The following is a 57,483-nucleotide window of genomic DNA, read 5'->3' on the forward strand; positions in this document are numbered from 1 at the left end:
GTAATATGTTATTTTGAAAAAAGCGCAAAAGTTTTGCGCTTTTTTTATGTAATTTATGTATATTTATTCATCTTAATACAAAACAGGGATTGACTAAAGATGGAAAAAATAGGTGTGTTAAAGTGACAATTCATAAGAAAAAGACGTTGTTTAGTAACTTTATTATCAACGAAGTGTAAAGGGAAGTATGTGAAAAAATGTTCGCAAATTAGACAAAACTTATATAAATAAGTATATTGATACTTTCTTATTAATTCTTTATATTAGAAAAAAAGTATGTTTTCAGAGGGAAAATGCGGTGAAGAAAAGGTTTTTAAAAATAGCAACGGCTTTAACAATTATGGGTGGAGTTGTATTAAGTGCAGAAGGTACTAAAGTAAATGCTGAAGTAGTTGTGAAACAACAACAACAAGCAAATTCTGTTGTATTTAAAGATGTACCGAAAGGTCATTGGTCTTCTGAAGCTATTCACACTCTAGCAGGCTGGGGAATCATTAATGGTTATGGAAATGGGAATTTTGGTTTTGGTGATAATGTAACACGTGAGCAAGTAGCGGCTTTAATTTATCGTACGATTGATTTTAGCGAAGTGTTTGAGGAAGGCGATGTACTTGAGAATCCATACAAAGATATTAATGAAAACTCAACAATGTTCATAGAAGAAATTTTAGTATTAACAGAAGTAGGTATCTTAAAAGGTGATGGAACTGGGAACTTTAGACCGAAGGATACGCTAACACGTGCGGAAATGGCACAGGTTCTTACGAATGCTTTTGAATTAGAAGCAAAGGGACCTCATACTTTTAATGATGTTCCAGCAGATTCATGGGCAAAAAATGCAATTAGCGCAATACAAACAAATAGTATTACAAATGGAATAGGAGAAAATAAATTTGGTCCGTCTATGAGTGTAACGCGTGAACAATATGCAACATTCTTATATAGAGCAATTTTAAATGATGAGCAACAATAATTTATAAAAGGAGCTGGTGTTATACAACACCAGCTCTTTTTTTGCTTGAAATAAATATATCTTTGGAAAAAATCTGTTAAATTTTCAAAAAAAACTTCCTTTTCTGAAGATTTGTTATATAATATAAAACATAAAATCAAATCTGTTATAAAACAGTTTAAGAAGGGGATGCTAATATGTCGACGCAAACTTCACGGGTTACACTGGCCGGAGAAATGTTACCAGCGTACAACGAAATATTGACACCTGAGGCGCTTAGTTTTTTAAAGGAACTACATGAAAATTTCAATGAACGCCGCACGGAACTTTTACAACAGCGTGTGGAGAAACAAAAAAGAATTGATGCAGGGGAGTTACCTAAGTTTTTAGAAGAAACAAAGCATATACGTGAAGGTGATTGGACAATTGCCCAGCTTCCGAAAGATTTAGAGGACCGCCGCGTGGAGATTACTGGACCGGTGGATAGAAAGATGGTCATTAACGCTTTAAATTCAGGAGCACATCTTTTTATGGCGGACTTTGAAGATTCGAATGCACCAACTTGGAGAAATGCTGTCGAAGGTCAAATTAACTTACGAGATGCGAATAAGGGAACGATCTCACATAAAAATGAAAACGGAAAAGAATATCGTTTAAATAGTAAAACAGCTGTATTAATTGTGCGTCCGAGAGGGTGGCATTTAGAAGAAAAACATATGCAAGTTGACGGCAAGAACATGTCTGGCAGTTTAGTAGATTTTGGCTTGTACTTTTTCCATAATGCGAAGGTGCTTTTAGCAAAAGGAAGTGGCCCGTATTTTTACTTACCGAAAATGGAAAGTTACTTAGAGGCAAGATTATGGAATGACGTTTTCGTATTTGCTCAAAAATATATCGGCATTCCGAACGGAACGATTAAAGCGACTGTGTTAATAGAAACGATTCAAGCTTCATTTGAAATGGATGAAATTCTGTATGAACTAAGAGATCATTCTGCTGGTTTAAACTGCGGGCGATGGGATTATATATTTAGTTTCTTAAAGAGCTTCCGTAATCATAATGGATTTTTACTTCCCGATAGAGCGCAAGTCACGATGACAACGCCGTTTATGCGCGCGTATTCTTTGAAAGTTATTCAAACGTGTCATCGTCGTAATGCGCCGGCAATCGGAGGAATGGCAGCGCAAATTCCAATTAAAAATGATCCAGAAGCAAATGAGGCGGCTTTCGAGAAAGTGCGTGCTGATAAGGAGCGCGAAGCTTTAGACGGTCATGACGGGACGTGGGTTGCCCACCCGGGACTTGTACCGGTTGCAATGGAAGTATTTAATCACATAATGAAAACGCCAAATCAAATTTTTAGAAAGCGTGAAGAAATACGTGTAACAGAAAAGGATTTATTAGAAGTACCGATGGGAACGATTACAGAAGGTGGTCTTCGCACAAATATTAATGTCGGTATTCAATATATTGCATCTTGGTTAAGCGGGAGAGGAGCAGCTCCAATTTATAACTTAATGGAAGATGCGGCAACAGCGGAAATATCAAGAGCACAAGTATGGCAGTGGATTCGTCATGAGGGCGGGAAGCTAAGTGATGGCCGTAATATCACTTTTAAATTGATGGAAGAATTGAAAGAAGAAGAACTAGCAAAAATAGAAAGTGAGATTGGTAAGGAAGCGTTTAAGAAAGGGAGATTTGAAGAAGCTACAAAACTGTTTACAAACCTTGTTCGTAATAACGAGTTCATGCCGTTTTTAACATTACCTGGTTATGAAATTTTATAAGAAACAAGAAAAGGGGATGGAACATATGAAAAACGAAAGAATTGATAAATTGCAGGAAAGCTGGGAATTAGATACGCGCTGGAAAGGAATCACACGTCCATATACAGCTGAAGATGTAATTCGTCTGCGTGGATCGATTGATATTGAACATACGTTAGCGCGCTGCGGTGCAGAGAAGCTTTGGAAATCACTTCATACCGAAGATTATATTAATGCACTTGGGGCATTAACAGGAAACCAAGCGATGCAACAAGTGAAGGCTGGATTAAAAGCAATTTATTTAAGCGGTTGGCAAGTAGCGGCAGATGCGAATCTTTCTGGACATATGTATCCTGATCAAAGCTTATACCCAGCGAACAGTGTGCCGGCTGTTGTAAAACGAATTAACCAAACACTTCAACGTGCTGATCAAATTCAGCATATGGAAGGAAGCGGTGATACAGATTATTTCGTACCGATTGTGGCAGATGCTGAAGCTGGTTTTGGTGGACAGTTAAACGTATTTGAACTAATGAAAGGGATGATTGAAGCGGGTGCATCTGGCGTGCACTTTGAAGACCAATTATCTTCAGAGAAAAAATGCGGGCATTTAGGCGGAAAAGTATTATTACCGACGCAAACAGCGGTGCGTAATTTAATTTCGGCACGTCTTGCTGCTGATGTAATGGGTGTACCAACAATTATCGTCGCAAGAACAGATGCAGATGCTGCAGATTTAATTACGAGTGATATCGATCCAGTTGATCAAGAGTTTATTACAGGTGAAAGAACGCCAGAAGGGTTTTATCGTACGAAAGCAGGTCTTGATCAAGCAATTGCACGTGGTTTAGCGTATGCGCCGTATGCAGATCTCGTTTGGTGTGAAACGTCGGAGCCAAATTTAGAAGATGCAAAACGCTTTGCGGACGCAATTCATAAGAAATATCCAGGTAAGCTACTTGCTTACAACTGTTCTCCTTCATTTAACTGGAAACAAAAACTAGATGAAAAAACGATTGCAAGCTTCCAAAAAGAAATTGCATCGTACGGTTATAAATTCCAGTTCGTAACGCTTGCTGGATTCCATTCATTAAATTACGGCATGTTTGAATTAGCGCGTGGTTATAAAGAACGCGGCATGGCAGCGTACTCTGAATTACAACAAGCAGAGTTCGCAGCAGAAAAAGATGGTTACTCTGCAACGCGCCATCAACGCGAAGTAGGAACAGGATACTTTGATGAAGTAGCACAAGTAATTACGGGCGGTACTTCATCAACGACTGCTTTAAAAGGATCTACGGAAGAAGAACAGTTTACGAAATAAAGATAGAAGTAGGTGCCTGTTATAGGCATCTACTTCTATTTAAAATATCCAATCTAATATAGTGAATATACCAACGATAGCAGTAAAAAGAAGGAATGCGAATAATGCTAGACAGCCCCATGTAAATAGTTTGTCTTTCCATGTTTCTTCATAATCATCAATTAGTTCTTCTACCACTTTTTTCTGCAATGGCTGTAAAGGATGTTCTGTGTATAGTCCTGTAATAATGTTATGATCTCCTTTGAATTTTAAAGCACGTACAATATGATAAGAGTCGTTTCCCATCGAGTGTTCAAATTGTAGACATGCCGCGTGCATAACATCTGTTTTCTCTTTTTCAAGATACCAATACCGTCCAGCCATTTCTGGGTATTGTAATGTAAAGTAAATATCACCGAGCTTTTTTCTAAGTGCTAATTCATTCGGATAAGTAGCGATTAATCCGTGTAATCTATCTCTTGCTTTTCCAAGATTGTTATTTTCAATATCTTTTTCAATTCTCTTTAATGTTTTTTTAGGGATTATTTCTGTCATATACTCCTCCTTATTAGAATGGGTGTGGTTATATTTTATAAGAAATACTAAAATTTAGAAATTTTATTTTCAAAAAGGATTGTACATTCTATTTTAAGTATGCTATGATAATACCAGTTGAATAATTAAATTAAGCAATCCATATATTATCAAGTGCCGAAAACAAACGGGAAAAAGTATGTGAGAACTAGTTTATGTTTCGAATTTGATAATGTGTGGATTCTTTTTTTATACATGAAGACTAAATAAAATGTATTTTCGTAGGAGGAAATAATTATGACAGTTACAGGACAAGTAAAATGGTTTAACAACGAAAAAGGCTTCGGTTTCATCGAAGTTCCAGGCGAAAACGATGTATTCGTACATTTCTCTGCAATCGAAACTGAAGGTTTCAAATCTTTAGAAGAAGGCCAAAAAGTTAGCTTCGAAATCGAAGAAGGCAACCGTGGACCTCAAGCTAAAAACGTAATCAAACTATAATTTTATAGTTTATTATAGAAAAAAGGATGGCTTATGCCATCCTTTTTTTTGTTGAATATGAAGAATAATGAACTGGATAATCAGTATGTAAAAAGGCTTTCCGTAAAGGAAGGCCTTTTAGTGTTCTTTCACAGCTTTTTTCTTTTCACGTTTCTTACATTCAGGACATTTAGATTTACGAAAAGGCTTCGCGAAGAACAGTAAAATAAAAAATAAACCGAATATAATACTCGCTGAATTTTTTACGATAACAATGCTACTATTTTTCATTTGAATTGTTGGATGATCTTGCTTTTCTTCCATGAGAGACCTCCGTATATTTGATTTATATTTTAATTATAGCAAAATTAATTGCTGTAATTATATGAAAAGCAGAATGTGTTAAACATAGTACAAATGATATAAATTCTTTTTTCGTATATAGAATCCTCTTTTTATACAGGTTATTTATTTATTATTCATATATAATTATTAATAGATTTATATTATATTTGATTTATTATAAGTATTTGTAAAGAATCGTAGAATGTAAACCATTTCCTTTTCGTAGGTGCTACTATAAAAGGGAAATTAAACAGTAATCGAAAATTTAAAAAAGAGAGGTGAAAAATCTGTTACTAACAAAAGTGCGAATATAGATAAAAATATTCTTAGCGTGCAAAACTACATACTCTAAGGATATACATTTGTCTATATTTTTAGTAGCAGACAGTAGACTATGGAAAGTAAAGTAGAACGTTATGTCGAAAACTATGTTGTAAGCAAAAACACAATGGCCTTACTTCCGGTTGTTCTAGGGGAAAAGAAAGTTGTTACGCGAATTGTTGAAATGGAAGATTCTTTTTTCGTATTTCAAAAGCCTCTCGATATTATAGAGAGAAGTTGCCGGAAACATGGTTCTAGTTTCTTTGGAAGAAAAGAAGGAACGAAGGAGTTAACTCGTATTACACATAAAGCTCCTATCGCAATTAGCCCGACAGATCAACTTTATTTTTTCCCTACGTATTCTTATTCTCGAAAAGAGTGTGCGTGGTTGTCTCATTTTCATATTGAAGGTAATAAAGAATTAAAAGATGGAAATCTTATTATTAGATTTATAAATGGTTTCGCTGTGAAACTAGAAATGTCAAAAAGTAGCTTTGAAAATCAGCAAAATCGTACAGCGAAATTGCGGACAGAATATGAAGACCGTAAGAAAAAACAAGGGAATCCTTGCTTTAAAGAGATTGATAAACATGAAGAATCTAAATTAACACCAGCATATGAGAAAGTGTATTTTGTGAAGGAAGGCGAAGTGTGAGAGGATGGGGAGACCCCCATCCTTTTTATTTGTCCGTTTTTGTCGGAAAGTCGATAAATTCGAAAAATCGCTGATAAAAATTGAGTTGTGGTCGATGTATTCAGAAAATCATCGATATAATTTCATTTACCGAAAAAATCATCAAAAAATATCGTTCCTCAAACAACCAAACGTATAACAAAACCTGTCGAATATTGAAAGATTATAATAGCATAATAATGAAGGAATTCTAACGAAAGATATGGAAACTTTAATAAATGCATCTCCATATGTCGTATCTACCATTTCCTCTTTCATTTAAGCAATGATAAAGTAGAGGTAGTAATTAGAGTAAAGGGGTAAAGTGTAGAATGGATTTTCAAACGATCAAAGAGTATTTTTCACCAGAAAATATGGATCATATTGTTGAAAGTTATAAGGCGTTTGGACCGCTTCTCGGTATTGGTTTACCGATGATAGAGGCGCTCATTCCAGCATTACCACTCATTGTGTTTGTGTTGGCAAATGCTGTTGCATTTGGCTTTTGGTATGGATTTCTTTATTCGTGGCTTGGGTCAGTAATTGGTGCAATGCTTGTATTTTTCATTATTCGCAGCTTTGGACGAAGTCGTTTCTTTTCTTTTGTAAATAAGCATGAGAGAGTGCGAAAAGCGATGGGATGGATTGAAAGAAAAGGGTTCGCGCCAATCTTTGTTATATTTTGTTTTCCGTTTACACCATCTGCGCTTATAAACGTTGTAGCTGGTTTGTCTCGCATTAGCGTAAAACAGTTTGGACTAGCATTAGCATTCGGAAAACTTGTTATGATTTTTATTTTAACGTATATCGGTCATGATTTAGTGTCATTTATTCATAATCCGGTGAAATCGGTTATTGTGGGTATTGTTATTTTTATTTTATGGTATGTCGGTAAAAAAATTGAAGTAAAGTTAGAACTACATTAGGAAAAGTCTTCTTTGTAAAGGAAGCTTCATTATTAAAGGGCGAGGGGAGAAGCGAATGAAGAAAACTTTGAAAAAAGAAGGGCTAGAGTGGATAAGAACAATTTTAATTGGTGTACTATTAGCTGTATTTTTTCGAACGTTTTTCTTTTCAACGTACGTTGTAGAGGGGAAGTCAATGATGCCGACATTGCAAGATGGAAATATGCTCGTTGTGAATAAGGTGAGTTATCAAGTAGGGGACTTGAATCGATTTGATGTCGTCGTTTTTCATGCGAATAAAAAAGAGGACTATGTAAAGCGAATTATCGGCTTACCTGGGGATCATATCGAATATAAGCATGATAAACTATATATAAACGGAAAATTCGTGGAGGAACCTTATTTAGAGGCGTATAAGAAAGAGATAAATGGACGGCAATTAACAGGTGATTTTAAATTAGAAGAATTAACGAGAGAAAAGTTTGTACCACCTGGTTCTATTTTTGTAGTTGGTGACAACCGCCTTGGTAGCTGGGATAGTAGGCACTTCGGTTTTGTAAAAGCTGATACAGTTGTCGGTAAAGTTGATTTACGATATTGGCCGATTCGAGAGGTACAAACGAATTTTTCAAAAGGCTGATATAATAAAATGAAGTATAAGGAAAAGACAAACGAGTATGTTTGTCTTTTTTATTGTCCTATAATACAATTATGATAGCAAACTAACGTTCGTTATGTAAGTGAAAGGTGGGGTTACATGTCACTTCGATTTGTGATTGGTAGAGCTGGAAGTGGAAAAAGTACACTTTGTTTACACGAAGTGCAAGAAGAGTTGAAACAACGCCCAAGAGGGAAAACAATATTATATCTTGTGCCAGAACAGATGACATTCCAAACACAGCAGGCGTTAATTGGGAGCGAAGATGTAAGAGGTTCTATTCGGGCGCAAGTTTTTAGTTTTTCGCGATTAGCGTGGAAGGTGCTGCAAGAAGTTGGGGGAGCGAGTCGTCTTCATATTGATGAAGCTGGTGTCCATATGTTGCTTCGTAAAATTGTAGAATCTCGTAAAGATGGACTATCTGTGTTTCAAAAAGCAGCGGAGCAAAATGGCTTCTTTGAACATCTTGGTAGTATGATTGCGGAGTTTAAACGTTACAATGTGACGCCGTCTAACGTATATGAAATGTGGCAACAATTAGATACGCATAGCAGTAGTGCAGAGCAAAAGCTACTAGCGAATAAAGTGTATGATTTACAGTTATTATATGATGATTTTGAACGTGCTTTAATCGGAAAGTATTTAGATTCAGAAGACTACTTACAATTATTAATTGAGAAGCTTTCAGACTCTGAGTATGTAAAAGGCGCGGAAATTTATATAGATGGATTCCATTCATTTTCTCCTCAAGAGCTAGAAATTGTTAGAGGGCTAATGAGATTAGGAACTAGAGTAACAATAACATTAACGATAGATGAAAAAACGTTAGCGCAGCCAGTGAATGAACTAGATTTGTTTTATGAAACGACGTTAACGTATGAAAGAATAAAACAAGTAGCGCGGGAAGAGAAAATAGAAGTTGAAAAAACAATTCCACTTATGGAACAGCCGCGTTTTCATTCGCAAGCATTAGCGCATTTAGAAATGCATTACGAAGCGCGTCCAAATGAAAAGTTTCACGGTGAAGCGAGTGTGACAATTAGTACAGCAGCTAATTTACGAGCTGAAGTAGAAGGTGTTGCTCGTGAAATTCGAAGACTTGTGGCGGCTGAAGACTATCGTTACCGAGATATAGCAGTACTTCTTCGTAACGGAGAAAGTTATTATGATGTAATGCGAACGTTATTTACGGATTATAATATCCCGCATTTCATCGATGAAAAACGCCCAATGTCACATCATCCGCTAGTAGAATGTATTCGTTCGGCTTTAGAGATTATTAGCGGAAATTGGCGTTATGATGCAGTGTTCCGCTGTGTGAAAACAGAACTTTTATATCCACTAGACGTAAGAAAAGAAGCGATGCGCGAAGAGATGGATGAGTTCGAAAACTACTGTTTAGCGTACGGTGTACAAGGGAAGAGATGGACTTCTGAAGATCCGTGGATGTATCGTCGTTATCGTTCTCTTGATGATGCGAGCGAAATGATAACAGACAGTGAGCGTGAAATGGAAGAGAAAATAAATCGACTTCGCGACGTTGTAAGAACGCCAGTTATTCGTATGCAAAAAAGACTGAAGCGTGCTGGAACAGTTATGCAAATGTGCGAAGCGGTATATTTATTTTTAGAGGAGCTTGACGTTCCGAAAAAACTAGAAGCATTACGTATTCGTGCAGAAGAAAGCGGAGATTTCTTATTTGCGACAGACCATGAGCAAGTATGGGAAGAAGTGATGAGTCTTCTTGATACGTTCGTTGAGATGCTTGGCGAAGAGAAGATGTCCCTGTCTATGTTTACTGATGTAATGACGACAGGTCTTGAGGCACTTCAATTTGCGAACATTCCGCCGTCACTAGATCAAGTGTTAGTTGCTAATATTGATCATTCTAGATTATCAGATATTAAAGCGACGTTCATTATTGGTGTAAATGAAGGCGTGATTCCAGCAGCACCTATGGATGAAGGTATGCTTTCTGATGAGGAAAGAAATGTTCTCACCGCTGCAGGTATCGAATTAGCACCAACGACGAGACAAGCTTTATTAGAAGAACAGTTCGTTATGTATCAAATGGTGACGAGGGCATCTGAGAAGTTATACATTTCCTGTCCGCTTGCAGATGAAGAAGGAAAGACGTTACTTGCTTCTAGTTTTATTAAGAAAATAAAAAGAATGTTCCCTGATGTGAAAGAAACGTTTATTACGAATGATGTAAATGACTTATCGCGTTCGGAACAAATCTCATATGTAGCAACGCCAGAAGTAACTTTGTCTTACGTCATGCAGCAACTGCAGACATGGAAGCGTTACGGATTTGAAGGCAATTTAGACTTTTGGTGGGACGTATATAACTTCTACGTTACTTCAGATGAATGGAAGCAAAAAAGTAGCCGCGTGTTATCGAGTTTATTCTACCGAAATCGTGCACAGAAACTAAGCACAGATGTAAGTAGGGATTTATATGGAGATACAATTAAGGGAAGCGTTTCTCGTATGGAACTATTTAATCGCTGTGCGTACGCTCATTTCGCTCAGCACGGTTTATCGCTAAGAGAGCGCGATATTTTCAAACTTGATGCGCCAGATATCGGTGAACTATTCCATGCAGCGCTGAAGAGAATTGCAGACAAGCTATTACGTGAAAATCGTACTTGGGCAGATTTATCAATAAAAGAGTGTGAGCACCTTTCTGCTTTAGTAATAGAAGAAATTGCACCATTATTACAAAGACAAATTTTATTAAGTTCAAACCGTCATTTCTATTTAAAACAAAAACTACAACAAATCATTTTCCGTACATCACTTATTCTTCGTGAACATGCGAAGTCGAGTGGCTTTGTACCAGTTGATTTAGAAGTACCGTTCGGTATGGGTGGTACTGGATCGCTTCCGCCAATGGAATTTGCGTTGCCAAATGGTGTGAAGATGGAAGTAGTTGGCCGTATTGACCGTGTTGATAAGGCGGAAGATGAGAGTGGTACGTTCCTTCGTATTATTGATTATAAATCAAGTTCGAAAGCGTTAGATTTAACAGAAGTGTATTACGGACTCGCACTTCAAATGTTAACGTATTTAGATGTTGTTACTTCAAATGCACATACGTGGATGAAAAAGGGCAGTACTGCATCACCGGCGGGTGTATTGTATTTCCATATTCATAACCCAATTGTTGAGATGAAAGGCGACGCATCTGAAGAAGAAATTGAGAAAGAAATTTTAAAGAAATTTAAAATGAAAGGGCTCGTACTAGGAGATGCTGACGTTGTACGTTTAATGGATAATAAACTTTCAACAGGAAGCTCTGATATTATTTCTGCTGGTCTGAAAAAAGATGGTAGTTTTAGTGCGCGTTCTAGCATTGCAAGTGAACAAGAGTTTAACGTACTTCAAAAATATGTACACCACTCGTTTGAAAATATCGGAAAAGACATTACAGAAGGTGTTATCGATATTGCTCCTTACAAAAAGGGGAATAAAGCGGCATGTACGTTCTGTAACTTCAAATCTGTTTGTCAATTTGATGAATCACTTGAAGATAACCAATTCCGTACGTTAAAAGATATGAAAAATAGCGAAGCGATGGAGAAAATTAGAGAGGAGGTTGGCGGAGAATGATAGAAAATTGGCCTCAGAAACCAGAAGGTAGTCAATGGACAGATGACCAGTGGAAAGCGGTTGTAGCGAACGGACGTGATATTTTAGTCGCAGCAGCAGCTGGATCAGGGAAAACAGCAGTATTAGTTGAACGTATTATTAAAAAGATTATAAGTGAGGAAAATCCAGTCGATGTCGACCGCCTGCTCGTTGTAACATTTACGAATGCAGCGGCGCAAGAAATGAAAAATCGAATTGGGGAAGCGTTAGAAAAAGTATTAATTGATGGGCCAGGTTCACAGCATATAAGAAAACAGCTTAGCTTATTAAATAAAGCTTCCATTTCTACCATTCATTCATTTTGTTTACAAGTTATTAGAGGATATTATTACATGCTTGATGTCGATCCTCGTTTTCGTATTGCGAACCAAACAGAAAATGAGTTATTAAAAGAAGAAGTGCTAGATGACATATTAGAAGAAGAGTATGGAATCGAAGATAATAGTATTTTCTTTGAATTAGTTGATCGTTATACGAGTGACCGTAGTGACGATGACTTACAACGAATGATTTTAGCGCTTCATACAGAATCAAGAGCGCATCCAAATCCAGAGAAGTGGCTTGATAAATTAGTAGAAGCATACGACGTTGAAGGAAAGACGATTGAAGATTTAGTGTACGCCTCTTACTTATTAGAAGATGTAAAATTCCAGCTTGAAACAGCGGAAGAGCATATTCGTAAAGCGACTGAACTCGCAATGCTTCCTGATGGTCCAGCGCCTCGCGCCGAAACTTTACAAGCGGATTTAGCTTTACTTGGAACGTTATCATCAGCAGCTCGTGGGTCGTGGACAAGCGTTTATGAAGCGATGCAAAATGTATCGTGGCAAACGCTAAAGCGTATTAAGAAAAGTGATTACAACGAAGATGTTGTAAAACAAGTGGATTCTCTTCGTAATAAAGCGAAAGATGAAGTAAAGAAATTACAAGAAGAGCTATTTAGCCGCAGACCTGAAAGTTTCTTACGAGATTTTCAAGATATGCATCCTGTATTAGAAAAACTCGTGAAGCTTGTAAAAGTATTTACAGAGCGTTTCCAAGCGATTAAACGAGATAAAGGAATGGTCGATTTCACAGATTTAGAGCATTTCTGTTTGCAAATTTTAAGTGAGCAAAGTGAAGATGGTGAAATGAAGCCGTCAGCAGTAGCACTTCAATATCGTAATAAATTTGCTGAAGTACTAGTCGATGAATATCAAGATACGAATTTCGTACAGGAATCAATTATTAAATTCGTAACGAAAGATTCTGAGAGTGAAGGAAACTTGTTCATGGTTGGTGACGTAAAACAGTCAATCTATCGTTTCCGACTAGCAGAGCCTGGTTTATTCTTAGGAAAATATAAACGTTTCACACAAGAAGGATCGGGCGGCGGAATGAAGATTGACTTAGCGAAAAACTTCCGTAGCCGTCATGAAGTGCTAGCAGGTACGAACTTTATCTTCAAACAAATTATGGGCGAAGAAGTCGGAGAAATCGATTATGATGCTGACGCTGAATTAAAGCTAGGTGCTAGCTATCCAGAAGGTGAAGATGTAGCGGCAGAGCTATTATGTATTCAGCAAACTGAGGAAGAAGTGCAAGAAGGTGAAGAAGGTGCAGAAGTAGAAAAAGCGCAGCTTGAAGCTCGTCTTATGGTGCAGCGTATTAAAGCGATGGTTGATTCAGATTATGAAGTGTATGATCGTAAAACTGATAGTATGCGCCCTGTACAATACCGTGATTTCGTTATTTTACTTCGCTCCATGCCATGGGCGCCGCAAATTATGGAAGAGTTAAAATTACAAGGAATTCCGGTATATGCTGACCTTGCGACTGGTTACTTTGAAGCGACAGAAGTAAATATTATGATGAACGTATTCCGCGTTATTGATAATCCGATGCAAGATATTCCGCTTGCAGCTGTACTTCGTTCACCGATCGTTGGACTAAATGACGAAGAACTTGCGACGCTTCGTGCTCATGGAAAGAAAGGCTCGTTTTATGAAGTAATGAGCTCATTCTTAAAGGGAGCGCCGCTTGAAGAAGAACAAGAACTGCATGATAAATTAGAGTGGTTTTATAAATTACTGCAAGGATGGCGTGAATTTGCGCGTCAACAATCTCTTTCCGATTTAATTTGGAAAGTGTACGGTGAGACAGGCTATTACGACTTTGTCGGCGGTTTACCAGCCGGAAAGCAAAGACAGGCAAACTTACGCGTATTATATGACCGCGCGAGACAATATGAAGCAACATCGTTTAGAGGATTATTCCGCTTCTTACGCTTTATTGAGCGGATTTTAGAACGCGGAGATGACATGGGAACGGCGAGAGCTCTTGGTGAACAAGAAGACGTTGTTCGCATTATGACGATTCATAAAAGTAAAGGGCTAGAGTTCCCAGTCGTATTTGTAGCTGGACTTGGTCGCCGTTTTAATACACAAGATTTAATGAAGCGTTTCTTACTTCATAAAGATTTCGGTTTCGGTTCACAATTTATCGATCCTCGTAAACGAATTAAATATACGACATTATCGCAACTAGCGATTAAGCGTAAAATGAAGATGGAATTAATTGCGGAAGAAATGCGCGTATTATACGTAGCGTTAACGCGTGCAAAAGAGAAGTTAATTTTAATTGGAACAGTTAAGGATGCCAATAAAGAAATGGAAAAATGGCTCGATGCAAGAGAGCATAGTGAATGGTTATTACCAGATCATATACGTGCCGGAGCGTCATGTTATTTAGATTGGATTGCACCTTCATTATATAGACATCGTGATAGTGAAATGCTTCTTGAATTAGGACAAGGAAATATTCCAGGCGAAATTTATGAGTATAGTGCTAGCTGGAAAGTAGAAATTGTTGACGGCAAAACGTTACTTGCACCAGAACCAGTTCAAGAAGAGAAACAAGAGTTATTAGAAGCGCTTCGCGATAAAAAAGCTGTTCCGTTAGAAAGTGAACGGAAAGAAGAAGTGTACGACAGATTAATGTGGGAATATGGGTATGAGGACGCGACATCTCACCGTGCGAAACAGTCTGTTACAGAAATAAAGAGAAATTATCAATCTGAAGAAGGTAGCGATAACGCCTTTATTAAAAAACTTCGTGCACCAATTAAAACACGTCCGCGCTTTATGGAGAAAAAAGGGCTAACATACGCAGAGCGAGGGACAGCAGTTCATGCCGTTATGCAGCATGTAGATTTGAAGAAACCAATTACGATTGAAGTTCTTCAAGAACAAATTGCAAGAATGGTAAATAAAGAACTATTAACATTTGAACAAGCTGAAGAAATAGCGATTGAAAAAGTAATTTCATTCTTTGACAGTGACTTAGGTAAAAGGGTATTAGCAGCAAAAAGTGTCGAACGTGAAGTACCATTTACGATGATGCTTTCAGCAGAAGAGGCGTATCAAGATTGGCAAGGGAAGAAAGGCGAATCGATACTTGTCCAAGGGGTTATCGACTGCATGATTGAAGAGGAAGACGGAATTACTTTAATCGACTTTAAGACAGATACGATTGAAGGGAAGTTCCCAGGTGGATTTGATCAAGCGAAACCAACTTTAGAAGACCGATACAAAGTACAGCTTTCACTATATGCAAAAGCACTCGAGAAAAGCTTAAAACATCCTGTGAAAGAGAAATGTTTATACTTCTTTGATGGGAATCATGTTGTAAATATTGAGGAATAGAGCTTAGAGAGGGGTTATGGAGTATGGCGACGTTAAGAACTTGTGATCAAGGACACGAGTACTACAAAAGTAGCGATTGTCCAACTTGCCCAACCTGTGAGAAAGAGAGAAAGCCAAAAGAAGGCTTTCTTTCTCTTCTTTCAGCACCAGCAAGAAGGGCGTTAGAACATTATGGAATTCATACTTTAGAAGAACTTTCAAAGTATAGTGAAAAAGAAATTTTGAAACTGCACGGTATGGGACGGGCATCTTTACCTAAATTGAGAACGGCTTTAGAAAATAAGGGATTATCATTTAAATAAAGAAAAACTAATCATTAGTGGGGAGTAGTATCTTCACTAATGATTAGTTTATATAATCGGTATTAATAAGCTCGATAAAGGCGTATAACGAAATCTCATTTTGAAAATCGTAAATCGATGGACGAAACGATTTAAAGATGGATTTGTGAAGTGTAGAGAACTTGATAAAGAAGATAGGTGAATTGATTATAATATTAAGGAAGGAAGTGCAACACGATGGATTTTGAAACAGTAATGCAAGAGCTTGAAACTCTCGGTAAGGAACGAACTAAAAAAATATACATATCTAATGGTGCAAAGGATCCACTTTTTGGCGTAGCTACAGGTGCTATGAAACCAATCGCAAAGAAAATAAAAATAAATCAAAGTTTAGCTGAAGAGCTGTATGCCACAGGTAACTACGATGCAATGTACTTTGCAGGCATTATTGCAGATCCAAAAACTATGAATGAATCGGATTTTGATCGTTGGATGGATGGGGCGTACTTTTATATGCTGTCCGATTATGTGGTGGCAGTAACTTTATCAGAATCAGATTTTGCCCAAGACGTGGCTGATAAATGGATTGCAAGTGGTGATGAACTAAGAATGTCAGCGGGCTGGAGTTGTTACTGCTGGCTTTTAGGGAATCGAAAAGACAATGAATTTTCCGAAAGTAAGATTGCCAATATGCTAGAAGTTGTGAAAAATACAATTCACGATGCGCCAGAACGAACGAAATCCGCTATGAATAATTTTCTAAACACCGTGGGGATTTCATATGTGCCGCTACATGAAAAGGCAGTTGAAACCGCAAAGGAAGTAGGCATAGTAGAACTAAAACGGGACAACAAGAAAAGCAGTTTTCTAAATGCTTACGAAAGTATTCATAAAGAACTTGATAGAGGAAGACTGGGGTTCAAACGTAAATATGTAAGGTGCTAAAAATTAGGATTCTGAAATTCTGTAAAATATTCAACTTTTGTATAAATACATCTATTCCTTTATTCTAGAAAAGGACGCTATTTTTTGAATAAAACTTAGATTTTTAAATGACTTTATTGCTATAAATTTAACCCCGTCCTAAATTTAGAACGGGGTTGTGCTTGTTTGAGCTTTTAAAATATAATAAATTTATTTTCATTTTATAAAGAGAGTAAATATCATAAGAGGTATATATCTGTGTGGAAATAAACAATTGAAGGGGAATGTGCATGGATCCCATTAAAGAGAAATTAGATTTATTACGTAATGAAATAAAAGATATGGGTGGTATAATCGATTTAGATTGGTGCGATAGATTGTTATACCCTTATTATAAACACTTTAATGATAGTAAATTGAGATATCGATCAGGTTCATTGTTAGCATTTTGGGGAATTCTCCTAGAATGGGAAGATGAAAGTGGGTTTCCATTTTATACAGGCACTCAGGAGTATGATTGTCATCATTTTGATATGTATTTAAAGGGATTTCTAAAGTACGCTCCTAAGATTGAGAAGCAATTTCCGAATATTTATCTTGTTATTGTTGGATCACTGATGGAGTTGGATGAAAGAGAAAGATGGGAAAGTGAATTTCCTAACATATGTAAGGAGTTATTCGATGCTGTTAGGGAGGAACTGTTCCATACTGATGTTACACAGATAAATGATGAGACATATCAAAATGCATATAAAGAAGGAAGAATGCTATATTAAAAGAATATAAGCTTGAATTAAAATTATCTTTAATAGAAGAAACAGCCCTAGCTCTACACAATATAGAGCTAAGGCTGTTTCTTTTTTACGCTGTTCCAATCTGATCTTGGTCTGCAACGTCCGAATCGAATGTATTTGTTGCACTAACGCCACTAAAAGTGTTAACGACAAATCCGACATTGGAAGCCCCAGATCCGTTATAAGCTTTCGTATTTTCTTTCGGAGACACGTTATAAAAATCTCCTAAGTTGAAAGAGCCGTTACTGTTTTGAACGACAAGATTCCCTACAACCGAAGGCATACCATTCACCTACTTTACTAAGCTTTTTAATTACTATATGAATTATTTAGAGGAAGGTTCATCAGTAATAAATTGGCGGATTTGTAGCGTACGAGAATTATTAAAAACATAGTCAACATTGCCGATTTGGAAGCACGCGGAATTTAAAATTGTTCGCAAGTGAACATCATTTACTTCAATAAAAGGGCACTCATTTACAATATTCATTTTTACATCTGTTGTTCGCTTTGGAATTGTAATGTATTCATCTGTAAAGATTTCAAACGCATCAAAACGACCTTCACCTTTTATATAACAAGGGATTTCTCGGTGAACGATAAGTGCTCTATTTTTTAATTCTATTTGATTAGCATCCCCGACCTGGAAGACGGCTGCAACCCCCATAGAAACGATAGAAACATTTTGTACAATTGAAGTATGACGGAGCATAATTTTTCCTCTCCTCAACCTGGAGTCGGAGGGACATCTGTTACTAATGGTACAAATGGCCCCTCTGTAACGGATTCGAATGGCGTATCAAGAATTGAAGAAAGGATGAGAAGGTTAGCATCTCCAATTAAAAATAATGCGGAAGAAGAAACCCCGTTCATTTTAATCTGCCCTACTTTTAACTCACGGTTCACAACATTTAAATTCATACATACTTACTCCTTTCGGAAATTGCCCGGTATGTGTTGAATAAAGGAAAGGAAGGCTTTGTCAATATCTTGTTTCATCGCTTGAATAATGACGTCTCGTAAATAATCGGGATCTGTAGAAATACCCTCATACGATTGAACTTGTGACAAATAATACGGAAGTCTATGTTCCATCTGTTTTTTTATGTCATCCACCATCATTTGTCGATACATCTCATCAAGCGGCGTTCTCTCTTCTTGTTCAAAATGGAGAATTCGACTATATGCTTCTTCATCTAAATAGCGATGCATTTCTTGAAGGATACCTTGATAAAAGTCTGGATTTATTTCTGTTTCAGGATTTACTTTTAACGTTTCTGTATCTACTTGAAAATCTTCAATTTGTTGCTCTTTTGTTGAAAATGGATTCAAGCCAATATTTAAAGTGCCGTTTAAATTCTCTACTTTTAATTGATCAAATTTATATTCCACTTTTCCTATAGAAGAGGAGGGACGACTTTTTAATTCATTAAGCTCTTCTTGTAGTAGGCGAACTTGCTCTTCAAGATTTAGAATAGTTTGCTGCTGTATTTGGAGAGCTTGCTGAAGTTGGTTTAGGTAAGTGTATATATCTTGATTCATTTTGTGAAACCTCCTTTTCAATAGGGAGGGTATATTACTGCTATATATTTATGATAATGGTGGTCTAAGAAGAACCAGTTGAAGGTTTAATAGAAATAATTTGTCCTTTCGCACTTAAAGGGCGAAGAGGTTCTGTAAATCCGCCAGAATTTGAGAATTTAGAAAGAGCCTTAATACTACCTGCAGTTCCAATTTGAAAAACGGAAGAGGTCGTAATGCTATCGATTCTAATGCTGTTAATGATGATACTTTGGTTCACATAAAAATTCAATGCAATCGCCTCCTTTAGCTCGAACCGATTATTGCTTGATCAATTACATCTGAATCATTGACAGTCGTTGAGCTTTGATAATTGTAGACAGAGACGTTATCCCCAACGTTAAATGAACCGGCTCCGGCAAAAGCGCGTGAATAACTGATAGGCCTAATCGCAAATACATCTCCAATATGAAAAATACCACTTGATCCAATATTAACGATACGAATATGTCCGACCATAGCTGGCATACAAAACACCTTTCATTTTTAAAATTTTCTTTTCTACTATTGTATGGGCGTTTTCAATAAAATGTGTCCTTTTTTGAAATAAAAGAAACACATACGTTATTGCGTATGTGTTTCGAACATTTGAGTGTGTGTGCAATCTGTATGTATAGGCCAAACAACATTTAAGAGCCTGTCCAGTTCTTGGCTACAATCCACTGTTTTTTGAGAAGTCATTCCGTAGCGTTCAGCAAAATAGATCATTTTTTCGCGTTTTTTTTCGATAGCTTGCTCAAACATTGAAATCGGCTCCATCTCTCAATAAATTTTATGTATATATGTAGTACATATTATACAAAAATTCCATAAAAAAGAAACACCTTCGCCAAAAAAAGTATAATTTCTACATTTTATGTCAAATGAAGGGTGAGGAACGAATGTAAGAAGGGAGGAATATTGTAAAAATTAGCGTGCGTGAGAAGGTTTTTTTCTTAAGGATGCGAATACAATTAAAGGGTATGAGTTTTAGGATGGAGAGTGGAAATGTTGCGTTTTGTAACGGCGAAGAGAGAAGAAAAGGTATTTGTAGGTATTGTGGATGAAGAGGAAGAAAAGGTATTACATTTAAGAGAAGCGCAAAGACAAAAAGGGGAAAAGGTTACTATCCCAATTACCATGTTAGAGTGTATTGAAAGAGGAAGCGAATGTCTTGAGAAAGTGAGCGACATTGTAAATTGGGCGAAGGAAAATGCGGGATCGGCGTATTATCCGTTAGCAGAGGTGAAAATATTAGCACCGATTCCAAGGCCGAGAAAAAATATTCTTTGCGTTGGAAAGAACTATCGTGAGCATGCGGTAGAAATGGGCGGAGTAGAGTCTATCCCTGAAAATATAATGATTTTTACAAAGGCGCCAACAACAGTGATCGGAATTGATGAGCAAATTAATGGTCACCCTCACGCAACGAATGAACTTGATTACGAAGGTGAACTAGCAATCGTTATCGGTAAGCGAGGGAAACAAATAAAAATAGAAAAAGCTCTTGATCATGTTTTTGGATATACAGTTATAAATGATGTAACTGCTCGGGATATTCAAAGAAAACATAAACAATTTTTCCTAGGGAAAAGTTTCGATACATTTTGTCCAATGGGACCGTATTTAATTCATAAATCGATGGTTAGAACGCCGAATGCATTACACATTGAAACAGTGGTAAATGGAGAAGTAAGGCAAACTTCAAATACGAGAGAAATGATTTTTTCAGTAGAAGAAATTATTTCAACTATAAGTAAAGGTATGACATTAGAGCCAGGAGATATCATTGCAACAGGGACACCAGCTGGTGTTGGTAAAGGTTTTACACCACCGAAGTTTTTGCATGCTGGTGATGAAGTTGTTGTTACAGTAGAGGGAATTGGTACGCTAAGAAATATAGTGAAGTGAAAAAAAGAGCTATCTTGTGAAAAGATAGCTCTTTTCTATGGGCGTGGATTAACGGAGTAATCTATAATGGCGAAAATATACAATCCGATTAATGCTAAAGTGCAAATTCCAATTAGCATAACTGCAAGTGCGCTTCTCTCACGGCCAAAACCGATAATTGTAAGGAAAACAGCAGTCCAAAATGATGTTTTAAGTAGTGTGAATGTATTAGGAGTTGAATAGTGATTGAGTAACGTTGTAGATAATATGAAGCCGATGAATGTCATAGAAATAAAAATTGTAGCTAAATAGTTAATGTGTTTACCGTATTTCAAAAGCATACAGTTACCCCCTTTTTTAACAAAAAACAGAATATTCAATTTAATTTTACGGTAAATTACTAAAAAAAGAAAGAGGTTGTCCTATATTTAGGGCAACCTCACTATGATTAAGATAGTACAGCTTTAATTTTTTGGAATGCCCACTCTAAATCTTCTTCAGAGATTACTAGAGGTGGTGCAATACGAATTACGTTTTCGTGTGTTTCTTTACATAATAGCCCAGCTGCTTTTAGTTGTTCACAGTAAGGACGAGCTGCCTCGTTTAATTCGATACCGATGAATAAACCTTTACCGCGAATGTCAGTAATCATTGGGTTATCAATTTCTTTTAATTGCCCAACTAGTTTTTCTCCTAATTGAAGAGAACGCTCTGTTAATTTTTCTTCTTCTAATACTTCAAGAGCTGCGATAGAAACAGCACATGCAAGTGGATTACCACCGAATGTAGAACCGTGAGAACCTGGCTCGAATACGCCTAAAATGTCGCTGTTTGCTGCAACACAAGAGATTGGGAATACGCCGCCGCCAAGTGCTTTACCAAGTATGTACATGTCAGGAGTTACATTGTCCCAGTCGCAAGCAAATAATTTACCAGTACGCCCTAAGCCTGTTTGGATTTCATCTGCTACGAATAAAACGTTTTCTTTTTTACATACTTCAAAAGCTTCTTGTAAGAAACCAGCTGGTGGAATGTTAATTCCTGCTTCACCTTGGATTGGCTCTAAAATGAATGCAGCTGTATTTGGTGTAATGGCAGCTTTTAACGCTTCTAAATCACCGTAAGGAATTACAATAATGCCAGGAAGCATTGGACCGAAGCCGCGCTTGTACTCTTCGTTTGATGACATAGAAACAGCACCCATTGTACGTCCGTGGAAGTTATCTTCACAAACGATGATTTCTGCACGGTTTGCCTCTACCTTTTTCACATCGTAAGCCCAGCGACGAGCTGTTTTAATTGCAGTTTCAACAGCCTCTGCGCCTGTATTCATAGGAAGTACCATATTTTTATTTGTTAGTTTCGCAACTTTTTCGTACCAAGGACCTAATTGATCGCTATGGAAAGCACGAGAAGTTAACGTCACTCGATTAGCTTGGTCAATTAAAGCGTTAATGATTTTTGGATGACGATGACCTTGGTTTACTGCAGAATATGCACTTAATAAGTCCATATAGCGGTTTCCTTCAGGATCTTCTACCCAAACACCTTCTGCTTTAGAAATAACGATTGGAAGTGGATGGTAGTTATTTGCCCCGTATGTGTCTGTAAGTTCGATAATATCCTTAGTTTGAATCATGATTGTTCCCCCTTTTGTTATTACAAGAAGTTTGTAAATACTCTAAATATTATAGCATTTAAATATAAAAAAGCGAAACATTTCCTGAAAATAAATGAACATGTTATCATATATAGTGAAAAAGTGTGAAAAGAGGAGGCAGGGATACGATGGTACATATGCATATTACAGCATGGGCGTTAGGATTAATTTTATTCTTCGTTGCGTATTCACTTTATTCAGCAGGAAGAAAAGGTAAAGGTGTACATATGGGGCTTCGCCTTATGTACATTATCATTATTGTGACAGGTTTCATGTTGTACATGAGTATTGTGAAGACGGCAACAGGTAGCATGCACATGTGGTACGGCATGAAAATGTTAGCTGGTATTTTAGTTATCGGTGGTATGGAAATGGTTCTTGTAAAAATGAGCAAGAACAAGGCAACAGGGGCAGTTTGGGGATTATTTATTGTCGCGCTAGTAGCGGTATTTTATCTTGGATTGAAATTACCAATTGGCTGGAAAGTATTTTAATTAAAAATAAAACCACCTTATGATCTCAAATGTTTGGGAGATAAGGTGGTTTTTTTATTTTATGTCGCATCGAGATGCAACTCTTCTCCGTTTACTTTCGTAAATCGTAAAATATTTTTATTAGAGGAAGAATGGCGTACGAAATGGTGCTGCAATGTACAAATCATTTCGTCGTTATCGAACAAAAGAATATTTACTCCTTCGCATGCTTCATCCTTCGGTAAGAATGATAAAAAATTATGACAATACATGCAATCGTATAAAGAGTAATTAAGTGATTGCAATGATTCGGTTAATAATGTAAAGACAGAGTCAGGTAACTCCTCAAGCCATTCATTATAGCTAAGAAGTAATTTTTTTCGAATTCGTATCATTTCTCCATTTTGCAAATGGTGCTGTTCGTTGGCGATTTGTAATACATCTTGTTCATAGAAACGGGCTGGTAGCCAATTGTTGTTATACAAAAGTTCAAATCCATCTTGGATAATATCTTCTAATATAAAGGCTTCATCATTTTCATCATCAAAGAATACCCATTCATTGTTTATATATTCGACATTACCGACTGTATGAGCGCGCGGTTGGTTATACAAAATATGTTTGCGTTGTACCATAGTTCATTTCTCCTTTTATAGAAATAGTTATTCTTGTTATGGACAGTTCGTACGTTCTTTATAACTAGACACACCTAAAGAGAGGTGGGCATACAATAAAACACGCTTTACACTGTGAAACTGCTATTCCATATATGGATAGTTAGTTATCGTCAAGTTTGTTGTTTTTATGTATCCGCACTCATAGGGTGGGGATTACTGCACGTTCGGAAACAGATATTAGATTAGGAAGGATGATTCTTATGTGCGGGATTACAGGATGGGTGGATTATAAACGCTCATTAGAAGGGGAAAGGGACATCGTGACGAAGATGGCGGAAACGCTAGCGAAACGCGGTCCAGATGATAATAAAGTTTGGATTAAAGGGAGCGTCGCATTTGGGCATAAACGGTTAATCGTTGTAGATCCTGAAGGTGGTAAACAACCCATGACTTGTTTGAAAGATGAAACTAGTTATGCGATTTGTTATAACGGAGAGCTCTACAATACAGAAGATATTCGCAAAGAGTTATTAAGAAGAGGTTATACATTTAAAGGGCATTCCGATACAGAAGTACTATTGGCCTCTTATATTGAATGGAAAGAAGAATGTGTCGATCATTTAAACGGTATATATGCGTTTGCAGTATGGGATGAGAAAAATGAACGAGTCTTTATTGCAAGAGATAGATTAGGTGTGAAGCCGCTATTTTATAAATATGATAGCGGACGATTATTATTTGGTTCAGAATTAAAAGCGATACTAGCGCATCCAGATGTGAAGGCGGAAGTAACGTTAGAGGGATTATCGGAAATATTCGGCCTTGGCCCATCTAGAACACCTGGTCACGGTATATATGCTGGTATTCAAGAACTGCGCCCGGGTCATGCAATGACGTTCTCAAAAGACGGTTTATGCATATGGAGATATTGGAATGTGGAAAGTAAAAAACATGAAGATTCATTTGAAGAAACAGTAGAGAAAACTCGTTTTTTATTACAAGATGCGATTACGAGACAATTAGTTTCTGACGTACCACTATGCACTTTTTTATCAGGCGGTGTAGATTCAAGTGCTATAACAGCAATAGCTGCAAAAGAGTATGAAAGATCAGGAAAAGGGCAATTACACACGTATTCTGTTGACTATGAAGATAACGAAAAATACTTTAAAGCGAATGCGTTTCAGCCGAATTCAGATGCTCCATTTATTAATTTAATGACAGAGACATTTCAAACAATCCATCATCGCTGCGTTATTTCAAATGAACAACTAGCACAGTATTTAACAGAAGCAGTACTCGTTCGTGATTTGCCTGGTATGGCAGATATTGATTCGTCATTATTATGGTTTTGCCGTGAAATAAAACAAGATTTTGTCGTCGGTTTATCTGGAGAATGTGCAGATGAAATATTCGGTGGTTATCCGTGGTTTTATAGAGAAGATGATTTACAATCAAGTGCATTTCCGTGGATGCGTTCTACAGAAGCGCGTGAACAACTTTTAAAGAAAGAATGGAGAAATAAATTAAATTTACAACAATATGTGCAACAACGCTATGAAGAATCCATTCAAGAAGTTCCTATTTTAGAGGGAGAAAGCCCATTAGAAGCGAAGAGGCGACAATTATTTTATTTAAACATGGTATGGTTTATGACAACATTATTAGACAGAAAAGACCGTATGAGTATGGGGGCAAGCTTAGAAGTACGCGTTCCGTTTGCGGACCACCGACTTGTCGAATATGCGTGGAATATTCCTTGGGAAATGAAAATGTATAAAAACCGCGAAAAAGGTCTATTGCGTAAGGCGTTAGAAGGATTACTTCCAAATGATATATTGTATCGAAAGAAAAGCCCGTATCCGAAAACACATAATCCGCACTATACGAAAGCAGTCACAGTATGGCTCCAAGATTTATTAACGGATAAAGGCTCAATTTTGCATGAATTGTTCGATAAGGAGCAATTGAGCGGGTTGATTGAGTCGGGCGGAAGTGCATTCCGAACGCCATGGTTTGGTCAATTAATGACAGGGCCTCAACTTTTAGCTCATTTAGCACAAATTCATGTTTGGTTTAAAGAGTATGGGGTGAATATAAAAGAATAGGGAAAAGGGCGGCTTGCAAATTGTTGTGAGCTGCTTTTTTATTAAATGAATTATCATATAAAATTCAAAATTATATTAGAAATAATACTTATTTATAATTATTATTTTGACGTATTTATTATTGCTTGTTATACTTGAAAACAAATGTTCTTGAAAAAGATTCTCATTTCAAAAATTGAGTTGTCATATAGATGACGAATAAGAAAATAGGTTTGCTTGTGATGGTGTATGGAACGCCAGAGTCATTAGGTGATGTAGAGGCGTATTATACTCACCTTCGTCACGGGCATAAGCCGTCTGAAGAAGCGCCCCAAGAGTTAATCGAACGGTATAAAGCAATTGGTGGAATTTCACCGCTTGCGAAAATAACGAAAGAGTAGGCGCATAAATTAACAGATTCAATGAATAAAATGTTTACAGAGTATGAATTTGCTTGTTGCTTAGGTTTAAAACACATTGCTCGATTTAGAAGTTTTATATGACGCCGATTATGAATGTAAAGTTGTAACTGATGAATTAAATGCGGCATATTTTAGACCAAATATGCCGAATGCACAATCTGTATTTATTGATCGCTTAGCTGAAATGGTTTCCAAAAAAATGAAGGAAATAGTTGACAAGGATTTAGTTTTGAATAATAATTAGTTTATAATAATTCTAAATAAATAATAATTACTGCGAAAGAAAGAGGAGGATCCCCCTAGATGAATCCAAATAATCGCTTAACAACAAACCAAGGTGCTCCAGTTGGAGATAACCAAAATTCTCGTACAGCTGGTCGCCGTGGACCGGTATTGTTAGAAGACTATCATTTAGTAGAAAAACTTGCTCACTTTGATCGTGAACGTATTCCGGAGCGTGTTGTGCATGCACGTGGTGCAGGTGCTCACGGTGTATTCGTAACGAAAAACAGCATGAAGCAATATACGAAAGCAGCTTTTTTACAAAATGAAGGAACTGAAACACCTGTATTCGTTCGTTTTTCAACGGTTATTCATGGCCAAGGTTCTCCGGAAACAGCTCGTGATCCGCGCGGGTTCGCTGTTAAATTTTATACAGAAGAAGGAAATTACGATATCGTAGGTAACCATTTACCAGTTTTCTTCATTCGTGATGCAATTAAATTCCCTGACATGGTGCATTCTTTAAAGCCAGCACCTGATACAAATGTTCAAACGCCAGATCGTTACTGGGATTTCATGACGTTAACTCCAGAATCTACACATATGATGACATGGGTATTTTCTGATTATGGTACACCGGCAAACTACCGTGAAATGGAAGGATTCGGCGTACATTCATTTAAATGGATTAATGCAGAAGGTAAAATCGTTTACATTAAATATCATTGGAAACCACAGCAAGGCGTACGTAATTTAAGTGCAAAAGAAGTGGAGCAAGTACAAGGAAAAGACTTCAACCATGCAACTCGTGACTTATTTGATGCAATCGAAAAAGGAAACTATCCGAAATGGGATTTACACGTACAAGTAATGCAATTAGATGAAACGGATTCTTTAGATTTCGATCCACTAGATCCAACGAAAGTATGGCCAGAAGATCGCTTCCCGTTAATTGAAGTAGGGACAATGACGTTAAAACGTAATCCGAAAAACTTCTTCGCGGAAGTAGAGCAAGTAGCGTTCTCTCCAAGTGCAACTGTAAATGGTATTGAACCATCTGAAGATAAATTATTACAAGGTCGTTTATTCTCTTACCCAGATACACAGCGTTACCGCCTTGGTGCAAACTACTTGCAAATTCCTGTGAATTGCCCGTATGCAGCTGTTCGTAACCAACAACGTGATGGTGCGATGCAAATCGATCAAAACCCATCTACAATCAACTACGAGCCGAGCCGTCATACAGAAAATCCGGTTGAAGATCCAGCTTACCGCGATTCAACTATGAAAGTAGAAGGCTACGTATCTCGTGAAAAAATTGAGAAACCAAATGACTTCAAACAAGCGGGTGAGCGTTACCGTTCATTCTCTAAAGAAGAGCAAGATAACTTAATTGCAAACTTAACAAATGACTTAAAAGACGTAAATGAACGCACGAAATTACTAGCTGTTTGTAACTTCTTCCGTGCAGATCAAGAGTACGGTATGCGTTTAGCGCAGGCATTAAATGTTGATATTACGCAATATGTAGGAAATACTCCGAAATAAATAGGAAAAGACGACTGTTAAACGGTCGTCTTTTTTGTATGTAAAAGATGTTTTACATCAAATGTAAAAAATGTTATACTCTTGTCAAATGAGTTTTACATATAAGGGGTGTATTTTGATGGATGTTTTGATTTTTATTATTGCATTAAGTGTCTTTTTATTTGTAGTGTTTGCTATTATAAAAATGTTTATAGCGATTGGAAAACAAGGTGATGAACGTGCTACGTTTATAAAAAATAAAGCGATGGCTGAGACATTTAAAATTGCGATGGGGCTAATGGTTCTTGAAATGATCCCTTTCATTTATCATCGTTTTAATGAAACGGTAGGAACACCGTTTAATCCAGTTCGCTTTTTAGCTGTAATAGCGATTGCGTTTCTTATTATATTAAGTTTGAATAAAAGTAAATACGGTGATTCGTAACTTATGCAGGGGTGTTTTTCGGTTTCGTTATGTCGGAATTTATTGGTAAATCGATATGTTGTATCGAAACGTCGATATATTGAAAGAATCGCTGATATATTCACGTAAATACTGGGTGGGGTATACTGCCGACAAGTACAATAAAAAGAGAGGCAATCTACTACCAATAGATTGCCTCTCTTTTTTTAGTTCACTCGCTCAGTATACTCATAAGCTTTCTCCCCATGCATCGAAATATCAAGCCCCATATGTTCCTCATGCTCATCGACGCGAACAGGGAGGAAAAAGTTAATGGCTTTAATAATGGCGTACGTCATTATGATCGTGAATGCATATGTTGCCCCGATTGCTACAAGTTGTTTGAAAAGAAGTGCAGCATTCCCGTAAAATAATCCGTTAGCGCCATCACCGTTTACAGTAGTAGTTGCAAATAGTCCAGTTGCGATACCGCCCCAAGTTCCTCCGATGCCGTGGCATCCAAAGGCATCAAGTGTATCATCGTATCCGAATTTGTTTTTTAAGAAGAAGACAGCACCGAAACATAATATACCGCCAATTGCTCCGATAAGAAGAGCGGAGAAAGGTGTAACGAATCCGCAAGCTGGCGTAATTGCGACTAAACCAGAAACAACCCCGCAAGCAGCTCCCATCGCAGTCGGCTTTGATTGGAAGAACCATTCAGAAAGCATCCAAGTTAGAGCTGAGGCAGCGGCGGCTATATTTGTATTAATAAATGCAGTTAAAGCTACGTCATTTAAAGATAATGCACTACCGACGTTAAAACCGAACCAGCCGAACCAAAGTAAGCCTGCGCCTAACATTGTAAATGGTAAATGATGAGGAGAGGTACCGCTTATGTTTTTTCGTTTTCCTAGGAAGATAGCTAATACGAGACCGGCAACGCCAGATGTGATATGAACAACATTACCGCCAGCGAAGTCCAATGCGCCGAGTTCTCTCAGCCATCCGCCAACGCCCCATACCCAATGAGCGACAGGATTGTAAACGATTGTTGTCCAAAGAAGGATAAAAATAAGAAAGGCAGAAAATCGCATTCTTTCGGCGAATGCCCCTGAAATTAAAGCGGGAGTTAAAATAGCGAACATGAGTTGGAACATCATAAATAAATTGTGAGGAATAGTAGATGAGTAGTCTGGGTTTGGTGCGTAGGTAACTCCGTTTAGACCGAACCAATCGAGATTGCCGATAAGTCCGTGCCAATCTGGTCCAAATGATAAAGAATAACCGATAACAATCCATTGAATCGAAACGATGGCCATTGCGCTATAACTGTGCATGGTCGTGCTGAGTACGTTTTTACTGCGAACCATACCCCCGTAAAAAAGTGCTAATCCTGGTGTCATCAACATGACCATTACTGTAGTTACAAAAATAAAAACTGTATCTCCCGTATTCATTCTCTCTCCTCCTATGATGTTAGAAAAAATAACATCGACTTGTTATGTTTCATATCATATTCGAAATAAAAAGAAAAATCAACTAAAAATTCAGAAAGCTTTTTAAGTTATGTTAGAAAACCTAACATTAGGTATTTTGTAGGAATAAAATCAACGTATGCGATTTGTTCTGAAAATTGGTATAATATTCTTACAATTGGAAGTTTGGGGGATGCGTGTGAAAAAAATATGGACTAAGGAACTATTCATTTGTTTTTGTTTAGCTGTTATTTTGTTTGTACCAGTACATACTTTTGCGGAAGAAAAAAGGGAATGGCGAGATGAAGTTATATATTCCATTATGATTGATCGCTTCAATAACGGAGAACCGAAAAATGACAAACAGTTAGATGTTGGTAATTTAGAAGGGTATCAGGGCGGAGATATAAGAGGGATTATAAAAAGATTGGACTACATAAAAGAAATGGGATTTACTACTATCATGCTTTCTCCGCTTTTTGAAAGTGAAAAGTATGATGGATTAGGCGTTCAAAACTTTCAAAAAGTAAATGAACATTTCGGAACAGAAAATGATGTGAAAGAACTTGTAAATGAGGCTCATCAAAAAGGAATGAAAGTTGTCTTTCAATTTCCGTATGAAGAAAATGAACAAAGATTAATAGACTCGATGAAATGGTGGATAAAAGAAGTTGATTTAGACGGAAGTTATGTGATACATAGTGAAAAAAAGCCGCGTACTTTTTGGGATGAAGTGCAAAAGGATTTGCAGAAGGTAAAGAAAGATTTTCGCATTATGACAAAGGAAGATAATGAGTACTATAAAAAAATAGTAGAGTCATTTTCAAAAGCAGATATGTCTGTGAAACCTTTATATGATGTGAGCGTAAAAGAAGAGGAATTCGCTACGTTTTTAGATAATCAAGAAACAAAGCGGTTTGCGCGTATTGCAAAAGAAAATATGTATTACCCGCCGTCTCGTTTAAAACTAGCGCTCACTTACTTATATACATCCCCAGGGATACCGAATTTTTATTACGGAACTGAAATCGCATTAGATGGAGGGGATGCTCCAGATAATAGACGATTAATGGATTTCAAATCGGATGAAAAGTTTATGCAGCATATAACGAAGCTAGGTGAACTTAGACAAGCGAGACCATCTTTACGACGCGGTACGTTTGAACTTCTATATGATAAAGATGGAATGAGTATACTAAAAAGAAAGTATAAAGACGAAGTAACATTAGTAGCGATTAATAATACGAAAGAAACGCAAAAAGTTTCCTTACCTGTAAGTGCAATTGGTGATAAACAAGAGTTAAGAGGATTGTTAGAAGACGAAATTATAAGAGAAGAAAACGGAAAATTTCACCTTGTTTTAAAGCGCGAAGAGTCGAATGTGTATAAAGTTAGTGAAGAAACTGGTGTGAATTGGTTATTTATTTCCTTAATAGTTGGTGTGAACGTATTGTTTATTGCATTTTTAATTGTGGTTAAAAAGAAACGGAAATGAGTAACTCTTCTTTTGGGTAGTCTGTTTACAGTTCAAGATGAGGTGAGATATTTGAGGAGAAAGAAGTTGTTCGCTCTATGTTTTTGTCTTCTTATCGTATTCGTAAGTTTGTATTTTTGGGCCAACGGTGACGATGGGGAATTTGTTCAGTGGGGCGATAGTGTTCATTCTGTCGATACAGCGGTTCTTAAGAGAAATAATATTAAATACAAAATTGAAAATGATAAAGTGTATATTCTAGAAAAATCATTTGATAAAGCAATATATTGTTGCTCGTAATAAGTATAAAACCTCCTCTGAATAGAGGAGGTTTCTTTTTAGCGGTAGTTAATGAACTGTACGTCGATTGGTAAGTCAACGCTGCGAACGGCTGCGATTACTGCTTGTAAGTCATCACGGCTTTTTGCTGTTACGCGTACTTGGTCATCTTGCACTTGTGTTTTCACTTTTAATTTCATTTCTTTAATGATGTTGTTGATTTTTTTCGCGTTATCTTTATCGATACCTTGTTGCAGAGTTGCACGTTGGCGAACAGTGTTACCAGATGCGGCCTCAACTTTTCCGTAGTCCAAGTTTTTAATTGGAACGTTACGTTTTACAAGTTTAGAAATTAGAACGTCTTTTACTTGGTCTAATTTGAACTCGTCATCAGAAGTTAAAACAAGTACTTCTTTTTCTAATTTAATATCACTTTTACTACCTTTAAAGTCATATCGGTTTTGGATTTCCTTTAATGCGATGTTAATTGCGTTTGTTACTTCAGGTAATTCTACTTTCGAAACGATGTCAAAAGAACTCTCTTTTGCCATAGTTAGCACCTCCAAATAAATTTCTATCTTTTAATGCACCTAAATAGGCTATGTAATATACATATTAAAGTATAGCGGAAAATACATCGATTAGATAGAGTGTTGCAACTTAAGTGTTTTGACGGATCATCCGTAGGGTAATATAGTCCTATAGATAAAGTCTTTATTTAATTATAGTGAATTTTGGGCAGTTGGACAAATAAAGGGAAAATCGTGTTATAATTAACTTTTGTTTGGAATGATAAAAAAGATAACTTTATATATATAGAAGGGAATTAAAAAATATGTATTTGCAATTAGGATCGATTGAACAGGTAACTGTTTTACGCGAAACGGAAATCGGATATATGGTTGGAAACGAAGAGGAAGAAATCTTCCTACATAAAAACGAATTAGCTGGAGAAATTGCAGAAGGCGATACGATTGATGTATTCTTGTACCTTGATCACCAAAATCGTATTTCAGCAACAATGAAGGAACCAATTATTACAACACATGATTGGAATTGGGTAAAGGTTGTAGAAGTTATTCCTAGTTTAGGTGTGTTTGTTGATATTGGTGTATCAAAAGATATACTAATTCCACTTGATGAGTTTCCAATTTATATGCCAGTATGGCCTCAGGAAGGCGACGAATTATATTGTACGTTAAAATTAACGAATCGTGATCGTTTAATTGCTCTTCCGGCAAGAGACAGTGATATGCAAGAAATTATCGTAGATGCAACGCCATCTATGCGTAATAAAAATGTAAATGGACGTGTGTATCGCTCACTTCAAGTTGGTTCATTCATACTAACTGACGAGCATTTCCGTGCTTTCTTACACCATACAGAAAGAAAAGAACAAGTCCGCATCGGTGAGCGCGTAACAGGCCGTATCATTGACGTGAAAGATGACGGTACAATCAACATTTCACTTCTTCCTCGTAAAGAAGAAGGAATGGAAGATGATGCAGCAGTACTTTATGCATATATGGAAGAACGAGGCGGAGCGATGCCGTTTTGGGATAAGAGCAACCCAGAAGACATTAAAGAACGTTTCAATATGAGTAAGGCTGCATTTAAGCGTGCACTTGGTAAACTGATGAAAGAAGAAAAGATTTACCAAGAAGAAGGCTGGACTTACTTTAAAAAATAAAGTGAATAAAAAGATTTATTTTTCTCTAGTTTGTTAGGAGGAAAATAGGTCTTTTTTTTATTTCATTTTTTTGTAAAAAAAGACAAATTAATTGAAAATTCGGTATTTTATTGGTATTCTTTGAAGTGTTAGGGATTATTTTAAAAAAGGAGAAGTTTCTTCTAGTTTCAATCCTATTACAAATAGTAGTGTAGAGAATGTAACGGAACAAGGATGTATTCCTGGATGGATTCGAGGAGACGGAACAAGTTGTGATCCAAAAGATGTTTCTCATCAGGAAAGTTTTACAGGAGGTTCGTCTATTTTATTAGAGCGTAGCCAATACGGTGGTTCAAATGTAGGATATGGTCAGCATATAGACTTAAATCAGAAAAAGGCAGAAACATTAACGCTAACAGGAATGTCTAAATCTGAAAATGTAGAAAATGATGCGCCAGATAAACTATCACGAGACTATGCGATTTGGGCGGATGTACATTATCAAGATGGCAGCGGTGAAAATTATCAAGCGAAATTCCCAAGTGGGACAAATGATTGGAACCGTAGTGCGGTTGTCATTCCAGCTAAGAAACCAATTAAGCGTATTCAAGTGTACCTATTATTTAGAAACAATAATAAAGGAAAAGTATGGTTTGATGATGTTCGTTTATTAGAAGGAAATGCTCTTATTAAAAATGAGTACGACAACGACGGAAATGTGGTTGCTGCATATGATGAAGAGGGGCAAAAAAATACATTCACGTACGATGCATCAGGAAATAAAAAGAGCGAGACAGATGAAAAAGGAAATACAAAATTATATGATTACAATAAAGATAATCTATTAACAAATGTTACATTAAAGAATGGTACCTCTGTAAGCTATCTTTATGATCATAATGGAAATACAACAGAGAAATCTGTCATGTTTGGTGGGAAAACACAAACACACAAATATGAATATGATGTAGATAATAAAAATACAGTGTATATCGATGCGTTAAACCGTCGTATTGAACACACATATGATGAAAATGCAAACAAAATTCAGACAAAAATGCCAAATGGTTCGATTTTAGAATCTGTATATGATTCAGCGGATCGCGTCATTGGTGAAAAGCGAAATGGAAAAGATTCAGTTACATTCGAACGTGATGAGAATGGACAAGTTACGAAAGTCAAAGACCATGTCAACGGCGTAGAACGTACGAAAACATACGATAAGGCAGACCGCGTCACAAGTGCAACGGATAGCCGGGGCGGAAAGATTGACTGGACGTATCATGACAAAGCAAACAGTAAGACAGAAAAGCTAAAAGAACAAACAGTAACGCAAGGTGGATACACAAATAAAGTATCGTATGACTACAACACGTTAGATCAAAATATTCGTGTGACAGATGGCTCTCAAACGTATCGATTTGATTATGATGATCAAGGGAATGTTCGTACGTATACAGCAGGAAATGGTTCAGGTTCTACCTTTAACTATGACCATGCGAACAAGATTAAAGATTTAGTAGTAGGTATGTCAAACAGTATTCTACTTTCTGAACGATATGAATATGACCAAGCGGGTAACCGTACGAAGATTAAACATGAAGGTGCGGGCGGAAAAGTAACAGAAACAAACTTTGTATATGACCCGATCAACCAACTATTAAACGAGACATTACCAAACGGAACAAGTAAATCGTACACATATGATGGATTTGGAAACCGTACGAGTGTGAAAGTTGTAGAGAACGGAAAAGAAACAAAGTCTATGGCCGCAACGTTTAATGAAGGAAATCAGCTTGTGAAATTCGGAAACGAATCGTTAACGTATGATGCGAATGGCAATCGTACATCTGACGGGAAGTACAAGTATACATGGAATGAAGATGACCAGATTGTAGCGATTACGAAACAGGATGAGAGTAATCCATTTGCAACATATAAATATGACGATGATAATCGCCGTATTGAAAAGAATATAGGTGGAACCGTAACACGCTACTTCTATGATGGAGATAGTATCAATCCATTGTATGAAACAGATGGAAGTGGAACTGTACTTCGTCAATATGTATACTCTACAAGTGGTACACGTCTAGCAATGAAATCGCAAGGACAAATAGTATACTACCACTATAACCCTCGTGGTGATGTAGTTGCGATGACAGATCAAAATAGAGAAGTTGTAGCCACGTATGAATATGATGCGTGGGGTAACGTATTAAAGAGTGATACGAAAGGTATCGCCGCAGATAATCCATTTGGGTATGCGGGATACATGTATGATAAAGAAATTAGTATGTATTACTTGATTGCGAGATACTATAATCCAGATCATGGTGTGTTCTTATCGGTGGATCCTGATCCGGGTGATAGTGATGATCCTGTGACGCAGAATGGGTATACGTATGGTGATAATAATCCGGTGATGAATGTGGATCCGGATGGGCATTGGGCATATCGTCCTTGGGGGACGACACAATTGTGGGTTTATGATAAAAGAACAGCTTATGCCAACTCTAGGGGAGTAAGAGCGGGAATAAAAAGTTGGGCTGAGAGCTATGGTTTTAATTTTTCTGGAGCTGGTAACATAGCTGGGAAGGTCATGCCTTTTGGAATAGCTGGATATGCAGGTTGGTCCGGATCTATAAAACAATCAAAACAAAAAGCAGGTAGCGTAAAAGTTGGAAATAGAGTCGGAAAATATGCAGTTGTGAATAATGCGAAAAAAACAGCGACTAAAGCACTAATTATGAGGGGAAGTAAGGCTTTGGGGATATATGGATTTCTTCCAGATACAGGAGTGTTTTTAGATGGATATTATAAAGGTTATAAAACAGCATATAAAAATTATAATCCTAAAAGAAACTCTAGGAAAAGTAAGAGATAGGGGCGGTATATGTCTAGTAGTGAAATTATTTATGGTGTTTTTGCTTTTGGTTGGATTATATACGCTGTAATTATTACTTGGAGGGCAAAAGAATATAAGAGATTGAGTGTAGCGTTAATATTATTCGTTTATATGATTTTGATAGCTTTTACTTCTTATTTTGATTTTTTTAGTTGGAAGGTTAAATGTTTAGTTGTATTTTCTTTATGTGTGCTTTTTATCATAGCTGGCTTTTTTGAAAAAGAAAAGTAAAGAAAAGCTGATTCAGTGTATCTCAAAAATTAAACAGGTAGTTTAATTTTGGGATACACTTTTTTATTTTAAATAATACATTCCTGCTACTATGGCAACAGTAGGAAAGTCTATGTAAGATCAATTAGCTGAATGCTAGATGTCTATAGGTTTCGGAAAGAGATTTAAGAGGAGTGATAGGATGAATGAATTCGATGAGCGATTAATATGGATGTACGGAATCATAGTAATGGCCTTTTTCGGAGTAAAGTTTATTGGGCTTATTATTCGGAGTAAGGTGTATTCATTAGCTATGTTTTTCATCCCATTTGCTGTTCTCTATGCATTGTATTTTACGCCACTATCATCAAGTTCTATATTGATCCGTCTATTGATATTTGGATTATCTTTTGTAATGGTGTCCGTTATATTTTATTTCATTGAGGTAAGGTGATGGGTATTAATAGAGTCGAGGTTAAATGAAAGGCCCCCAGGTGCTAGACTTGATGGAATGAAAAGGGCAAAAAAGCAAAGGAAAAAAGCATTTAAAAATTCAACGACAGCGAAACTTATGAAGATTTCGAATGCAGTGGGAAGACGTTAATGAAGGGAGACTAAAAGTGTTTATAGAAATTTTAGAATTTGCTTCTATCTTGGCTTTAGTAGCTGTATTAACATTAACTGTTATGTTGCAAGATATATTTTTTATAAATATAAATAAACAATATACTGAAACACGTATTGGGACGATTATTTTTGGTACCCGTATGTTGTTCGGGGCATGGGTAATATTTGTTACGGAAATTACTATAATTGCTGTCTCAAAAGTGATTGTAATTCAATTAATTATTTTACTTCTTATTTGGGCATGCTCGAAGTATGTACAAAAAAATTGTGAAAATTGGCTAATTACTATAGTTGCTTTTGTTATTTATGGTGTTGGTACTTACATGTATATTCAGTTTGCTTTTAGAGGCTATTAATATATCACCAGAAAAATTAGTGGTTAGAAAGATTCATTTGTTAAATGTGTGTATGAATGAAGCAAATGAAGATCTATCATATGATGTAGAAGAGGATGAAGAATAAATAGAGAAATGATTTGTGGAAGGAAGAGCGAATATAGGCTCTTCTTTCTTTATATATGTCACAGTGATGTCGTTGCGATGGCAAATCAAAATAAAGAAGTTGTAGCCACGTATGAATATGATGCATGGGGCAACGTATTAAAGAGTGATAGGAAAGGTATCGCAGCAGATAATCCATTTGGATATGCGGGATACATGTATGATAAAGAGATTGGTGTGTATTATCTGATTGCGCGTTATTATAATCCAGATCATGGCGTGTTCTTATCGTTGGATCCGGATCCGGGTGATGAGGATGATCCGGTTACAATGAATGGATATACGTATGCAGACAATAATCCGGTAATGAAGATCGATCCTGATGGGCATGCTCCATGGTGGGTTGCAAGTGCAGCAATGGGTGCTGGTTTTGGATTAGCTTCTTATTTATACAAAAACAGGAAGAGTGGATATAGTTGGAAAGGTGCTTTAAAAGCCACAGGGACAGGTGCTTTACGTGGTTTGGCTTTCGGAGGAGTAGGGAGAGTTTTAGGTTTTATAACTCCTGTGAAAGGGGGGCAAGACTTCTGGGGAAAACTATCCAAGGAAGAGTGACTGTCCCGTTTAAACAGGTGGGTCGTAATGTATCCCGATTGGCTAAAAATCCGAAAAAACATTTTGGAAGGCTTCCAGGAGCGAGGTTAGAGAGTATAGCTAAAGCGAAGAAGAATTCTACAAAAGCAAAGTTAATGCGTATTTCTAATGCGATAGGAAAGCGTAAATAAATTTAAAGAAGGAGAATTGAAGAATTGATAGCGGTTTTGGAATTTATTTTGATTCTTGTTTTAAATATTTTAATAGCGTCTGTTATTCTTTTGCAAGATTACTATGCGGGTAGTATAAAATTATTTTATTATCAAAAAATCGCTGCTGCGGTTATAGTTATACGTTCATTTTTGAGTATATGGATTACCTATTCTATGATAGCTACACTATTGGGGACATTAAAAATTTTAGTAGTTCAATCAGTTATATTACTTTGCCTTTGGGGGCTTATGCAGTATGTAAAGAAGTGCGGGGGAAAGTGGTATATTACAATGATGGCACTTATTATTTATGGTCTTAGCTGTTATTTTCATATTATGTATGCTATGACAGTGTAGAAGAAGTTTATAAAATGTAGGAAATATTGGTGTATATAATGTTGGTTTAATTGTAGTTGTATTAGCGATGGTGTTAAAAAAGAGACACTATAAGGTGGTAACGGTGTTAGTAGTGAGTCTAATATATATATTCATAGCAACCTATACTCCATATAGGTCGTCCTTTAGTAATAAAATTAATATATTAATACTAATCGCTTTGATGATTAGTGGAATATTAGCTAGTATTTTTGAAAAAGAAAAGTAAAGTTGATTCGGTGTATCTCAAAATCTAAACAAATAGTTTGATTTTGGGATACACTTTTTTATTTTAAATAAACAGCAAACCTTATATGTGCTTCTGATGCTATGGGAAAATAACTTGTAAAATTTAGGGATGGATTGTTAACGTATGATGCGAATGGCAACCGTACATCTGATGGAAAGTACAAGTATACATGGAATGAAGATGACCAGATTGTAGCGATTACGAAACAAGGGGAAAGTAATGCATTTGCAACATATAAGTATGACGAGGATAATCGTCGTATTGAAAAGAATATAAGTGGAACAGTAACACGTTACTTCTATGATGGAGATAGTATCAATCCATTGTATGAAACAGATGGAAGTGGAAAAGTCCTTCGTCAATATGTATATTCTACAAGTGGTACACGTCTAGCAATGAAATCGCAAGGACAAACAGTATACTACCACTATAACCCTCGTGGTGATGTAGTTGCGATGACAGATCAAAATAGAGAAGTTGTCGCAACGTATGAATATGATGCATGGGGTAACGTAGTAAAGAGTGAAGCGAAAGGTATCGCAGCAGATAATCCATTTGGATATGCGGGATACATGTATGATAAAGAAATTGGTATGTATTACTTGATTGCTCGTTATTATAATCCAGAGCATGGTGTGTTCTTATCGGTGGATCCTGATCCGGGTGATGAAGATGATCCTGTAACGCAGAATGGGTATACGTATGGTGATAATAACCCGGTGATGATGGTGGATCCGGATGGGCATTCGGCATATCGTCCTTGGGGTACGACACCTATGCCATATTATAATAACAGGACACGATATGCACATTTTAAGGGAGTTAAGTCTGGATTGAGTGCTGTGAAAAGTAGTTATGAAGGAATTTCTGGAATTGGAAATGGAGTGAATAAGTTGGTTACTTTTAGTATAGGTGCGGCTTATGGATGGAAAACATCTAAAAATAACTCGAAAAACCAAATTGCAAACTTATCTCCCGGACAGCGTGTTGCAAAACAGCAAATAATAAAAAATACAGTGAAATCAGCGGTTAAAGGAGCTTTTTTTGTTGGTAGTAAATCTGTTGGGGGAATAGGATTTATCCCGGACATGGCGGTTTATATAGATGGATATTATAAGGGGTATAAAAAAGGATATACGGAGTATAGACCGAAAAAAACTAATTCTAAGAAAAGAAGGAGATAGATTAGTAAAATGGAGATGACACATATAATGATTGGTATATATAATATTGTTTTAATTTTAGCTGTATTGGTGTTTATGTTAAAAAAGAGACAATATAAAGTGGTAACGGTGTTAGTGGTAAGTCTAATATATGCCATCCTAATAAGTTTTACTTCATATATGTCGCTCTTGAGTTACAAAATTAACATATTGATATTTATTTTTTTAGGAATTAGTTTGTTTTTAGCTGGTATTTTTGAAAAAGAAAAGTAAAGTCGATTAAGTGTATCTTAAAATCTAAACAGATAGTTTGATTTTGAGATACACTTTTTTATTTTAAATAACACATTCCTTCTACTTTTGATTTTGGACGAAATAATATTTTCTTTGTCTTCGAGTCTATACAAAAGGAATCGCAGTAGATAATCCATTTGGGTATGTGGGATACATGTATGATAAAGAGATTGGTATGTATTACTTGATTGCGAGATACTATAATCCAGACCATGGTGTGTTCTTATCGGTGGATCCTGATCCGGGTGATGAAGACGATCCGATTACAATGAATGGATATACGTATGGTGATAATAATCCGGTGATGATGGTGGATCCGGATGGGCATTTAGCGTGGTTTGTTCCACTTGCTATACATGGGGCTAGAATGGCTGCTCCACATGTAGGACGTTTTGTAGGTAAACAATTGGCTAAGCGTGCTGTAAAGCAAACAGTGAAATATAAAGGGGAAATTGGGGCGCCGAAGAGAAAGGTAGTATTTGATCAGCGGAAAATACCAACAGATGGTGCAAAGAAAAATAGTGTGACATATCACTTTAAAAATGGAAAGTTAGATAAAAAGCGATATTATGATCACCGGGGTAGAGCTATAAAAGATATAGATTATAGTAATCATGGAAATGCTAAGAAACACCCTGTAGTTCCTCACAAACATTATTTTAAATGGAGAAATGAAAAATCACAGCATACTACGTGGTATCCTTTAAGAAAGAAGTGGTGATACTATGAGATTTTATGTAGCAGATGATTCAGGTTATATAAACGAAATGCTTTCATTTATATTTGAGGATATGAGCAAGTATGATTGGATATTTGCAGATATGGTGCCGCATGTATATAAAGGCGGAGTGGAAGTGATGGATACCATATTTGAGCAAGAAAAATTTTATATTTTAGGTGAAGATCTTTATAGCTTTTTGAAAGAGTATAAAGTTTTACTTATATTTGGAGTGGTGATTGCTGTGGAGAAAGGAAATGAAAAAATCCTCGAAAATATTCCGGAACCTCCAATTATTACAGAAAACAGAGAGTATTGGAAAGATGAGTACAATTTAACGTTGCCAGGATCAGTAATGGAGTTTGGTTTTTTTGATACTTCAATTTTAATGTTTGCAAGTGACGATAACTATAACATAGAGAAATTTAAAAGCAGTTTTCAAAATGTAGTATTTTATGTAGAAGATGAATTATAAAAGCGTTAGTGAAATTTGAAAGGGCAACAGGTAACGGTTACGTATGTTAAGAAGAACGGGAATATATATATATCAAATGGGTGGGTAAAATAATGAATAATTTGTTAAAAGATGCAATTTATCGAGGAGACATTGTAAATGCGATAGCACATGCAAATAAAATAAGCGTGGAGGAATTAGATGATTTATTAATAGAATGGACTTTTAATGAACCAAATATTATTGTATACACTTTCTTGACTAGTTATTTAGAGAGTCGAAATGATGCTAGATTACATTCACTAGCATCAGATATTTTATGTCATCCACTATGTCATTTAGAGGGGGCATACCTAGCTGCTTTTTATCATGCAAAGAAGTGTATCGAATTGGAGCCTAATAATATGCAATATAGGGAGTTTTTATTGTTTTTTGCTAATGTTCCAGATGATGTTTTTGAAGAAAAATCAGCTATGAATTGGGCGAAGGAAATATTAAAAGATGACCCAAATAATGAAGTAGCTAAAAATTATATAGAAGAGAATTTATGAAAAATGGATAGTGAGTTCGTTATTTGGATTGGAAAAGGAATCTAGCTATAGGATGCAGAAAAAGTGAGAGAGGGAAGAGCTGATGTAGGCTCCTCTCTCTTTTGGTATACATTAATTTTTGTTGATTATAAAGTTATAAGGACAAACGTTATACTACCACTATAACCCTCGTGGTGATGTAGTTGCGATGACAGATCAAAATAGAGAAGTTGTTGCAACGTATGAATATGATGCATGAGGTAATGTGTTAAAGGGTGATACGAAAGGTATCGCAGCAGACAATCCGTTTGGATATGCGGGATTCGCAGCATATAATGCTTATAAAAAGAATGGCTGGAAAGTAGCAATAGCAGTTGGCGTTGGTTTAGTCGGCGGATCAGCTTTCAAAGGTGGCATTTATACTAAAAACGGTAAGATAGTTACTTACTGGAATAATGGGTGAAAAAAGAAAAAGCGCTAAGAATTTAATAAGTGAATGGATTGTGAATATTACAATGGCAAAAATTAATTTAGAATTATTGCAAGAGATACAGAATGCTAAAATGCAATTAGAAATTCCATATCCTTCAGATGATATTGAGCGCATCGAATTAGATCATAATATAGATTGCTTTGCTGAAGATTATTATAGTTATTGTTCGGTAATTGAAGGAAGTTTGAGTTATGTTTTATCTCAAACAAAAATTACTATTTATCAAAGGAGATTATTGTATAAAAATTTTTATCAAACGTATCCCGAATATACGTTCTTATTTAGAGAGAAGTCAAAATATGAAGAATTGCAACAGCAATTAAATGTTTATGAATATACTCGGAAGTTATTAATTAGAGCAGTTGAAACATATTAGTCAAGAGTTACAGTAAGGCGATATATGTCGAGGATAGCTATTTTTTTTGGTAAGCGAGGTTTTATGAATATGTCATCAGAAAAGTGTATTCAAAAAGAACTGATGGAAATAATAGATTACTACTTACACGTAATAGAACGTGTATAAATGAAATACTTATACTTGTATGTAGTTCTTTATGATGGGGAAACTAAAGTTTTAAAGGTTATTGGATGTTTTTAAAATTAGTTTAGTTAAACTCAGTGTATCCTATAAGTTTTATGAGATACACTTTTTTGATACAAAGTAATCCGCTATACGAAACAGATGGAGAAGGAAATGTGATCGCAAGTTACGAATATGATGCTATTACTCTAGGGCATCGCTCGCAGAAGGATAAACATTGGAAGAAGGTGGCATGGTGGAAATAGGAAAAGAACTTGAGTTGGTATTTTTAGGGGATGAAAAAAAGATAATCATTGTATCATTTGGGTCTATGTATCCAAATGATGATGAGATGTATTTACGTGATTTACAACTGAATCGCTTAGCTATATCCTCAAATAATTTCCATTATGAGTATAAAGGGCCAATGTTTTTGACGAGTGAAATAATTGGATTTGGGAAAAAACTAGAAGCATTACTACGAAAAGAAATTAAGGAAGCTGTATTGAGTGCCGATGAAGAAGAAATAGAATTTGAAGTGAAACTTAAAAGGGATCGGTTTCTAGTATGTTTTACTTTTGTTAAAAATGACTTAATTAATGAAAAGTGGGAGTATGAAACATCATTTTGGGTGGAAGCTAAAATTGTAGAAGAGGTATGTTATACAATCAAAAAAATATATGTTTAATTATTATATGTTTTTTTGAGCGGTGTTCTGATTATAGTATTTCTTAAGTTATTGATTACAAAGGCTATGAATCTAATAAAAGGATATAAGAGATTTATCACAGTGCTTGTACTGTTTATATATAAAATCTTGATAGATTTTACACTGTATTTTGACTTTTTACAACGGTGAAAGCATCAAAAACATTAAGTACTTAGGATGATAATATGCATATTTGGACACTAACAAATTGGGAGAAATATTATAATCTAGAAGAGAAGCGTAATCGTACTGGACTACGATTGAAATTTGATACAGATGTTGATCCTGAAGTAAGAAGAGCCATTAAGGAATTTTGTAAATGGTTGCGCCGAGAATACTTTTTCCCAATTAGAGTACCTATTTATGTGAAAACTTCATATAAAATAAAGACAATGGATGGAGAGCTAGTCTATGGTACTTTCTTTGGGCCGTTTGATCGAAATGTTGAGCCGTATATTCGTATTTCGGCAGGGGATTATTATGATACGGTGCAGAAAAATGGAAAAGATAAAGCTTTAGGGTACTATCTGGTTACTATTGCGCATGAGCTCACGCATTATTTCCAATGGATTAATGATATAAAACTAACGAGAATTGGATATGAGAGGCAGGCTACTGCTTATTCAGGATATATTATTGATGAGTATAAAGGAACTAGAGAGCATCCGTAAAGTAGAAACTGTATAGCTAACCGGAAGTATGAGGATTCCACATTTGTAATGAATGTTTAGTAACCCTTTGAAAAGGAGATATGCATATGAAATTTTATAACGCTGGATACCTCATAATTTCCTATGATAGGGAACTTATCTATAAAGAATGCAATATTGAGGGACTATCACAAACGATTTTAACGATATGTAATGGGATACGGCCTACATTTCCGGATTATTGGTTTTTCCCTTGGTGTAATTCAAATAAAAATGATCCTATTGCTCAGATGATAAATGTAAGGTTGAAGATTAGTAAAGAGGAACATGAAAGTGGACAATCTTTTTTAGATACACTAATGGAAGAAAAAAGTTCTCGTGGCCGAATACTTTTAAAAATTTAGGAGATGCGAGATTCTTTAAGCGAAATTATTTAAAAGGGATAGAAAATTTAGAGATTATTAGTTTGCATCTTTCAGAAGAGTATCGGACGGATTTTTTAATGAATGAGCGAGAAGAAAATGACTTTAAAGTTTCTATATATGACTTTCTCGAAAGTTCATTACCTGTTGATGTTGAAAACGATGAAATATTAGGATTTGATATATGTGGCTTTAGTAACAATAATTTTTATTCTTTTATTCATAACAATTTACAAGAGGATTTTGAAGCGTTTGGCAAGAAATTAAATGATTTATCACTTGTTGATAAGTATGAAGATGCAAAGCAGATTATCCATTTAATTGATGATGGGGAAATTAAGGCAGAAGAGGTATTGTGGTATCCGTGGTTAATTTTGAAATGTTAAAGAAAGAGGTATGAGCATCGGATTAAAAGGGAGGCATGATAGTGCAAGATAATGTACTAGAACAATTAATAAACCGTCTTTCCGTATTATGCCCTGAAAAAGAACGTGAAATATTAGCGGTGGATTTAAATTATATATATGAGAGTAGTGAAAGATTCGAAAAATTGCTTGAAAATATTATGAAATCTCAGCAAAATAAAGACGACTTAATAGATATATTAATTGAAGTAGAGGTAGAACTAGATCACATCAATTGGCATTATAAAAGTCTGAAGAAAAAGCTGAAAGTATTAATGAAAGAATAAAAAGCACGACCTTATTTAAAAAAATAAGATCGTGCTTTATTTTAGTTCCCTTTCCCAAAAAGATGAGAAAATGTATCTTTCAAATCGCTATCGTTTATTTTAATATCCGCCTTTTTTAATTCATCTTGTAATAATTTTTGACCGAAGGAAGGGTCGGCAATACGTTCTTCTTCTAAGTCTTTACGTATAGAGTCTTTCACTTTATCGTAAGGTTTTAAATCTTTTTTATCAGTTAGTTTAATAATGTGATAGCCGTTTGGTGATTTAACGGGATTGCTAATTTGTCCAACCTTTAATTTGTAGGCAGCTTTTTCAAATTCAGGTGTCATTTTGCCTGCCCCGAAGTATCCGAGGTCTCCGCCATTATCTTTTGATAATATATCTTGAGACTCTTGTTTCGCTAATTCTTCAAATGAAGTGCCGGTATCTAATTTCTTCTTTATTTCTTTCGCTTCATTTTCGTCACTTACTAAAATATGACTAGCTTTAATTTCTGGTTTATAGTGGTCTTTCACATCTTTTTCTGTAACGCTTTGTTTAATCGCTTCATTTAATGAAAGTTTGAATCTAATTTGATTTTTGAAATCTTCTTCATCTTTTAAACGATTATTTTCTAGTGTTGCTTTGAATTGTTCTCCATATTGATCTTTTGCTTTTTCTACTTCTGTATCTACTGCATCATTAGATACTTTATATTTTTTAGTAATAACATCTTGTGCTACCATTTCGTATAGCATGTCTTTTCCATATCGATCTTTCAATTGTTTTTCGAAATCGCTCTTCGCAATGGTTGAGTTTGTTGTTGTAGCGATTGTGGCCGAGTCATTTTTTTGTCCGCAAGCAGATAGCATTAATATACTTATTAGTGCAGTGATAATGAATGTATTTTTTCCTTTCATGCTAACACCTCATCCGAATATGTTATCGCTATTGTAGAATATAGAAGTGAACATGAAGTGAATTTTTAATGTTTTTTCCCTGTAAAATGTAAAAAAAAGTACATCAACATTAACGTTGATGTACGATGTAATCAAAGGTGATCGGTTTTCTTAGAATATGCACGTTTCCCTTGCTGAATATTTTTTTGCTCTTGTTCATTTTTTTGAGTGCGCTTTGCATTATTGTCGCGTGCTTTTTTCTCGTTATCGCTCGTATGTGGCATATGTATCAACTCCATTTCTAAACGTTGTATGTTTATCATTTCCTTTTTCGTAAAGACTATGTATAGCGGTGCATTCATGAATACTAAAGGTGGATTAGAAATGGATTTGAAGCTGAATTATACTGAACTTATTAAGAAGTTAGTCGTTGTGATTATTGCAGGTTTATTAAATGCGATTGGGATGAATTTATTTTTAACACCAGCGAAAGTATATGCGAGTGGCTTTGCTGGATTGTCTCAATTATTATCGCAAGTATTAGGTGACTTTTTATCCATTCATATATCTACGGGCGTATTGTTTAGTTTATTTAATATTCCCGTCGTTATTTTAGCGTGGAAAAAGGTTGGAAAGGCTTTTACGTTTTTTAGTTTTCTCTGTGTTATATTTATGACTTTGTTTTTAGAAATTATCCCAGTTAGAGCGGTTTCGAATGATATTATATTGAATGCGATTTTTGGTGGTATTATTTCCGCGATTGGGGTAGGAGTTGCTTTAAAGTGGGGGGCTTCTACAGGTGGCCTAGATATTATTGCCATGATTTTATCAAAGATAAAAGATAAGCCTGTCGGTACATATTTTTTCTTCTTTAATGCAATTATCATTATCGCTGCTGGCTATGTGTATGGATGGGAAAAAGCATTATATACTTTAGTCACTTTGTATATATCAACGAGAATTATTGATGCGATTCATACCCGTCATGTGAAGATTACGGCATTAATTGTTACAAAGAACGGGGCAGATGTGCGAAAAGCGATTCACTCTCGCTTAGTGAGAGGGATTACAACTATACCAGCAACAGGTGCTTATACAAATGAAAATAAAGAAATGTTAATGATTGTTATTACTCGTTACGAGCTGTACGAATTAGAGAGGGTTATTAAACAAGTGGACCCAGGTGCATTTACAAATATACTGCAAACGGTCGGAGTGTTTGGGTTATTTCGAAAAGATTAAAGAGGACCAAAGCTGGTCCTCTTTTTTAATGCGAATTCGTAATGTTTTGCAATTGCTCCTGCATTTCACGTAGCTGAACTTTTTCAGCAGTTGAAGAGTTTGCATAAGCAGAGTGCAAAGAGTTTTTTGCTCTATAAACGAGTTCCTGTTGTTCAGCACCACTTGAACAAGAAACGGCACTTGAAACAGCGTCTCTAGCTTGTTGGAATAGTAAGTTTCCCATTAAACCCCTCCAAACGAAGAGTTACTTCTCGCTTTTTCTGCCTCAGCTAATGTACCTCTGTACGGGAATCTTGCATCATGCTTCATAACAGCATCGGCTCCTTGCTGGATAAAACGTTTTGATTTGTTCTTTTTACCCATTCGAAAAACCCCCTTTATTTAGCTGAAAACAATTGACGCGCTGACTTTTGCGTCTAATAATAGTATGAGCGTTTGGCGAGAAACTATAAGCAGGGAATTTTTAGATTACAATCCAAGAACCTCTTCTAAATATAGAGCGATACCATCTTCTTCATTCGTTAATGTCGTATGATTTGCGAGTGATTTTAATTCAGGAATTGCATTACCCATTGCGATTCCGTGACCAGCAAATTCGATCATTTCAAAGTCGTTATCCTCATCACCAAAAGCGATAATTCGCTCTTTAGGAATATTATAATGGCCTGAAATTTTTTGTAATCCGACAGCTTTATTTAATCCGCTTTTTACAATTTCAATAATTGGCCAAGGTGCACCCCATTTTCTATGGTCGATGACTTCAGCATGCATATCTGTTAAATGTTGGCGAATTGCAGCAGAGTGCTCGTCATGTGCATCGATTAATAAGCAAGTTGGATGGTCGTTTAAAGTATTTAATAAATCTCCTGTGAAAATCTTTGGAGAACCGAATTCAAAAATATGTTTTTTATCTTCATCAATTTCACGGACATACACATCATCGATGACTTCAGCATAGACATTTTTCACGCCGAAATCAAAGCAAGCTCGGACGATTTCTTGCGCTGTTGAAAGTTCAAGAGGAGAGTGATGTGTTCCCCAACTTGAATCAAGAGGGTGATGCACGTAAGCTCCATTAAAGTTTACGATTGGTGTGTTAAGGCTAAGTTCTTTATAATAATCGTAACTAGCGCGGAATGGGCGCCCTGTTGAAATAACGACAATATGACCTTGTTCTTTTGCTTTTGCAATTGTGTTTTTCGTTCTTGGAGAAATTATTTTGTTGTCTGTTAATAAAGTTCCGTCTAAGTCTAATGCGATTAAATGTTGTTTACTCATAATTTCACCTCTTATAATAATTTTTTTGTTTCTATCTGTATTTCCGTTTTTAATATGCAGAAATAAGAGGTTAGACTGGGTGAAACTACTGTAGATGAAAGTTTCACTATATATCCATCTTACGTCGCGAAGCGCTGTGGTGTCTACTATTTCTCATTGGAAATCAGGGAAAAGTCAATATCTTTTTAGAAAGTTCAAACAATGTTTCTTTCATTATGTACAAATTGTGAAAAGGGTTACATTGTTTGGATGATGCGACTTATAATGAACATGTAATCTTCTCGTATATGTTTGACTCTCCTTTGGAACTGGCCTAAACTTAGGTTGGTTTCTTTTTTTTCAACAAATATACCAATAATTCCTGCTTAAGCTTGTGTAATTATATATATGTACATGGATAAACGGTAGTACTGTTTCCTAAACATGACAGAAAAGCTTTCTTTTAAAATGGATATACTAATGAGGCAAGACGTCATGGAAGGAGAATGGAAATGGGACAAAATCGCAGGTTTCGCTCAGGGCAAAAGGCGCCAAATGATGGCATTTACGTAGAAATTGGTGAAACGGGAAGTATGGTGAAAGATCCACAAATGGTGAAATTAACTGCCGGGGAAAGGTTTCCAGAGAACGCAAATCATAACCGTCAGTGGACATATAAAAGAAAACCGTAACAGAAGCCGCAATCGTTATTGCGGCTTTTTTTGATTAGGAAAATGAATGTTACTTTTTTCTTTTTCCAATAATAAGTTGGAACTACATAAGCAAAATTATTGTATAAAAAAGTCAGTTGGCGTATAATCAAATCAAAGGTCAAAGAAAGTCAAACATTTGGAGGGCTGTAAAGATGGACTTAAATCAAATGACAACGAAAACACAGGAAGCGATTATGAGTGCTCAATCTTTAGCGGTATCTCATCATCATCAAGAAGTAGATACTGTTCATCTATTGCTTACGTTATTAGAGCAGCAAGACGGATTAACAGTACGTATTTTTCAAAAAATGAATGTCGATATAGAAGCGTTAAAGCAAGGCGCTGAAAGTTTAATTAAGAAAAAGCCTTCTGTAACTGGAAGCGGGGCAGAGGCAGGGAAATTATATGTAACAGGTGCTTTGCAACAACAGCTTGTAAGGGCAGGAAAAGAAGCGGAGAAATTGCAAGATGACTACATTTCAGTCGAACATGTACTGCTTGCTTTTTCTGAAGAAAAAGGCAATATAAATCAATTATTCACAAAATTTCATATTACGAAAGATAATTTATTACAGTCTTTAATGACAGTTCGGGGGAATCAAAGAGTGACTAGTCAAAATCCAGAAGCAACTTATGAAGCGTTAGAAAAATATGGTCGTGATTTAGTGGCTGAAGTAAGAGCAGGGAAAATTGATCCTGTAATTGGCCGAGATAGTGAAATTCGCCGTGTGATCCGCATTCTTTCACGTAAAACGAAAAATAACCCTGTTTTAATCGGGGAACCAGGTGTTGGTAAAACAGCAATTGTTGAAGGATTAGCACAGCGTATTGTGAAAAAAGATGTCCCAGAAGGATTAAAAGATAGAACAATTTTCGCTTTAGATATGAGTGCACTTGTGGCCGGAGCGAAATTCCGCGGTGAGTTTGAAGAGCGCCTGCAAGCTGTATTAAATGAAATTAAAAAGAGTGAAGGTCGCATTTTATTATTCATTGATGAACTTCATACAATCGTCGGCGCTGGTAAAACAGAAGGAGCGATGGATGCAGGAAATATGTTAAAACCGATGCTAGCGCGTGGTGAACTGCATTGTATCGGTGCAACGACATTAGATGAATACCGTAAATATATTGAGAAAGATCCAGCATTAGAAAGACGTTTCCAACAAGTATTAGCAGAAGAGCCAACTGTTGAGGATACAATTTCCATTTTACGTGGTTTAAAAGAGCGTTTTGAAATTTATCACGGTGTAAATATTCATGACCGCGCGATTGTAGCAGCATCTGTTTTATCAGATCGATATATTTCAGATCGTTTTTTGCCCGATAAAGCAATTGATCTTGTTGATGAAGCTTGTGCAACAATTCGAACAGAAATTGATTCTATGCCAACAGAATTAGATGAAGTAACGCGCCGCATTATGCAGCTGGAAATTGAAGAAGCTGCTCTTGGGAAAGAAAAGGACTTAGGTAGTCAAGAGCGCCTAAAAACATTGCAACGTGAATTATCGGATTTAAAAGAAGTTGCAAGTAGTATGAGAGCGAAATGGGAGAAAGAAAAAGAAGACATTCATAAAGTGCGTGACTTACGTGAACATTTAGAGCGCTTGCGCCGTGAGTTAGAAGAAGCAGAAGGAAATTACGATTTAAATAAAGCAGCTGAGCTTCGCCACGGGAAAATTCCAGCTATCGAAAAAGAGTTAAAAGAAGCGGAAGAGATGGGTGCACATAATAAACAAGAGAATCGTTTATTACGCGAAGAAGTAAGTGAAGAAGAAATTGCAGACATTGTTTCAAGGTGGACTGGTATTCCTGTCGCAAAACTTGTTGAAGGTGAACGTGAGAAATTATTACGTCTTGAACAAATTTTATCAGAGCGTGTTATCGGTCAAGAGGAAGCGGTAAGCCTTGTATCAGACGCAGTTCTTCGTGCTCGCGCTGGCATTAAAGATCCGAATCGTCCAATTGGTTCATTCATTTTCTTAGGCCCTACAGGTGTTGGTAAAACTGAGCTTGCAAAAACGTTAGCACAAACGTTATTTGACAGTGAAGAGCAAATGATTCGTATCGATATGTCTGAGTATATGGAGAAACACGCAGTGTCACGCTTAATTGGTGCGCCTCCTGGATATGTTGGATATGAAGAAGGCGGACAATTAACAGAAGCAGTAAGACGTAAACCGTATTCTGTTATTTTGTTAGATGAAATCGAAAAAGCACATCCAGAAGTATTCAACATTTTATTACAAATGTTAGACGATGGACGCATTACAGATTCACAAGGACGTACAGTAGACTTTAAAAACACAGTTATTATTATGACTTCAAATATTGGATCGGCTCACTTATTAGAAGGGCTAGAAGAAGATGGTTCTATTAAAGAAGAGTCAAGAGAACTTGTAATGGGACAATTAAGAGGACATTTCCGACCAGAATTCTTAAACCGTGTCGATGAAATTATTTTATTTAAACCTCTTACAAGGAATGAAATTAAAGGTATTGTTGATAAGATTGTACAAGAATTACAAGGGCGTTTAGCAGATCGCCACATATCATTAGAATTGACGGAATCTGCAAAAGAATTTGTTGTAGAAGCTGGATTCGATCCGATGTACGGAGCTCGTCCGTTAAAACGATACGTACAGCGTCAAGTTGAAACGAAATTAGCGAGAGAATTGATTGCAGGAACGATTACTGATAATAGCCACGTAGTGGTCGATGTTGAAAATAACGAATTAGTCGTTCATGTAAAGTAAAAAAAGAGTTCGGATAAAATCCGGACTCTTTTTAGTGTTGTTCTACTGGCTCGTTTGGAATCGCAGCTGCAATCGCTAATACTAATACCGCAAGAACAACTGAGAAAATAGACGCTTGGTTAAAATCGTATGTACCGCCAGTCATAGAGCCGATTACGTAGCTCATCATATGTACAAGCGCGAACGACCAAATTAATGCCCAAATGAAACGCATATTTTACACCTCTATTCGTTCAATCTGTCCTTATTGTAACACAATTGAAAAAAGAATATAGAAAAATATTTGTAGATTTTTCAACGCAAATTTGCATTCTGTTCATACATTATAAAAGAGTACTTTTATACGTTTAGAAAATAAGGCGGGGGAAAAATGAGTATTACAGAACGTTTTTTTTACTTAGAAAAAGAACCATGTGTAATTTATTTACCGGAAAAGCCAAATGGATTTTCTGTTATGCTCCTAGGAGATTATAACTATTTTATTGAGAATGGTACAAGTTTATGGACACAGCATGCAGGGAGAGCTTATTTTTTACAGGGCCTTATTGAAAAAGGTTACACAGTCTTTTCGTCTAACTTATACGGAAGGCATTGGGGGAACGACCGAGCTGTTCGTCTAGCAAAACGTTTGTATGATGTCGTTCTAAGAAAAGAGACATTGAATACGAAAATGCACATTATGGCAGATGGTATGGGAGCACTTGTGGCACTGGAGATGATGAACAAGTACCCTGAATGTATACGTTCGGTCGTTATGTTAAATCCGTGTTTAGATTTACCAGAATATGTGGAGTTTGAGAAAGAGCATAAGTTTTTTTACAAAAGATTAGTGAAGGAATTAAGTTTGGCGTATGATTCCAAAGAAGAAGAATTAGAATCAAAAATAAATAAGAAATCATTTGCGCTTCTTCCGTCTTGTGTACCTGTTAAAATTTTCGTATCAACACAAGAAAAAAGAGGAAGAAAACAATTGTTACGTAAATACGAGAAAATGAGGCAATTAAATCAATGCGATACTTCTGTTTTATTCCATCTGCAAGATGTGAAATATAAAATGGTTAGACAAACGACTGATTTCTTTAAAAAATATGAAGAAGAATTGTGAAGCTCCCATATACATAAATGAGGAGCTATTTGTTTCAAGGGGAAAGGGTTGGTGGTATGAAACGCGTGCTGATTATAGGTGCACTTACGTTTGTAGGTTATCACCTTGTAAATAAAATGATTGCAGAAGAAATAGAAGTGTATGGTCTTGATTTTGATGAATTTGATAGTATGACAAAAATTAATGAAGAGAAATTATTGTTGATTGGGCGAAATGCGTTATTTACGTACTATTCTATAAGGGATGAAGACGGATGGCGATCGGTAGAGGAAGAGAGTTTCGATACAGTTTATTTTTGTTTGTATGAGCCGAATCAGCAAAGTGGATTTCGGAATGAAAGGGTCATATTACAATATTTAAAACGAATCGTAAGGATGTGTGAAAAAAATAACGTAAAGTTAAATCTAATTTCTTCTATTGAAATAGGAAGCACTGAAGAATCCGAAAACAAACGTCTATTTTCGAAGGTGGAAGAAGGGTTGAAAAAAGGCGAATTACAATATAGTGCATATCGAGTTCCTACATTATATGGGCCGTGGCAACCGTCGTTTATGATGTATCATCAGCTTATTTTATCAGAACTTGATGAAAAAGAGTGCCGTTGTATAAATGGAGAAATAGGAAGCGATTTACTTTACGTTGAAGATGTATGTGAATATTTATGGGAACATGGAATGAATGTAAAGCACCTCGGTGTATATAATTTACTTAGCGGAAAAGAAGAGTTATGGGAAAAAGGTATGACCTTGCTGCATGCAGATGATAAAGTAAATAAAAAAAATGTGGAAGTAAGAGATGAAGCTGTAGAGGTTATTTCTATTCAAAAAAATACACCAGTAGAATTCGGTTTAAATAAACAATTGGCACATATGAAAAAATATAAAGAGTTATACGAAGGGTAGCACACGTGTTAAACTATTGTATGGATAATTGATTGAAAAGCTTTAATGGAGAGGAAGAGATTACATGAACGAAAAAAGTATGCAATTTTTACAAATCGCAATGAAGCATTTACCAGAAGCTAAGGCAATTTTAGATTCTAATGGAATTGCGCTTGATATGGAGAAAGCACAGCCGGTGTTAGAGCTATTGATGAAAGTAATGGGCGAAGCATATGAGCTTGGGAAAGCGGATAAAGAATAAAACTGAAAAATAAAACCTTCTTTTGGGGAGGGGAGAGGGGCTCGAGCCGTGAGTAGAAGCGGTAAGGGCCTTTTTTAGTCTCGAGCGAGGTAAGAACAGAGGGATGATGAGGTTAAAGGAGAACGCCTTAGTTTTGAAGGAAAGCGGATAAAGAATAAAAAATCTTCTTTTTGATGGGAGAGAGGCTCGAACCGTGGATAGAAGCGGTTGGGGCTTTTTTTAGTATCGAGCGGAGTAAGGGTAAGTGTATGGAATAATTTGTATTTTGAAAGGGCCGGAATTTTTCTGTTTCTTTTAATGAAAAATAAAGTTATTAATACGCTGTCCTATTTTTTAGCTGAAATATATTCTAGACAAAAGTACATTTATGTTTTAAAATTAGTACCAAGTCATAATAATTGATATAAAATGGAGGGCTGCGATGTGAACGTGGGCATTTTAGGGGTCGGAAGATATGTGCCAGAAAAAGTAGTCACAAATCACGATTTAGAGAAAATCGTAGATACATCTGATGAATGGATTCGTACGAGAACGGGAATTGCAGAAAGACGCATTGCCGATGATACAATAGATACTTCATATATGGCGGTAGAGGCTTCTAAAAAAGCACTTGAAGATGCAGGGATTAGCGGAGAGGATATCGATCTTATTTTAGTGGCAACAGTAACGCCAGATCGCGCATTCCCAGCAGTAGCCTGTGTAATCCAAGAAGCAATTGGCGCAAAACACGCAGCCGCGATGGATTTAAGTGCAGCATGTGCTGGCTTTATGTACGGAATGATTACAGCACAGCAATTTATTCAAACGGGAACTTATAAAAATGTATTAGTAGTTGGTAGTGACAAACTATCTAAAATTGTAGACTGGAACGATCGAAATACAGCAGTACTATTTGGGGACGGAGCAGGTGCTATCGTAATGGGAGCTGTTTCGGAAGGAAAAGGTGTACTTTCCTTTGAATTAGGAGCGGACGGAAGTGGCGGTAAGCATCTTTATCAAGACGAGTATGTTATGATGAACGGCAGAGAAGTCTTTAAATTTGCTGTTCGCCAACTTGGTGATTCCTGTCTTCGCGTGTTAGAAAAAGCGGGACTTACGAAAGAGGATGTGGACTTCTTAGTACCACATCAAGCGAATATTCGTATTATGGAATCTGCAAGAGAAAGATTAAATTTACCGAAAGAAAAAATGAGTATGACAATTGAAAAGTTCGGTAATACATCGGCTTCTTCAATTCCAATTGCAATGGTAGAGGAATTGCAAAATGGACGTATTCAAGATGGTGATTTAATTATACTAGTCGGTTTTGGCGGCGGGTTAACATGGGGAGCAGTAGCTCTTCGTTGGGGTAAATAAGGACTGAGAGAAAAAAAGGAGTGTATTATTGTATGGAAAAAAAGAGGGTCGTAATTACAGGGCTAGGAGCTGTTACACCGATCGGAACAGATGTTGAAACAGCTTGGGAAAACATTAAAAACGGTGTATCCGGAATCGGACGACTTACAAGAATAGATTCAGAACAAATTCCTGCAAAAGTAGCAGCAGAAATTAATGACTTTGAAGTCGAAAAATATATAGATAAAAAAGAAGCGCGCCGTATGGACCGCTTTACGCAATATGCAGTAGCAGCAGCGAAAATGGCAGTAGCAGATGCGAAGCTTGAAATTACAGAAGAAAATGCACCACGCATTGGTGTATGGGTTGGTTCTGGTATTGGTGGTATGGAAACATACGAAGAACAATTTAAGATTTTTACTGAAAAAGGTCCGCGCCGCGTGAGCCCATTCTTCGTACCAATGATGATTCCAGATATGGCAGCAGGTCAAGTGTCAATCGCTACAGGAGCGAAAGGAATTAATACTTGCTCTGTAACAGCTTGTGCATCTGGAGCAAACTCAATTGGTGATGCGTTTAAAGTAATCCAGCGCGGTGATGCTGATGCGATGATAACAGGCGGAGCAGAAGCGCCGTTAACAAGCATGGCATTCGCTGGGTTTAGTTCAGCGAAAGCATTAACATTCAATGAAGATCCAGCAACGGCTTGCCGCCCATTTGATAAAAACCGTAGTGGTTTCGTAATGGGTGAAGGATCAGGAATTCTTATTCTTGAAGAATTAGAGCACGCATTAGCACGTGGTGCTCACATTTATGCGGAAATTGCTGGTTATGGTGCAACTGGTGATGCGTTCCATATTACAATGCCTGCTCCTGGCGGTGAAGGCGGAGTTCGTGCGATGCGTCAAGCTTTAGCTGATGCAGGTCTAGAGCCAGAAGATATTGATTACATTAATGCGCATGGTACAAGTACGGATGCAAATGAAAAGTATGAAACGATGGCAATTAAAGAAACTTTCGGTGAGCATGCATATAAAGTAGCGATTAGCTCAACGAAATCAATGACAGGTCATTTATTAGGAGCAGCTGGTGCTGTTGAAGCGATCTTCTCTATTAAATCAATTACAGACGGAGTAATTCCTCCGACGATTAACTATGAAACACCAGATCCAGAATGTGATTTAGATTACGTACCAAATACAGCGAGACATCAAGAAGTGCGGGCTGTATTAAGTAATTCATTAGGATTCGGTGGTCATAACGCAGTATTAGTATTTAAAGCATATAAGTAATATGTACAATAAGGTGTCTTTTCGTAAAGTACTACGAAAAGACACCTTATTTATTTTTTATCACCTTTACGTTCCTTTCTTTTTTTGCATATACATAAGAAAAGGAGGGATGAAGGGTGGGGGTTGTTGAAACGGCAGAATGGTTACATCTGTATTATGGACGCCCAGAAAAGCTTTGTGAGAAATTTACAAAGTATATTCCATTGCCAAAAGAGAGGCTGTATCGTTTTTTAATCTCTAAAGGTATGTATCGCCCAGTAATGCGGGGGGAGCAGGAAATTAAAGAGTTAGAGAAGAAAGAAATTTGGAAAGAACTTAGCATGGAGTATGAAAAATTGAAAAGTTGGCTAAAAGGTCCAGATGTCCCTATCTTTATTTTATTATCAGATTCATATAATCGAACGGTACAAGAGGAATATAACGGGAAGGCTGGTTTATCTATGCGTCACGTTATTTTCTTATTCGTATGTG

General features: G+C 36.4%; 63 protein-coding genes and 5 pseudogenes (1 of these 68 only partly in view). 48 read left to right on the forward strand and 20 right to left on the reverse strand.

Annotation, left to right across the window (positions count from 1 at the left end):
- Positions 1–298 precede the first annotated feature (298 nt).
- The 3 genes from V7038_RS00475 to aceA all read left to right on the forward strand — a co-directional run bounded on the left by V7038_RS00475 (position 299) and on the right by aceA (position 4,042).
- Positions 299–973: an S-layer homology domain-containing protein gene (locus V7038_RS00475; RefSeq protein ID WP_002202825.1), complete on the forward strand. Its 675-nt coding sequence runs from the start codon at positions 299–301 to the stop codon at positions 971–973.
- A gap of 176 nt (positions 974–1,149) precedes the next feature.
- A complete protein-coding gene (aceB, locus tag V7038_RS00480) occupies positions 1,150–2,739 on the forward strand; it encodes a malate synthase A (protein WP_335468722.1) in 1,590 nt (529 codons plus the stop codon).
- Positions 2,740–2,764: 25 nt separating this feature from the next.
- The gene (gene aceA / locus V7038_RS00485) at positions 2,765–4,042 is read left to right on the forward strand and encodes an isocitrate lyase (RefSeq protein ID WP_002149914.1); all 1,278 of its coding nucleotides are present in this window, start codon (positions 2,765–2,767) and stop codon (positions 4,040–4,042) included.
- 39 nt (positions 4,043–4,081) lie between these two features.
- On the opposite strand, the gene V7038_RS00490 is transcribed toward aceA, so the two are convergent.
- Complete coding sequence (locus V7038_RS00490) at positions 4,082–4,576, reverse strand: DUF6584 family protein (protein ID WP_002201417.1); 495 nt, start codon at positions 4,574–4,576, stop codon at positions 4,082–4,084.
- Between the two features lie 276 nt (positions 4,577–4,852).
- Here V7038_RS00490 and cspA point away from each other — a divergent pair, with 276 nt between their 5' ends.
- A complete protein-coding gene (gene cspA, locus V7038_RS00495) occupies positions 4,853–5,056 on the forward strand; it encodes an RNA chaperone/antiterminator CspA (RefSeq protein ID WP_000218989.1) in 204 nt (67 codons plus the stop codon).
- 117 nt (positions 5,057–5,173) lie between these two features.
- On the opposite strand, the gene V7038_RS00500 is transcribed toward cspA, so the two are convergent.
- Positions 5,174–5,359 carry a hypothetical protein gene (locus tag V7038_RS00500; RefSeq protein ID WP_002011281.1) on the reverse strand — a complete coding sequence of 62 codons (186 nt, stop codon included), beginning with the start codon at positions 5,357–5,359 and terminating at the stop codon, positions 5,174–5,176.
- A gap of 415 nt (positions 5,360–5,774) precedes the next feature.
- Between V7038_RS00500 and V7038_RS00505 the strand changes: the two genes are divergently transcribed.
- From V7038_RS00505 to V7038_RS00540, 8 genes are all read left to right on the forward strand, one after another.
- Positions 5,775–6,356 carry a competence protein ComK gene (locus V7038_RS00505; RefSeq protein WP_002201416.1) on the forward strand — a complete coding sequence of 194 codons (582 nt, stop codon included), beginning with the start codon at positions 5,775–5,777 and terminating at the stop codon, positions 6,354–6,356.
- Positions 6,357–6,706: 350 nt separating this feature from the next.
- On the forward strand, positions 6,707–7,300 hold the full coding sequence (locus tag V7038_RS00510; RefSeq protein WP_002201415.1) for a TVP38/TMEM64 family protein: 594 nt from the start codon (positions 6,707–6,709) through the stop codon (positions 7,298–7,300).
- Between the two features lie 55 nt (positions 7,301–7,355).
- Positions 7,356–7,919 (forward strand): signal peptidase I, encoded by a 564-nt coding sequence (lepB, locus tag V7038_RS00515; protein ID WP_335468725.1) that lies wholly within the window; start codon positions 7,356–7,358, stop codon positions 7,917–7,919.
- Positions 7,920–8,036: 117 nt separating this feature from the next.
- Positions 8,037–11,552 (forward strand): helicase-exonuclease AddAB subunit AddB, encoded by a 3,516-nt coding sequence (addB, locus tag V7038_RS00520; RefSeq protein ID WP_335468727.1) that lies wholly within the window; start codon positions 8,037–8,039, stop codon positions 11,550–11,552.
- Positions 11,549–15,274 carry a helicase-exonuclease AddAB subunit AddA gene (gene addA, locus V7038_RS00525; RefSeq protein ID WP_335468729.1) on the forward strand — a complete coding sequence of 1,242 codons (3,726 nt, stop codon included), beginning with the start codon at positions 11,549–11,551 and terminating at the stop codon, positions 15,272–15,274. The genes addB and addA overlap by 4 nt, the downstream gene beginning before the upstream one ends.
- 23 nt (positions 15,275–15,297) lie before the next feature.
- Positions 15,298–15,576 (forward strand): RNA polymerase alpha subunit C-terminal domain-containing protein, encoded by a 279-nt coding sequence (locus V7038_RS00530; protein ID WP_002201412.1) that lies wholly within the window; start codon positions 15,298–15,300, stop codon positions 15,574–15,576.
- A 216-nt stretch (positions 15,577–15,792) separates the two neighbouring features.
- Complete coding sequence (locus V7038_RS00535; RefSeq protein WP_283746862.1) at positions 15,793–16,500, forward strand: DNA alkylation repair protein; 708 nt, start codon at positions 15,793–15,795, stop codon at positions 16,498–16,500.
- Between the two features lie 269 nt (positions 16,501–16,769).
- Positions 16,770–17,255, forward strand: coding sequence for a hypothetical protein (locus V7038_RS00540; RefSeq protein WP_199659794.1), 486 nt, complete (start codon positions 16,770–16,772; stop codon positions 17,253–17,255).
- An 85-nt stretch (positions 17,256–17,340) separates the two neighbouring features.
- Here the strand turns inward: V7038_RS00540 and gerPF are convergent, their stop codons facing one another.
- From gerPF to V7038_RS00575, 7 genes are all read right to left on the reverse strand, one after another.
- Positions 17,341–17,556 carry a spore germination protein GerPF gene (gene gerPF / locus V7038_RS00545; protein WP_001141570.1) on the reverse strand — a complete coding sequence of 72 codons (216 nt, stop codon included), beginning with the start codon at positions 17,554–17,556 and terminating at the stop codon, positions 17,341–17,343.
- 42 nt (positions 17,557–17,598) lie between these two features.
- Positions 17,599–17,985: a spore germination protein GerPE gene (locus V7038_RS00550; protein ID WP_002140807.1), complete on the reverse strand. Its 387-nt coding sequence runs from the start codon at positions 17,983–17,985 to the stop codon at positions 17,599–17,601.
- A 14-nt stretch (positions 17,986–17,999) separates the two neighbouring features.
- A complete protein-coding gene (gene gerPD / locus V7038_RS00555; protein ID WP_001052805.1) occupies positions 18,000–18,194 on the reverse strand; it encodes a spore germination protein GerPD in 195 nt (64 codons plus the stop codon).
- Between the two features lie 6 nt (positions 18,195–18,200).
- The gene (locus V7038_RS00560; protein ID WP_070128095.1) at positions 18,201–18,815 is read right to left on the reverse strand and encodes a spore germination protein GerPC; all 615 of its coding nucleotides are present in this window, start codon (positions 18,813–18,815) and stop codon (positions 18,201–18,203) included.
- 64 nt (positions 18,816–18,879) lie between these two features.
- Positions 18,880–19,086 (reverse strand): spore germination protein GerPB, encoded by a 207-nt coding sequence (gerPB, locus tag V7038_RS00565; RefSeq protein WP_002202807.1) that lies wholly within the window; start codon positions 19,084–19,086, stop codon positions 18,880–18,882.
- A gap of 14 nt (positions 19,087–19,100) precedes the next feature.
- Positions 19,101–19,322, reverse strand: a complete 222-nt coding sequence (gene gerPA / locus V7038_RS00570) for a spore germination protein GerPA (protein WP_002158912.1) — start codon at positions 19,320–19,322, stop codon at positions 19,101–19,103.
- Positions 19,323–19,418: 96 nt separating this feature from the next.
- On the reverse strand, positions 19,419–19,598 hold the full coding sequence (locus V7038_RS00575; protein ID WP_002087032.1) for an aspartyl-phosphate phosphatase Spo0E family protein: 180 nt from the start codon (positions 19,596–19,598) through the stop codon (positions 19,419–19,421).
- Between the two features lie 243 nt (positions 19,599–19,841).
- Between V7038_RS00575 and V7038_RS00580 the strand changes: the two genes are divergently transcribed.
- The gene (locus tag V7038_RS00580) at positions 19,842–20,744 is read left to right on the forward strand and encodes a fumarylacetoacetate hydrolase family protein (RefSeq protein WP_070128096.1); all 903 of its coding nucleotides are present in this window, start codon (positions 19,842–19,844) and stop codon (positions 20,742–20,744) included.
- Between the two features lie 35 nt (positions 20,745–20,779).
- Here the strand turns inward: V7038_RS00580 and V7038_RS00585 are convergent, their stop codons facing one another.
- Together V7038_RS00585 and rocD are read right to left on the reverse strand one after the other, a co-directional pair.
- Positions 20,780–21,064 (reverse strand): hypothetical protein, encoded by a 285-nt coding sequence (locus V7038_RS00585; RefSeq protein ID WP_002201406.1) that lies wholly within the window; start codon positions 21,062–21,064, stop codon positions 20,780–20,782.
- A gap of 107 nt (positions 21,065–21,171) precedes the next feature.
- Entirely contained in the window at positions 21,172–22,362 is a 1,191-nt protein-coding gene (gene rocD, locus V7038_RS00590; protein WP_335468733.1) for an ornithine aminotransferase, read from the reverse strand.
- Between the two features lie 149 nt (positions 22,363–22,511).
- On the opposite strand from rocD, the gene V7038_RS00595 reads away from it, so the two are divergent.
- Complete coding sequence (locus tag V7038_RS00595; protein WP_002201404.1) at positions 22,512–22,877, forward strand: YisL family protein; 366 nt, start codon at positions 22,512–22,514, stop codon at positions 22,875–22,877.
- Between the two features lie 59 nt (positions 22,878–22,936).
- Here the strand turns inward: V7038_RS00595 and V7038_RS00600 are convergent, their stop codons facing one another.
- Positions 22,937–23,491 carry a DUF2777 domain-containing protein gene (locus tag V7038_RS00600; RefSeq protein ID WP_070128097.1) on the reverse strand — a complete coding sequence of 185 codons (555 nt, stop codon included), beginning with the start codon at positions 23,489–23,491 and terminating at the stop codon, positions 22,937–22,939.
- Between the two features lie 242 nt (positions 23,492–23,733).
- Between V7038_RS00600 and asnB the strand changes: the two genes are divergently transcribed.
- The 4 genes and pseudogenes from asnB to V7038_RS00620 all read left to right on the forward strand — a co-directional run bounded on the left by asnB (position 23,734) and on the right by V7038_RS00620 (position 28,176).
- Positions 23,734–25,581: an asparagine synthase (glutamine-hydrolyzing) gene (gene asnB, locus V7038_RS00605; RefSeq protein ID WP_335468735.1), complete on the forward strand. Its 1,848-nt coding sequence runs from the start codon at positions 23,734–23,736 to the stop codon at positions 25,579–25,581.
- 191 nt (positions 25,582–25,772) lie between these two features.
- Positions 25,773–26,226, forward strand: a pseudogene (locus tag V7038_RS00610) (ferrochelatase).
- Between the two features lie 59 nt (positions 26,227–26,285).
- A complete protein-coding gene (katB, locus tag V7038_RS00615) occupies positions 26,286–27,752 on the forward strand; it encodes a catalase KatB (RefSeq protein ID WP_335468737.1) in 1,467 nt (488 codons plus the stop codon).
- 118 nt (positions 27,753–27,870) lie between these two features.
- Positions 27,871–28,176, forward strand: a complete 306-nt coding sequence (locus tag V7038_RS00620; protein WP_000382767.1) for a hypothetical protein — start codon at positions 27,871–27,873, stop codon at positions 28,174–28,176.
- 185 nt (positions 28,177–28,361) lie between these two features.
- On the opposite strand, the gene V7038_RS00625 is transcribed toward V7038_RS00620, so the two are convergent.
- Positions 28,362–29,594, reverse strand: coding sequence for an ammonium transporter (locus tag V7038_RS00625; RefSeq protein ID WP_335468742.1), 1,233 nt, complete (start codon positions 29,592–29,594; stop codon positions 28,362–28,364).
- Positions 29,595–29,751: 157 nt separating this feature from the next.
- Here V7038_RS00625 and V7038_RS00630 point away from each other — a divergent pair, with 157 nt between their 5' ends.
- Together V7038_RS00630 and V7038_RS00635 are read left to right on the forward strand one after the other, a co-directional pair.
- Positions 29,752–31,107 (forward strand): alpha-amylase family glycosyl hydrolase, encoded by a 1,356-nt coding sequence (locus V7038_RS00630; protein WP_335468744.1) that lies wholly within the window; start codon positions 29,752–29,754, stop codon positions 31,105–31,107.
- Positions 31,108–31,158: 51 nt separating this feature from the next.
- Positions 31,159–31,386, forward strand: a complete 228-nt coding sequence (locus V7038_RS00635; protein ID WP_335468746.1) for a hypothetical protein — start codon at positions 31,159–31,161, stop codon at positions 31,384–31,386.
- A gap of 38 nt (positions 31,387–31,424) precedes the next feature.
- Here V7038_RS00635 and V7038_RS00640 read toward each other — a convergent pair whose 3' ends face one another.
- A complete protein-coding gene (locus V7038_RS00640) occupies positions 31,425–31,916 on the reverse strand; it encodes a YajQ family cyclic di-GMP-binding protein (protein WP_002149870.1) in 492 nt (163 codons plus the stop codon).
- 284 nt (positions 31,917–32,200) lie between these two features.
- Between V7038_RS00640 and V7038_RS00645 the strand changes: the two genes are divergently transcribed.
- The 19 genes and pseudogenes from V7038_RS00645 (at position 32,201) to V7038_RS00735 (ending at position 45,294) form a co-directional block, all read left to right on the forward strand.
- The gene (locus V7038_RS00645) at positions 32,201–33,055 is read left to right on the forward strand and encodes a CvfB family protein (RefSeq protein WP_002011240.1); all 855 of its coding nucleotides are present in this window, start codon (positions 32,201–32,203) and stop codon (positions 33,053–33,055) included.
- 904 nt (positions 33,056–33,959) lie between these two features.
- Complete coding sequence (locus V7038_RS00650) at positions 33,960–35,921, forward strand: RHS repeat domain-containing protein (RefSeq protein ID WP_438825099.1); 1,962 nt, start codon at positions 33,960–33,962, stop codon at positions 35,919–35,921.
- A gap of 9 nt (positions 35,922–35,930) precedes the next feature.
- A complete protein-coding gene (locus V7038_RS00655; RefSeq protein WP_002201393.1) occupies positions 35,931–36,173 on the forward strand; it encodes a hypothetical protein in 243 nt (80 codons plus the stop codon).
- Between the two features lie 181 nt (positions 36,174–36,354).
- Positions 36,355–36,606, forward strand: a complete 252-nt coding sequence (locus V7038_RS00660; protein WP_335468748.1) for a hypothetical protein — start codon at positions 36,355–36,357, stop codon at positions 36,604–36,606.
- A 166-nt stretch (positions 36,607–36,772) separates the two neighbouring features.
- Positions 36,773–37,135, forward strand: coding sequence for a hypothetical protein (locus V7038_RS00665; protein ID WP_335468792.1), 363 nt, complete (start codon positions 36,773–36,775; stop codon positions 37,133–37,135).
- 144 nt (positions 37,136–37,279) lie between these two features.
- A pseudogene (locus tag V7038_RS00670) lies at positions 37,280–37,834 on the forward strand (RHS repeat-associated core domain-containing protein); the annotation flags it as partial.
- Between the two features lie 194 nt (positions 37,835–38,028).
- Positions 38,029–38,382, forward strand: a complete 354-nt coding sequence (locus V7038_RS00675) for a hypothetical protein (RefSeq protein WP_070128101.1) — start codon at positions 38,029–38,031, stop codon at positions 38,380–38,382.
- A 381-nt stretch (positions 38,383–38,763) separates the two neighbouring features.
- Positions 38,764–39,834: an RHS repeat-associated core domain-containing protein gene (locus V7038_RS00680; protein WP_335468751.1), complete on the forward strand. Its 1,071-nt coding sequence runs from the start codon at positions 38,764–38,766 to the stop codon at positions 39,832–39,834.
- A 382-nt stretch (positions 39,835–40,216) separates the two neighbouring features.
- Positions 40,217–40,828, forward strand: a pseudogene (locus V7038_RS29475) (RHS repeat-associated core domain-containing protein); the annotation flags it as partial.
- A 4-nt stretch (positions 40,829–40,832) separates the two neighbouring features.
- Entirely contained in the window at positions 40,833–41,300 is a 468-nt protein-coding gene (locus V7038_RS00690; protein WP_070128104.1) for a hypothetical protein, read from the forward strand.
- 15 nt (positions 41,301–41,315) lie between these two features.
- Positions 41,316–41,393, forward strand: a complete 78-nt coding sequence (locus tag V7038_RS00695) for a polymorphic toxin type 35 domain-containing protein (RefSeq protein WP_088073829.1) — start codon at positions 41,316–41,318, stop codon at positions 41,391–41,393.
- Complete coding sequence (locus V7038_RS00700; RefSeq protein WP_070128105.1) at positions 41,393–41,830, forward strand: hypothetical protein; 438 nt, start codon at positions 41,393–41,395, stop codon at positions 41,828–41,830. Before V7038_RS00695 ends, V7038_RS00700 begins: the two co-directional genes overlap by 1 nt.
- A 139-nt stretch (positions 41,831–41,969) precedes the next feature.
- A pseudogene (locus V7038_RS00705) lies at positions 41,970–42,134 on the forward strand (RHS repeat-associated core domain-containing protein); the annotation flags it as partial.
- A gap of 178 nt (positions 42,135–42,312) precedes the next feature.
- Entirely contained in the window at positions 42,313–42,678 is a 366-nt protein-coding gene (locus V7038_RS00710) for a YxiJ-like family protein (protein WP_236735742.1), read from the forward strand.
- Between the two features lie 275 nt (positions 42,679–42,953).
- Positions 42,954–43,088, forward strand: a complete 135-nt coding sequence (locus V7038_RS00715; protein ID WP_265191496.1) for a hypothetical protein — start codon at positions 42,954–42,956, stop codon at positions 43,086–43,088.
- On the forward strand, positions 43,076–43,510 hold the full coding sequence (locus tag V7038_RS00720) for a WapI family immunity protein (protein ID WP_223260359.1): 435 nt from the start codon (positions 43,076–43,078) through the stop codon (positions 43,508–43,510). Before V7038_RS00715 ends, V7038_RS00720 begins: the two co-directional genes overlap by 13 nt.
- A 206-nt stretch (positions 43,511–43,716) precedes the next feature.
- Entirely contained in the window at positions 43,717–44,202 is a 486-nt protein-coding gene (locus V7038_RS00725; RefSeq protein ID WP_070128109.1) for a hypothetical protein, read from the forward strand.
- Between the two features lie 86 nt (positions 44,203–44,288).
- Positions 44,289–44,989: pseudogene (locus V7038_RS00730) on the forward strand (hypothetical protein).
- A gap of 41 nt (positions 44,990–45,030) precedes the next feature.
- Positions 45,031–45,294, forward strand: coding sequence for a hypothetical protein (locus V7038_RS00735; RefSeq protein ID WP_002201386.1), 264 nt, complete (start codon positions 45,031–45,033; stop codon positions 45,292–45,294).
- A 41-nt stretch (positions 45,295–45,335) separates the two neighbouring features.
- Here V7038_RS00735 and prsA read toward each other — a convergent pair whose 3' ends face one another.
- Together prsA and V7038_RS00745 are read right to left on the reverse strand one after the other, a co-directional pair.
- Positions 45,336–46,193, reverse strand: coding sequence for a peptidylprolyl isomerase PrsA (prsA, locus tag V7038_RS00740; RefSeq protein ID WP_070128111.1), 858 nt, complete (start codon positions 46,191–46,193; stop codon positions 45,336–45,338).
- A gap of 131 nt (positions 46,194–46,324) precedes the next feature.
- On the reverse strand, positions 46,325–46,456 hold the full coding sequence (locus tag V7038_RS00745) for a DUF3941 domain-containing protein (protein WP_002202782.1): 132 nt from the start codon (positions 46,454–46,456) through the stop codon (positions 46,325–46,327).
- 100 nt (positions 46,457–46,556) lie between these two features.
- Here V7038_RS00745 and V7038_RS00750 point away from each other — a divergent pair, with 100 nt between their 5' ends.
- Complete coding sequence (locus tag V7038_RS00750; protein WP_002201384.1) at positions 46,557–47,414, forward strand: YitT family protein; 858 nt, start codon at positions 46,557–46,559, stop codon at positions 47,412–47,414.
- 25 nt (positions 47,415–47,439) lie between these two features.
- On the opposite strand, the gene V7038_RS00755 is transcribed toward V7038_RS00750, so the two are convergent.
- From V7038_RS00755 to V7038_RS00765, 3 genes are all read right to left on the reverse strand, one after another.
- Positions 47,440–47,637: a DUF3813 domain-containing protein gene (locus V7038_RS00755; RefSeq protein ID WP_002011309.1), complete on the reverse strand. Its 198-nt coding sequence runs from the start codon at positions 47,635–47,637 to the stop codon at positions 47,440–47,442.
- Entirely contained in the window at positions 47,637–47,777 is a 141-nt protein-coding gene (locus V7038_RS00760) for a hypothetical protein (protein WP_000516816.1), read from the reverse strand. The genes V7038_RS00755 and V7038_RS00760 overlap by 1 nt, the downstream gene beginning before the upstream one ends.
- A gap of 105 nt (positions 47,778–47,882) precedes the next feature.
- Positions 47,883–48,692, reverse strand: coding sequence for a Cof-type HAD-IIB family hydrolase (locus V7038_RS00765; protein WP_070128112.1), 810 nt, complete (start codon positions 48,690–48,692; stop codon positions 47,883–47,885).
- Between the two features lie 491 nt (positions 48,693–49,183).
- Here V7038_RS00765 and V7038_RS00770 point away from each other — a divergent pair, with 491 nt between their 5' ends.
- A complete protein-coding gene (locus tag V7038_RS00770; protein ID WP_002117000.1) occupies positions 49,184–49,363 on the forward strand; it encodes a YjzC family protein in 180 nt (59 codons plus the stop codon).
- A gap of 173 nt (positions 49,364–49,536) precedes the next feature.
- Positions 49,537–52,137 carry an ATP-dependent chaperone ClpB gene (clpB, locus tag V7038_RS00775; protein ID WP_335468755.1) on the forward strand — a complete coding sequence of 867 codons (2,601 nt, stop codon included), beginning with the start codon at positions 49,537–49,539 and terminating at the stop codon, positions 52,135–52,137.
- 31 nt (positions 52,138–52,168) lie between these two features.
- On the opposite strand, the gene V7038_RS00780 is transcribed toward clpB, so the two are convergent.
- Positions 52,169–52,351 (reverse strand): YjzD family protein, encoded by a 183-nt coding sequence (locus V7038_RS00780; RefSeq protein WP_001211111.1) that lies wholly within the window; start codon positions 52,349–52,351, stop codon positions 52,169–52,171.
- Positions 52,352–52,507: 156 nt separating this feature from the next.
- Between V7038_RS00780 and V7038_RS00785 the strand changes: the two genes are divergently transcribed.
- The 6 genes from V7038_RS00785 to V7038_RS00810 all read left to right on the forward strand — a co-directional run.
- Positions 52,508–53,242 (forward strand): hypothetical protein, encoded by a 735-nt coding sequence (locus tag V7038_RS00785; RefSeq protein ID WP_002149846.1) that lies wholly within the window; start codon positions 52,508–52,510, stop codon positions 53,240–53,242.
- Between the two features lie 29 nt (positions 53,243–53,271).
- Positions 53,272–54,144 carry an NAD-dependent epimerase/dehydratase family protein gene (locus V7038_RS00790; protein ID WP_070146318.1) on the forward strand — a complete coding sequence of 291 codons (873 nt, stop codon included), beginning with the start codon at positions 53,272–53,274 and terminating at the stop codon, positions 54,142–54,144.
- 64 nt (positions 54,145–54,208) lie between these two features.
- Positions 54,209–54,385, forward strand: a complete 177-nt coding sequence (locus V7038_RS00795) for a ComZ family protein (RefSeq protein ID WP_002011319.1) — start codon at positions 54,209–54,211, stop codon at positions 54,383–54,385.
- Between the two features lie 423 nt (positions 54,386–54,808).
- Entirely contained in the window at positions 54,809–55,741 is a 933-nt protein-coding gene (gene fabH / locus V7038_RS00800; RefSeq protein ID WP_002149840.1) for a beta-ketoacyl-ACP synthase III, read from the forward strand.
- Between the two features lie 32 nt (positions 55,742–55,773).
- The gene (gene fabF, locus V7038_RS00805) at positions 55,774–57,012 is read left to right on the forward strand and encodes a beta-ketoacyl-ACP synthase II (protein ID WP_002011323.1); all 1,239 of its coding nucleotides are present in this window, start codon (positions 55,774–55,776) and stop codon (positions 57,010–57,012) included.
- Positions 57,013–57,128: 116 nt separating this feature from the next.
- Positions 57,129–57,483: the start of a DUF2268 domain-containing protein gene (locus V7038_RS00810; protein ID WP_002149838.1), read on the forward strand. Its footprint extends 437 nt past the window's final position; 355 of the gene's 792 nt are visible here — the first part of the coding sequence; it begins with the start codon at positions 57,129–57,131; its stop codon lies off the right edge, out of view.

The organism is Bacillus sp. JJ783, assembly GCF_036963225.1.
GTDB lineage: Bacteria > Bacillota > Bacilli > Bacillales > Bacillaceae_G > Bacillus_A > Bacillus_A cereus_U.

Bases quoted from the DNA above. Each gene is read 5' to 3' on its own strand.
- aceB (WP_335468722.1), top strand. From the start codon at position 1,150: ATGTCGACGCAAACTTCACGGGTTACACTGGCCGGAGAAATGTTACCA.
- aceA (WP_002149914.1), top strand. From the start codon at position 2,765: ATGAAAAACGAAAGAATTGATAAATTGCAGGAAAGCTGGGAATTAGAT.
- V7038_RS00490 (WP_002201417.1), bottom strand. From the start codon at position 4,576: ATGACAGAAATAATCCCTAAAAAAACATTAAAGAGAATTGAAAAAGAT.
- cspA (WP_000218989.1), top strand. From the start codon at position 4,853: ATGACAGTTACAGGACAAGTAAAATGGTTTAACAACGAAAAAGGCTTC.
- V7038_RS00500 (WP_002011281.1), bottom strand. From the start codon at position 5,359: ATGGAAGAAAAGCAAGATCATCCAACAATTCAAATGAAAAATAGTAGC.
- V7038_RS00505 (WP_002201416.1), top strand. From the start codon at position 5,775: ATGGAAAGTAAAGTAGAACGTTATGTCGAAAACTATGTTGTAAGCAAA.
- V7038_RS00510 (WP_002201415.1), top strand. From the start codon at position 6,707: ATGGATTTTCAAACGATCAAAGAGTATTTTTCACCAGAAAATATGGAT.
- lepB (WP_335468725.1), top strand. From the start codon at position 7,356: ATGAAGAAAACTTTGAAAAAAGAAGGGCTAGAGTGGATAAGAACAATT.
- addB (WP_335468727.1), top strand. From the start codon at position 8,037: ATGTCACTTCGATTTGTGATTGGTAGAGCTGGAAGTGGAAAAAGTACA.
- addA (WP_335468729.1), top strand. From the start codon at position 11,549: ATGATAGAAAATTGGCCTCAGAAACCAGAAGGTAGTCAATGGACAGAT.
- V7038_RS00530 (WP_002201412.1), top strand. From the start codon at position 15,298: ATGGCGACGTTAAGAACTTGTGATCAAGGACACGAGTACTACAAAAGT.
- V7038_RS00535 (WP_283746862.1), top strand. From the start codon at position 15,793: ATGGATTTTGAAACAGTAATGCAAGAGCTTGAAACTCTCGGTAAGGAA.
- V7038_RS00540 (WP_199659794.1), top strand. From the start codon at position 16,770: ATGGATCCCATTAAAGAGAAATTAGATTTATTACGTAATGAAATAAAA.
- gerPF (WP_001141570.1), bottom strand. From the start codon at position 17,556: ATGCCTTCGGTTGTAGGGAATCTTGTCGTTCAAAACAGTAACGGCTCT.
- V7038_RS00550 (WP_002140807.1), bottom strand. From the start codon at position 17,985: ATGCTCCGTCATACTTCAATTGTACAAAATGTTTCTATCGTTTCTATG.
- gerPD (WP_001052805.1), bottom strand. From the start codon at position 18,194: ATGAATTTAAATGTTGTGAACCGTGAGTTAAAAGTAGGGCAGATTAAA.
- V7038_RS00560 (WP_070128095.1), bottom strand. From the start codon at position 18,815: ATGAATCAAGATATATACACTTACCTAAACCAACTTCAGCAAGCTCTC.
- gerPA (WP_002158912.1), bottom strand. From the start codon at position 19,322: ATGCCAGCTATGGTCGGACATATTCGTATCGTTAATATTGGATCAAGT.
- V7038_RS00575 (WP_002087032.1), bottom strand. From the start codon at position 19,598: ATGTTTGAGCAAGCTATCGAAAAAAAACGCGAAAAAATGATCTATTTT.
- V7038_RS00580 (WP_070128096.1), top strand. From the start codon at position 19,842: ATGTTGCGTTTTGTAACGGCGAAGAGAGAAGAAAAGGTATTTGTAGGT.
- V7038_RS00585 (WP_002201406.1), bottom strand. From the start codon at position 21,064: ATGCTTTTGAAATACGGTAAACACATTAACTATTTAGCTACAATTTTT.
- rocD (WP_335468733.1), bottom strand. From the start codon at position 22,362: ATGATTCAAACTAAGGATATTATCGAACTTACAGACACATACGGGGCA.
- V7038_RS00595 (WP_002201404.1), top strand. From the start codon at position 22,512: ATGGTACATATGCATATTACAGCATGGGCGTTAGGATTAATTTTATTC.
- V7038_RS00600 (WP_070128097.1), bottom strand. From the start codon at position 23,491: ATGGTACAACGCAAACATATTTTGTATAACCAACCGCGCGCTCATACA.
- asnB (WP_335468735.1), top strand. From the start codon at position 23,734: ATGTGCGGGATTACAGGATGGGTGGATTATAAACGCTCATTAGAAGGG.
- katB (WP_335468737.1), top strand. From the start codon at position 26,286: ATGAATCCAAATAATCGCTTAACAACAAACCAAGGTGCTCCAGTTGGA.
- V7038_RS00620 (WP_000382767.1), top strand. From the start codon at position 27,871: ATGGATGTTTTGATTTTTATTATTGCATTAAGTGTCTTTTTATTTGTA.
- V7038_RS00625 (WP_335468742.1), bottom strand. From the start codon at position 29,594: ATGAATACGGGAGATACAGTTTTTATTTTTGTAACTACAGTAATGGTC.
- V7038_RS00630 (WP_335468744.1), top strand. From the start codon at position 29,752: ATGCGATTTGTTCTGAAAATTGGTATAATATTCTTACAATTGGAAGTT.
- V7038_RS00640 (WP_002149870.1), bottom strand. From the start codon at position 31,916: ATGGCAAAAGAGAGTTCTTTTGACATCGTTTCGAAAGTAGAATTACCT.
- V7038_RS00645 (WP_002011240.1), top strand. From the start codon at position 32,201: ATGTATTTGCAATTAGGATCGATTGAACAGGTAACTGTTTTACGCGAA.
- V7038_RS00650 (WP_438825099.1), top strand. From the start codon at position 33,960: ATGTTTGGTGGGAAAACACAAACACACAAATATGAATATGATGTAGAT.
- V7038_RS00655 (WP_002201393.1), top strand. From the start codon at position 35,931: ATGTCTAGTAGTGAAATTATTTATGGTGTTTTTGCTTTTGGTTGGATT.
- V7038_RS00660 (WP_335468748.1), top strand. From the start codon at position 36,355: ATGAATGAATTCGATGAGCGATTAATATGGATGTACGGAATCATAGTA.
- V7038_RS00690 (WP_070128104.1), top strand. From the start codon at position 40,833: ATGAGATTTTATGTAGCAGATGATTCAGGTTATATAAACGAAATGCTT.
- V7038_RS00700 (WP_070128105.1), top strand. From the start codon at position 41,393: ATGAATAATTTGTTAAAAGATGCAATTTATCGAGGAGACATTGTAAAT.
- V7038_RS00720 (WP_223260359.1), top strand. From the start codon at position 43,076: ATGGTGGAAATAGGAAAAGAACTTGAGTTGGTATTTTTAGGGGATGAA.
- V7038_RS00725 (WP_070128109.1), top strand. From the start codon at position 43,717: ATGCATATTTGGACACTAACAAATTGGGAGAAATATTATAATCTAGAA.
- prsA (WP_070128111.1), bottom strand. From the start codon at position 46,193: ATGAAAGGAAAAAATACATTCATTATCACTGCACTAATAAGTATATTA.
- V7038_RS00745 (WP_002202782.1), bottom strand. From the start codon at position 46,456: ATGCCACATACGAGCGATAACGAGAAAAAAGCACGCGACAATAATGCA.
- V7038_RS00750 (WP_002201384.1), top strand. From the start codon at position 46,557: ATGGATTTGAAGCTGAATTATACTGAACTTATTAAGAAGTTAGTCGTT.
- V7038_RS00755 (WP_002011309.1), bottom strand. From the start codon at position 47,637: ATGGGAAACTTACTATTCCAACAAGCTAGAGACGCTGTTTCAAGTGCC.
- V7038_RS00760 (WP_000516816.1), bottom strand. From the start codon at position 47,777: ATGGGTAAAAAGAACAAATCAAAACGTTTTATCCAGCAAGGAGCCGAT.
- V7038_RS00765 (WP_070128112.1), bottom strand. From the start codon at position 48,692: ATGAGTAAACAACATTTAATCGCATTAGACTTAGACGGAACTTTATTA.
- V7038_RS00770 (WP_002117000.1), top strand. From the start codon at position 49,184: ATGGGACAAAATCGCAGGTTTCGCTCAGGGCAAAAGGCGCCAAATGAT.
- clpB (WP_335468755.1), top strand. From the start codon at position 49,537: ATGGACTTAAATCAAATGACAACGAAAACACAGGAAGCGATTATGAGT.
- V7038_RS00780 (WP_001211111.1), bottom strand. From the start codon at position 52,351: ATGCGTTTCATTTGGGCATTAATTTGGTCGTTCGCGCTTGTACATATG.
- V7038_RS00785 (WP_002149846.1), top strand. From the start codon at position 52,508: ATGAGTATTACAGAACGTTTTTTTTACTTAGAAAAAGAACCATGTGTA.
- V7038_RS00795 (WP_002011319.1), top strand. From the start codon at position 54,209: ATGAACGAAAAAAGTATGCAATTTTTACAAATCGCAATGAAGCATTTA.
- fabF (WP_002011323.1), top strand. From the start codon at position 55,774: ATGGAAAAAAAGAGGGTCGTAATTACAGGGCTAGGAGCTGTTACACCG.